The 56365-nt window shown below is 73.6% G+C and carries 53 protein-coding genes and 1 pseudogene (1 of these 54 cut by a window edge); 28 read left to right on the plus strand and 26 right to left on the minus strand.

The window, feature by feature from the left end; all coding sequences use genetic code 11:
• Nucleotides 1-111: 111 nt before the first annotated feature.
• Nucleotides 112-609, minus strand: coding sequence for a hypothetical protein (locus AB0881_RS26880; protein WP_366621097.1), 498 nt, complete (start codon nt 607-609; stop codon nt 112-114).
• A gap of 38 nt (nt 610-647) precedes the next feature.
• Here AB0881_RS26880 and pyrE point away from each other — a divergent pair, with 38 nt between their 5' ends.
• Nucleotides 648-1184 (plus strand): orotate phosphoribosyltransferase, encoded by a 537-nt coding sequence (gene pyrE / locus AB0881_RS26885; RefSeq protein WP_366621098.1) that lies wholly within the window; start codon nt 648-650, stop codon nt 1182-1184.
• A 5-nt stretch (nt 1185-1189) separates the two neighbouring features.
• Here the strand turns inward: pyrE and AB0881_RS26890 are convergent, their stop codons facing one another.
• Together AB0881_RS26890 and AB0881_RS26895 are read right to left on the minus strand one after the other, a co-directional pair.
• Nucleotides 1190-1615, minus strand: coding sequence for a hypothetical protein (locus tag AB0881_RS26890; RefSeq protein ID WP_366621100.1), 426 nt, complete (start codon nt 1613-1615; stop codon nt 1190-1192).
• A 72-nt stretch (nt 1616-1687) separates the two neighbouring features.
• Nucleotides 1688-2416 carry a DedA family protein gene (locus AB0881_RS26895; RefSeq protein ID WP_366621102.1) on the minus strand — a complete coding sequence of 243 codons (729 nt, stop codon included), beginning with the start codon at nt 2414-2416 and terminating at the stop codon, nt 1688-1690.
• Between the two features lie 395 nt (nt 2417-2811).
• Between AB0881_RS26895 and fbaA the strand changes: the two genes are divergently transcribed.
• The 4 genes from fbaA (at nt 2812) to AB0881_RS26915 (ending at nt 5471) form a co-directional block, all read left to right on the plus strand.
• A complete protein-coding gene (gene fbaA / locus AB0881_RS26900; RefSeq protein WP_366621104.1) occupies nt 2812-3834 on the plus strand; it encodes a class II fructose-bisphosphate aldolase in 1023 nt (340 codons plus the stop codon).
• A gap of 87 nt (nt 3835-3921) precedes the next feature.
• Nucleotides 3922-4380 (plus strand): helix-turn-helix domain-containing protein, encoded by a 459-nt coding sequence (locus AB0881_RS26905; protein WP_366621106.1) that lies wholly within the window; start codon nt 3922-3924, stop codon nt 4378-4380.
• Nucleotides 4381-4428: 48 nt separating this feature from the next.
• On the plus strand, nt 4429-4968 hold the full coding sequence (locus AB0881_RS26910; RefSeq protein WP_366621108.1) for a GNAT family N-acetyltransferase: 540 nt from the start codon (nt 4429-4431) through the stop codon (nt 4966-4968).
• Nucleotides 4969-5042: 74 nt separating this feature from the next.
• Nucleotides 5043-5471: a DUF3151 domain-containing protein gene (locus tag AB0881_RS26915; protein WP_366621110.1), complete on the plus strand. Its 429-nt coding sequence runs from the start codon at nt 5043-5045 to the stop codon at nt 5469-5471.
• Between the two features lie 893 nt (nt 5472-6364).
• Here AB0881_RS26915 and AB0881_RS26920 read toward each other — a convergent pair.
• Nucleotides 6365-6997 (minus strand): annotated as a pseudogene (locus tag AB0881_RS26920) (FAD/NAD(P)-binding protein); the annotation flags it as partial.
• 52 nt (nt 6998-7049) lie between these two features.
• Here AB0881_RS26920 and AB0881_RS26925 point away from each other — a divergent pair.
• The 3 genes from AB0881_RS26925 (at nt 7050) to AB0881_RS26935 (ending at nt 10605) form a co-directional block, all read left to right on the plus strand.
• Nucleotides 7050-8165 (plus strand): helix-turn-helix transcriptional regulator, encoded by a 1116-nt coding sequence (locus tag AB0881_RS26925; protein WP_366621111.1) that lies wholly within the window; start codon nt 7050-7052, stop codon nt 8163-8165.
• Nucleotides 8166-8282: 117 nt separating this feature from the next.
• Nucleotides 8283-9566 carry an adenylosuccinate synthase gene (locus tag AB0881_RS26930; RefSeq protein ID WP_366621113.1) on the plus strand — a complete coding sequence of 428 codons (1284 nt, stop codon included), beginning with the start codon at nt 8283-8285 and terminating at the stop codon, nt 9564-9566.
• 118 nt (nt 9567-9684) lie between these two features.
• Entirely contained in the window at nt 9685-10605 is a 921-nt protein-coding gene (locus AB0881_RS26935) for a glycerophosphodiester phosphodiesterase family protein (protein ID WP_366621115.1), read from the plus strand.
• 15 nt (nt 10606-10620) lie between these two features.
• Here the strand turns inward: AB0881_RS26935 and AB0881_RS26940 are convergent, their stop codons facing one another.
• Nucleotides 10621-11727 carry a magnesium and cobalt transport protein CorA gene (locus AB0881_RS26940; RefSeq protein ID WP_366621117.1) on the minus strand — a complete coding sequence of 369 codons (1107 nt, stop codon included), beginning with the start codon at nt 11725-11727 and terminating at the stop codon, nt 10621-10623.
• A gap of 383 nt (nt 11728-12110) precedes the next feature.
• On the opposite strand from AB0881_RS26940, the gene purD reads away from it, so the two are divergent.
• The 7 genes from purD (at nt 12111) to AB0881_RS26975 (ending at nt 20715) form a co-directional block, all read left to right on the plus strand.
• Complete coding sequence (gene purD / locus AB0881_RS26945; protein WP_366621118.1) at nt 12111-13358, plus strand: phosphoribosylamine--glycine ligase; 1248 nt, start codon at nt 12111-12113, stop codon at nt 13356-13358.
• 74 nt (nt 13359-13432) lie between these two features.
• Nucleotides 13433-14743 carry an adenylosuccinate lyase gene (gene purB / locus AB0881_RS26950; RefSeq protein WP_366621120.1) on the plus strand — a complete coding sequence of 437 codons (1311 nt, stop codon included), beginning with the start codon at nt 13433-13435 and terminating at the stop codon, nt 14741-14743.
• A gap of 19 nt (nt 14744-14762) precedes the next feature.
• Nucleotides 14763-15545, plus strand: coding sequence for an MOSC N-terminal beta barrel domain-containing protein (locus tag AB0881_RS26955; RefSeq protein WP_366621122.1), 783 nt, complete (start codon nt 14763-14765; stop codon nt 15543-15545).
• 7 nt (nt 15546-15552) lie between these two features.
• Nucleotides 15553-16410 carry a phosphoribosylaminoimidazolesuccinocarboxamide synthase gene (locus AB0881_RS26960; protein WP_366621124.1) on the plus strand — a complete coding sequence of 286 codons (858 nt, stop codon included), beginning with the start codon at nt 15553-15555 and terminating at the stop codon, nt 16408-16410.
• Between the two features lie 323 nt (nt 16411-16733).
• On the plus strand, nt 16734-18020 hold the full coding sequence (gene murA / locus AB0881_RS26965) for a UDP-N-acetylglucosamine 1-carboxyvinyltransferase (RefSeq protein ID WP_366621211.1): 1287 nt from the start codon (nt 16734-16736) through the stop codon (nt 18018-18020).
• Between the two features lie 705 nt (nt 18021-18725).
• Entirely contained in the window at nt 18726-20054 is a 1329-nt protein-coding gene (locus AB0881_RS26970) for a transcriptional regulator (protein WP_366621125.1), read from the plus strand.
• 166 nt (nt 20055-20220) lie between these two features.
• Nucleotides 20221-20715 carry a hypothetical protein gene (locus AB0881_RS26975; RefSeq protein ID WP_366621127.1) on the plus strand — a complete coding sequence of 165 codons (495 nt, stop codon included), beginning with the start codon at nt 20221-20223 and terminating at the stop codon, nt 20713-20715.
• A 2-nt stretch (nt 20716-20717) separates the two neighbouring features.
• On the opposite strand, the gene hisC is transcribed toward AB0881_RS26975, so the two are convergent.
• The 7 genes from hisC to AB0881_RS27010 form a co-directional block, all read right to left on the minus strand.
• Entirely contained in the window at nt 20718-21797 is a 1080-nt protein-coding gene (hisC, locus tag AB0881_RS26980) for a histidinol-phosphate transaminase (protein ID WP_366621128.1), read from the minus strand.
• Between the two features lie 54 nt (nt 21798-21851).
• The gene (locus AB0881_RS26985; protein WP_366621130.1) at nt 21852-22148 is read right to left on the minus strand and encodes a DUF6401 family natural product biosynthesis protein; all 297 of its coding nucleotides are present in this window, start codon (nt 22146-22148) and stop codon (nt 21852-21854) included.
• A 113-nt stretch (nt 22149-22261) separates the two neighbouring features.
• Nucleotides 22262-22945, minus strand: coding sequence for an NUDIX domain-containing protein (locus tag AB0881_RS26990; protein ID WP_366621132.1), 684 nt, complete (start codon nt 22943-22945; stop codon nt 22262-22264).
• Between the two features lie 99 nt (nt 22946-23044).
• Nucleotides 23045-24418 carry an SPFH domain-containing protein gene (locus AB0881_RS26995; RefSeq protein ID WP_366621133.1) on the minus strand — a complete coding sequence of 458 codons (1374 nt, stop codon included), beginning with the start codon at nt 24416-24418 and terminating at the stop codon, nt 23045-23047.
• A gap of 153 nt (nt 24419-24571) precedes the next feature.
• Nucleotides 24572-24784, minus strand: a complete 213-nt coding sequence (locus AB0881_RS27000) for a hypothetical protein (RefSeq protein ID WP_366621134.1) — start codon at nt 24782-24784, stop codon at nt 24572-24574.
• A gap of 63 nt (nt 24785-24847) precedes the next feature.
• Nucleotides 24848-25570: a hypothetical protein gene (locus AB0881_RS27005; protein ID WP_366621135.1), complete on the minus strand. Its 723-nt coding sequence runs from the start codon at nt 25568-25570 to the stop codon at nt 24848-24850.
• Nucleotides 25571-25727: 157 nt separating this feature from the next.
• A complete protein-coding gene (locus tag AB0881_RS27010; RefSeq protein ID WP_366621212.1) occupies nt 25728-26405 on the minus strand; it encodes a lysophospholipid acyltransferase family protein in 678 nt (225 codons plus the stop codon).
• 416 nt (nt 26406-26821) lie between these two features.
• Between AB0881_RS27010 and AB0881_RS27015 the strand changes: the two genes are divergently transcribed.
• Nucleotides 26822-27175, plus strand: coding sequence for an STAS domain-containing protein (locus tag AB0881_RS27015; RefSeq protein ID WP_366621137.1), 354 nt, complete (start codon nt 26822-26824; stop codon nt 27173-27175).
• 13 nt (nt 27176-27188) lie between these two features.
• Here the strand turns inward: AB0881_RS27015 and AB0881_RS27020 are convergent, their stop codons facing one another.
• From AB0881_RS27020 to AB0881_RS27050, 7 genes are all read right to left on the minus strand, one after another.
• Complete coding sequence (locus tag AB0881_RS27020; RefSeq protein ID WP_366621139.1) at nt 27189-28013, minus strand: glutamate ABC transporter substrate-binding protein; 825 nt, start codon at nt 28011-28013, stop codon at nt 27189-27191.
• 64 nt (nt 28014-28077) lie between these two features.
• Nucleotides 28078-29613, minus strand: a complete 1536-nt coding sequence (locus AB0881_RS27025) for a hypothetical protein (RefSeq protein WP_366621140.1) — start codon at nt 29611-29613, stop codon at nt 28078-28080.
• The gene (locus AB0881_RS27030) at nt 29610-30371 is read right to left on the minus strand and encodes an FHA domain-containing protein (RefSeq protein WP_366621142.1); all 762 of its coding nucleotides are present in this window, start codon (nt 30369-30371) and stop codon (nt 29610-29612) included. The genes AB0881_RS27025 and AB0881_RS27030 overlap by 4 nt, the downstream gene beginning before the upstream one ends.
• A 4-nt stretch (nt 30372-30375) precedes the next feature.
• Complete coding sequence (locus AB0881_RS27035) at nt 30376-31758, minus strand: VWA domain-containing protein (RefSeq protein ID WP_366621144.1); 1383 nt, start codon at nt 31756-31758, stop codon at nt 30376-30378.
• The gene (locus AB0881_RS27040) at nt 31755-32747 is read right to left on the minus strand and encodes a protein phosphatase 2C domain-containing protein (protein ID WP_366621146.1); all 993 of its coding nucleotides are present in this window, start codon (nt 32745-32747) and stop codon (nt 31755-31757) included. Before AB0881_RS27040 ends, AB0881_RS27035 begins: the two co-directional genes overlap by 4 nt.
• 2 nt (nt 32748-32749) lie before the next feature.
• Nucleotides 32750-35071: a tetratricopeptide repeat protein gene (locus tag AB0881_RS27045; protein WP_366621147.1), complete on the minus strand. Its 2322-nt coding sequence runs from the start codon at nt 35069-35071 to the stop codon at nt 32750-32752.
• Nucleotides 35068-36315 carry a hypothetical protein gene (locus AB0881_RS27050; RefSeq protein WP_366621149.1) on the minus strand — a complete coding sequence of 416 codons (1248 nt, stop codon included), beginning with the start codon at nt 36313-36315 and terminating at the stop codon, nt 35068-35070. Before AB0881_RS27050 ends, AB0881_RS27045 begins: the two co-directional genes overlap by 4 nt.
• Before the next feature lie 276 nt (nt 36316-36591).
• Between AB0881_RS27050 and AB0881_RS27055 the strand changes: the two genes are divergently transcribed.
• The 3 genes from AB0881_RS27055 to AB0881_RS27065 all read left to right on the plus strand — a co-directional run bounded on the left by AB0881_RS27055 (nt 36592) and on the right by AB0881_RS27065 (nt 39913).
• Nucleotides 36592-37911 carry a hemolysin family protein gene (locus AB0881_RS27055; RefSeq protein WP_366621150.1) on the plus strand — a complete coding sequence of 440 codons (1320 nt, stop codon included), beginning with the start codon at nt 36592-36594 and terminating at the stop codon, nt 37909-37911.
• The gene (locus tag AB0881_RS27060; protein ID WP_366621152.1) at nt 37908-38912 is read left to right on the plus strand and encodes a hemolysin family protein; all 1005 of its coding nucleotides are present in this window, start codon (nt 37908-37910) and stop codon (nt 38910-38912) included. The genes AB0881_RS27055 and AB0881_RS27060 overlap by 4 nt, the downstream gene beginning before the upstream one ends.
• Nucleotides 38913-38980: 68 nt before the next feature.
• Nucleotides 38981-39913 (plus strand): cation diffusion facilitator family transporter, encoded by a 933-nt coding sequence (locus AB0881_RS27065; RefSeq protein WP_366621154.1) that lies wholly within the window; start codon nt 38981-38983, stop codon nt 39911-39913.
• 1754 nt (nt 39914-41667) lie between these two features.
• On the opposite strand, the gene AB0881_RS27070 is transcribed toward AB0881_RS27065, so the two are convergent.
• On the minus strand, nt 41668-42369 hold the full coding sequence (locus AB0881_RS27070) for a hypothetical protein (RefSeq protein WP_366621156.1): 702 nt from the start codon (nt 42367-42369) through the stop codon (nt 41668-41670).
• A 492-nt stretch (nt 42370-42861) separates the two neighbouring features.
• On the opposite strand from AB0881_RS27070, the gene AB0881_RS27075 reads away from it, so the two are divergent.
• The gene (locus tag AB0881_RS27075; protein WP_366621158.1) at nt 42862-44400 is read left to right on the plus strand and encodes a hypothetical protein; all 1539 of its coding nucleotides are present in this window, start codon (nt 42862-42864) and stop codon (nt 44398-44400) included.
• Here AB0881_RS27075 and AB0881_RS27080 read toward each other — a convergent pair.
• Nucleotides 44384-44758 (minus strand): phage holin family protein, encoded by a 375-nt coding sequence (locus tag AB0881_RS27080; protein WP_366621160.1) that lies wholly within the window; start codon nt 44756-44758, stop codon nt 44384-44386. The two genes, AB0881_RS27075 and AB0881_RS27080, sit on opposite strands and share 17 nt — an antisense overlap.
• 89 nt (nt 44759-44847) lie before the next feature.
• A complete protein-coding gene (locus AB0881_RS27085; protein WP_366621161.1) occupies nt 44848-45294 on the minus strand; it encodes a hypothetical protein in 447 nt (148 codons plus the stop codon).
• A 202-nt stretch (nt 45295-45496) separates the two neighbouring features.
• Here AB0881_RS27085 and AB0881_RS27090 point away from each other — a divergent pair, with 202 nt between their 5' ends.
• The 6 genes from AB0881_RS27090 (at nt 45497) to AB0881_RS27115 (ending at nt 51734) form a co-directional block, all read left to right on the plus strand.
• The gene (locus tag AB0881_RS27090) at nt 45497-46159 is read left to right on the plus strand and encodes an HAD family phosphatase (protein WP_366621163.1); all 663 of its coding nucleotides are present in this window, start codon (nt 45497-45499) and stop codon (nt 46157-46159) included.
• Between the two features lie 65 nt (nt 46160-46224).
• The gene (gene recQ, locus AB0881_RS27095) at nt 46225-48069 is read left to right on the plus strand and encodes a DNA helicase RecQ (protein WP_366621165.1); all 1845 of its coding nucleotides are present in this window, start codon (nt 46225-46227) and stop codon (nt 48067-48069) included.
• Between the two features lie 253 nt (nt 48070-48322).
• On the plus strand, nt 48323-49189 hold the full coding sequence (locus AB0881_RS27100) for an NAD(P)H-binding protein (protein WP_366621167.1): 867 nt from the start codon (nt 48323-48325) through the stop codon (nt 49187-49189).
• A gap of 69 nt (nt 49190-49258) precedes the next feature.
• Complete coding sequence (locus AB0881_RS27105) at nt 49259-49747, plus strand: hypothetical protein (RefSeq protein ID WP_366621169.1); 489 nt, start codon at nt 49259-49261, stop codon at nt 49745-49747.
• Nucleotides 49744-50424, plus strand: coding sequence for a response regulator transcription factor (locus tag AB0881_RS27110; RefSeq protein WP_366621171.1), 681 nt, complete (start codon nt 49744-49746; stop codon nt 50422-50424). The genes AB0881_RS27105 and AB0881_RS27110 overlap by 4 nt, the downstream gene beginning before the upstream one ends.
• Nucleotides 50421-51734 carry a HAMP domain-containing sensor histidine kinase gene (locus tag AB0881_RS27115; RefSeq protein WP_366621173.1) on the plus strand — a complete coding sequence of 438 codons (1314 nt, stop codon included), beginning with the start codon at nt 50421-50423 and terminating at the stop codon, nt 51732-51734. The genes AB0881_RS27110 and AB0881_RS27115 overlap by 4 nt, the downstream gene beginning before the upstream one ends.
• Here AB0881_RS27115 and AB0881_RS27120 read toward each other — a convergent pair.
• The 4 genes from AB0881_RS27120 to AB0881_RS27135 all read right to left on the minus strand — a co-directional run bounded on the left by AB0881_RS27120 (nt 51718) and on the right by AB0881_RS27135 (nt 55141).
• On the minus strand, nt 51718-52278 hold the full coding sequence (locus tag AB0881_RS27120) for a GNAT family N-acetyltransferase (protein WP_366621175.1): 561 nt from the start codon (nt 52276-52278) through the stop codon (nt 51718-51720). The genes AB0881_RS27115 and AB0881_RS27120 overlap by 17 nt on opposite strands.
• A gap of 23 nt (nt 52279-52301) precedes the next feature.
• Nucleotides 52302-53438: a serine hydrolase domain-containing protein gene (locus tag AB0881_RS27125; protein WP_366621177.1), complete on the minus strand. Its 1137-nt coding sequence runs from the start codon at nt 53436-53438 to the stop codon at nt 52302-52304.
• Between the two features lie 136 nt (nt 53439-53574).
• Nucleotides 53575-54051, minus strand: coding sequence for a macro domain-containing protein (locus tag AB0881_RS27130; RefSeq protein WP_366621179.1), 477 nt, complete (start codon nt 54049-54051; stop codon nt 53575-53577).
• A gap of 10 nt (nt 54052-54061) precedes the next feature.
• On the minus strand, nt 54062-55141 hold the full coding sequence (locus tag AB0881_RS27135; protein WP_366621181.1) for a PucR family transcriptional regulator: 1080 nt from the start codon (nt 55139-55141) through the stop codon (nt 54062-54064).
• A gap of 172 nt (nt 55142-55313) precedes the next feature.
• Here AB0881_RS27135 and AB0881_RS27140 point away from each other — a divergent pair, with 172 nt between their 5' ends.
• Both AB0881_RS27140 and AB0881_RS27145 read left to right on the plus strand, forming a co-directional pair.
• Nucleotides 55314-56009, plus strand: coding sequence for an SDR family oxidoreductase (locus tag AB0881_RS27140; protein ID WP_366621182.1), 696 nt, complete (start codon nt 55314-55316; stop codon nt 56007-56009).
• Nucleotides 56009-56365, plus strand: the start of a protein-coding gene (locus AB0881_RS27145; protein ID WP_366621184.1) for an SDR family oxidoreductase. It continues 372 nt past the right edge of the window; 357 of the gene's 729 nt are visible here — the first part of the coding sequence; its start codon is at nt 56009-56011; its stop codon lies off the right edge, out of view. The genes AB0881_RS27140 and AB0881_RS27145 overlap by 1 nt, the downstream gene beginning before the upstream one ends.

Below are 56365 nucleotides of genomic sequence, written 5' to 3' on the forward strand. Positions count from 1 at the left end.
GGAGTACAGACGTCTGCTCTCCCCCTCTCAGGGGACTCCGTCCCCCGCACCCCCTGCGAGGGGCTCCGCCCCCTCGACCCCCTTGGGGCTTCGCCCCTTTCCCCCGGTCCGCTAGAGGGCGGTTATTAGGGCGGGGAGGGCCTCGGCTGGGGTTCCCTCCTGTACGGGCCAGCCTCTAAGGCGTGCCTCGCGTACGGGCTGGGCTGGGGCCTCGCCGGTGGTCAGGTAGCCGCAGGGGGCCTCGGGCCAGTCGGGCGGGACGGCCACCGCCGGTTCTTCGTGATCGTGGTCGTGGAGGCGGGGCGTGCGGGGAAGGGCCGCGTCCAGGAAGACGTACGCGCCGATCCCGCGGTGGGCCGCGCGCTGGGCGAGGGCGATGGCGGGGACGAGGGGGCCCGCCTCGCCCTGGGCGACCAGGACCAGCGGGCCGGCCGGGTCGGCGGCGGCGATCTCCAGGCTCGCCCGGGCGACGTAGGCCATGCCGGTGGCGTCGGGTACGTCCGGGACGACGGTGGCGAGGCCGGCGGCGCGCAGGGTGGCGGGCAGGGCGCCCCAGGTGGTGGCGCGGGCGAGCGGGGGGTGCAGCAGGACGAGGGTTCCGGGGGTCATGTCGCCTCCCGTTCGGCGCGGTAAATAGGGTTCTGGGTGTGAGCGAACGTGATGACCTCCTGCGAGAGATCAAGTCGAAGGCCGTCGTGCACGGCGACTTCGTGCTGTCGTCCGGGAAGCGGGCGTCCTGGTACGTCGACCTGCGCCGGGTGACGCTGGACGCGGCCGCGGCGCCGCTGGTGGGACGGGTGATGCTGGACGCCACCGCGGACCTCGACTACGAGGCCGTGGGCGGGCTCACGCTGGGGGCCGACCCGGTCGCGACGGCGATGCTGCACGCGGCGGCCGCGCGCGGGCGGGCGCTGGACGCGTTCGTGGTGCGCAAGGCCGGCAAGGCGCACGGCCTGCAGCGCCGGATCGAGGGGCCGGACGTCGCCGGGCGCCGGGTGCTCGCGGTCGAGGACACCTCCACGACCGGCGGCTCGGTGCTGACGGCGGTGGAGGCGCTGCGCGAGGCGGGGGCGGAGGTCGTCGGGGTGGCGACGATCGTGGAGCGGGGGGCCGCCGCGCGGATCGCCGAGGAGGGCCTGGTGTACCGGCATCCGTACACCGTGGCCGATCTCGGCGTGGCCTGACGCGGTCAGCGTTCGGGGACGAACCATTCGCCGCGGGTCCCGGACGGCTTGCGCTCCTGAACCTCCCCGTAGATGGTCACCTCCACCGAGCCGCCGTTGACGGCGACGACGGACAGGGGGACCTGGTCGTACTTGCGGGCCTCCCCGGTGCCGAGGACGCCCGAATGGAAGACGTCGCCGCTGGTGGTGCCGCGCACGTACACCTGCGTGGGCGCGCCCGTCACGCGGATGACCAGCGGCGTCTGCGCGGCCGCGGGGCTCTGTGCCGGGCGGGACGTCCGCGGCGCCGCGGGCGTGCCGGCCGACGCCCCGGAGTCGCCCGACTCGGAGGCGGCCGGAGGCGCCGCCGAGCCGGGATCCTTGGACGAACTGCCGGTCAGCGCGTTCACCAGCGCCATGCCGCCCACGACCAGAAGCGCTAATGCGAGCATCACGGCTACGACCGCGATGAGGATGCGCGCGAGACCCCTTGGGTCCGACCGATGACGTCCCACATGGGGAGGTTAGCGATAACTGTCACCGCTGAGCGACGGACGTGACTCTTCAGAGGCATTCTTATTCGTACCGTTGCCCGCCCGGCGGCGCCCGCGGCGCATCTCGCGGACCATCGGAACGGCGCACAGGACCAGGACGACCGCCACCCCGGGCAGGATGTACGACTCGATGTTCGGGACCGTCGCGCCGAGGTAGTGGCCGAGCAGGAACAGGGAGTCCGTCCAGATCACGGCGCCGACGACGTTCCAGAGGAGGAACCTGCGGGCGTCCATGCCGCAGATCCCGGCGAGCGGGTTGAGGAACGTCCGGACGATCGGGATGAAGCGGGCGACCACGACGGCGTTGGCCGGGCCGAAGCGCTCGAAATGATGCTCGGCCTTGCGGACCCACTCCTGCCGGAAGATCCGGGAGTCGGGGCGGTCGAAGATCCGGCGGCCGTACCTGGCGCCGATCCAGTGGCCGAGCTGCGCGCCCAGGATCGCGGCGATCGGGCCGCCGATCAGCAGCCAGGGCAGCGACAGCGGCTCGAACTCCTGGCCGTCGACGGTCGTGACGGCGGTGAGGATCCCCGCGGTGAACAGCAGCGAGTCGCCCGGCAGGACGCAGCCGAAGAGCAGCCCGGTCTCGGCGAAGATGATGACGAGCACGCCGATCGTCGCGAACGTGCCGAACAGCCGCAGCCACGCCGCCGGGTGCAGCCACTCGGTGGCGTCGAGCGGTACGAGCGCCAGATCCACCCTGCGAGAGTACTCGCCGGATGCGCCCGCGGTCCGGGCACGCGGCGCCCCATGAGATAATCCCGGGCCCTTCGCCCACTTCGGTCGCCTGCGTCACCGGCCGCCCCCGGCCAGACCCGGCACGGAGTTGTACGCCTTTCTCCGCCCCTCGGCGGAACGATCCAGTACGCCCGCGTATGCCGGGGGCGTTCGCGCCGTGGCGCGCCGCTCAGGCCCGTACAGCGGCGGCCCCGCCGGAGGCGCGCGCTTGCCGGGGGGGCTGGGCGGGCACCCTCCGGGGGAAATCCGAGATACTGGCCCCTGGACGGCATGCCCTGCCCGGACCCCGCGCACCCCGCGGGGCGCACCGCCCGGCCGGACGCCGGCGGCACCGCTGCGTAAGAAAGGACGCTGACATGCCCATCGCGACGCCCGAGGTCTACGCGGAGATGCTCGACCGTGCCAAGCAGGACGGGTTCGCCTACCCCGCGATCAACGTGACGTCGAGCCAGACGCTGAACGCGGCGCTGCGCGGCTTCGCCGACGCCGAGAGCGACGGCATCATCCAGGTCTCCACCGGCGGCGCCGAGTACCTGTCCGGCGCCGCGGTCAAGGACATGGTGGTGGGCTCGGTCGCGCTGGCCGAGTACGCCCGCGTGGTGGCCGACAAGTACCCGGTCAACATCGCCCTGCACACCGACCACTGCCCCAAGGACAAGCTCGACGGCTTCATGCGGCCGCTGATCAAGCTGTCCCAGGAGCGGGTGAAGCGCGGCGAGCAGCCGCTGTTCCAGTCGCACATGTGGGACGGCTCTGCCGTCGAGCTGCACGAGAACCTGCAGATCGCCGCCGAGCTGCTGGAGCAGTGCGCCAAGGCGAACATCATCATGGAGATGGAGATCGGCGTCGTCGGCGGCGAGGAGGACGGCGTCGCCAACGAGATCAACGAGAAGCTCTACACCACCAATGGCGACGCGCTGGAGACCGCCAAGGCCGTCGGCGTGGGCGAGAAGGGCCGCTACATCCTGGCCGCGACGTTCGGCAACGTGCACGGCGTCTACAAGCCGGGCGCGGTCAAGCTGCGTCCCGAGGTGCTCAAGGGCATCCAGGACGCGGTCGGCGCCGAGTACGGCAAGGACAAGCCGTTCGACCTGGTGTTCCACGGCGGCTCGGGCTCCACGCTGGAGGAGATCCGCGAGGCGGTGTCGTACGGCGTCATCAAGATGAACATCGACACCGACACGCAGTACGCCTTCACCCGCCCGATCGCCGAGCACATGTTCCGCAACTACGACGGCGTGCTGAAGGTCGACGGCGAGGTCGGCAACAAGAAGCAGTACGACCCGCGCTCGTACGGCAAGGCCGCCGAGGCGAACATGGCCGCCCGCATCGTCGAGGCGTGCGAGAGCCTGCTGTCGGCCGGCAAGAAGCTGAAGTAGGCCGCGCGCCCTCGGCCGCAGCCGCCCCGGTCCCGCGCGGGACCGGGGCGGTTCGTTTCTTCACACAACCCGGGTAACCTCGCGTGCGTGGCGCTGCCCCGCACTTACGATTCCCAGAACTGCTCGATCGCCCGCTCGCTGGAGGTCGTCGGTGATCGCTGGACGCTGCTGGTGATCCGCAGCGCGTTCGACGGCGTGCGCCGGTTCGACGACTTCCAGGACGAGCTGGGCGTGGCCCGCAACGTGCTGACCGACCGGCTCTCCCGGCTCTGCGAGGAGGGCATCCTGCGCCGCGTGCGCTACCAGGAGCGTCCCGACCGGTTCGAGTACCGGCTCACCCGCAAGGGCGTCGAGCTGTGGCCGGTCATCATGACGCTGCTGAAGTGGGGCGACCGGCACTACGCCCCCGCCGGCCCGCCCGTCCTGGTCGGCCACGCCGGCTGCCCCGGCCTGATCACCGAGCGGCTGACCTGCGACCACTGCGGCCGGCACCTGGAGCCGAACGACGTGGAGGGCCGGCCAGGGCCGGGTTCGGCCGCGACGTGACCCCGTAGGTAGTTGCTTCACGCAACTTGCTGCGGTCCAATGAGTTGCATGAAACAACTCGAAGGGGCCGACGCCGTCCCCGCCTCCCTGTCCGGGCTGATCCTGCTCACCGACGTCCGCTTCCGCCCGTACGGCATCGGCGACGGCGACCGGCTCCGCCGCATGTCGGGGCGGCTCTCCAGGAAGTCCCTCTACACCCGCTTCTTCGCCGGCACGCCGCGCATCCCCGACACGTACGCGGCGCAGCTGGCCGCGCTCGACCACTGGGACCGTGAGGCGATGGTCGCGCTGCTGGACGGCGAGATGATCGGCCTCGCGCACTACGTCCGCGACCGCGCGCGCCCCTGCCGCGCCGACCTGGCCGTCCTGGTCGCCGACCCCTGGCAGCGGCACGGCCTCGGCCGCCGGCTGGTCGCGTACCTGGCGGCGCTGGCCCAGCGGCGCGGCATCACCGGCTTCGACGCGGACGTGATCCTGGAGAACCGGGAGGCGATGCTGGCGATCCGGCAGACCTGGCCCGCCGCGCGCCCCCGCACCCGGGACGGCGCCGCCCACTACGACCTGCCGCTTCCGCTCCCGGCGGCATGATCGGGACGTGACCCGCACCACCGGTCCCGCGCCGCGGGACCCGGGTTGAGCCGCGTCCGGCGGGCCCACTTACGATGACCCGCATGACCCAGAACCTGCTCGGCGGCCCGCCCCCGACCGAACTGCCGGACAACGCCGAGGCCCGCGCGGCCCTCGACGGCGGCGTCGACCCGGTCGAGGTGGCCGCCCGCCACCCGGAGTACCCGGGCGCGTGGGCCGCGCTGGCGGATCGCGCCTTCACCGCCGGCAGCGTGATCGAGTCGTACGCGTACGCGCGCACCGGCTACCACCGCGCGCTCGACCAGCTGCGCCGGGCGGGCTGGAAGGGTCAGGGGCCGGTGCCGTGGGAGCACGAGCCCAACCGCGGCTTCCTGCGCGCCCTGCACGCCCTCGGCCGCGCCGCCGCCGCGATCGGCGAGGACCACGAGGCCGAGCGCTGCAAGGCCTTCCTGCGCGACAGCAGCCCCACCGCCGCCGACGTCCTCAACGGCAACGGCGGCTGACGGGCCCGCACGCTAGACCAGGGCACGGCCCGCTCCGGCGGCGATCGACCGGGCGGTCCGTGCCGCCTGGGCGGCCACGCCGGGGACGCCCGACGTGATGAACGGCCCGCCGGGTCCCCCACCAGATACAGGCGCGGGTCGGGCCGCCCGCCGAGGAGCAGCCGGCCGGTCCCCGGATCGGCCGCGAGGCCGCCGTCCGGATGCCGGGCGGCGCCCGCGGCGAGCAGCGAGGCGACCAGGGGCTCCGCGGCCCTGGGGACCGACCGCGGCGGCGGGTTCACCGCGTTGATCACCACATCGGCGGTACGGACGCCCCGCGCGTGCGCCACCCGGAACCCGCCCCCGTCCCGCTCGATCCCGGCGAGGCCCGCGAGGACCTCCAGCCGTCCCGAGTCGAAGAGATCCAGCAGCACGGCGGCGTTGCGCGGCACCATCGGCGACGCCACGGCGGTGACCGTACGGAAGAGCTCCGCGCGCGCCCGCTCCCGCTCCCGCTCGGCCAGCAGCCGCCAGGCGACCGGCCCGAGCGTGTGCGCCGCCACCTGGACGATCCGGCGGCCCATCAGCGGCGTGTCCACATCGGCGAGCTGCTCGCGGAGGTTCCGGACGGGATCCTCCGCCATGGCGGCGGCGATACGGGCGGCCAGCGCGTCCCAGTCCTCCCCGTGCTCCGCCAGCTCGGCGCGGATCAGCCCGGCCAGCGCGCCGAGCGTCACGGGGCCGTCGAGCGCGCGCAGCCGGTCGGCGGTCAGATGGCGCGGTTCGGCCGCGGCCGGCCGCTGCCAGACGAACGGGAGGGCGCCCCCGCGCGAGGCCAGGGCGACGCGCCCCGCGTGCCCGCGCGCCGCGAGCGACACGGCGATGTCGACGGCGGTCAGGCCGGTGCCGATCACGACGACGTCCCTGTTGGAGGGGACCCGCGCGAGCGTCCGTTCAAGCGGGTACGGGTCGGCCACGAAGCCGGGCGCGCCCGCGAGGCCGTAGTGGTCGTGGGGCGTGCCACCGCCCACGCACAGGACGACCTGGTCGGCGGTGCAGGACGCCGACTCCGTCTCCAGGACCAGGCGGCCCCCCTCCTCCGCGACGCCCAGCACGGCGGCCCGTACGACCCTGGCGTCCCGGAACCGGCCGAGCGCCGCCCGCGCCGCGTCCTCCAGGTACCGGCCGTACAGCCCGCGCGGCAGCAGCGGGCGGCCCAGCCCCGGGTCCGTGTACGTGTCGAACGCGGACCCGTGTCCGGCGAGCCAGCGGGCGTAGTGCGCCGGGTCTCCGGCCCGGATGGACATGATCTCCGGCGGTGCGTTGACGAGCACCGACTCCAGATCCGGCTGGTAGGGGCGGCCGCGCCACGGCAGCGGCGCGGGGTCGAACACGGTGACCGCCGCGGCGGCCCCGGCGGACAGGGCGTCCAGCAGCCCGACGGCGGCGGCCCCGGCCCCGATGATCGCGATTTCCATGGGGCCGAGCCTCGCCGCCCGGCCGCCCGTCCTCCCATCCCCCGGCCGAGGGGCGCCGCGCCCTCGCATCCCCTCGATTGAGGGGGTACGGCGCGGGAGCCCGCCGGGCAGACTGGGCCGGGTGATCGACGAACGGGGCAGGCGCGCCGTGCTGGAGCGGGCCGGGCGCGCGCGGGACGCGGGCGGGGTGTTCGCGGCGGCGTCGGCGCGGCTGCGGCGGCTGGTGGACTTCCAGGCGGCGGCGTGGTCGGCGACCGACCCCGAGACCGGGCTGATCACCGCGCCGATGCGGGTCGAGAACCTGGGCCGCGGCGACGACTGCTTCGCGTACTGGGAGTGCGCGCTCCTGGAGGAGAGCGTCATCCCGTTCCGGGAGCTGGCCCGCGCGGCGGTCCCGGCGGCGGGCCTGCGGGCGAGCACGGACGACCTGCCCGCGCGCAGCGCCCAGTACCGCAAGCTCCTCGGGCGGCAGGGCGTGGGCGACGAGCTGCGGGCCGTGCTGCGGGCGGGCGGCCGGCCGTGGGGGGTGGTGAGCCTCTTCCGCGAGAAGGGTGGCGCGCCCTTCGGCGCCGCCGACGTGTCCCTCCTCGCGAGCCTGTCGGCGCCGCTGGCCGACCGCCTGCGGGCGCTGGCGCGGCCCGTCCAGCCGGTGGGGGACGCGGGGACGCCGGAACCCGGGCTGATCCTCTTCGACCCCGCCGGGACGCCCCTCTCGATCAACGACGCGGCCCGCGCGTACCTCGGCCGGCTCCCGGACGGGCCGTCCAGGCCGTCGCCGCTCGGCCCGGCGCTGCCGGTGTGGCTCACCGGAACGGCCGCCCAGGCGCGCGCCGTCGCGGCCGGGCGCGACCGCGGGGCCGCCCGGGTGCGGATCCGTACCCGGGACGGCCGCTGGCTCGTCTGCCACGCGTCCTGCCTGGACGGGCCGGAGGGCGCGCCCGGCCCCACCGCGATGGTGATCCAGCCCGCCGCCGGCTCCGACATGGCGCCGGTCATCGCCGAGGCGTACGGGCTGTCGCCCCGCGAGCTGGAGATCACCCAGCTGGTGGCGCGCGGGCTGTCCACCGGCGAGATCGCCGCCGACCTGGTCATCTCACCGCACACCGTGCGCGACCACATCAAGACGGTCTTCGCCAAGACCCGCGTGTCCAGCCGCGGGCAGCTGGTCGCCCGCCTCTTCGCCGAGGACTACTGGCCGCGCCGGACGGCCGGATCCGCACCGGGACCGGCGGCCTGACCAGCGGCGCGGCGGCCTCCCGGTTTCCTTGGCGGCCCGGTGCGGGTACGATTCGATCGCAAGAGGCCCCTTCGCGCTTGCGATCAGGGGCCTTCGTCGTGGGAAGGGTGAATCGGCATGCCGGCGATCGTTCTGGTCGGGGCTCAGTGGGGGGACGAGGGGAAGGGCAAGGCCACCGACCTGCTGGGGGGAGACGTCGACTACGTCGTCCGCTACCAGGGCGGCAACAACGCCGGCCACACGGTGGTCATCGGCGACAAGAGCTATGCCCTGCACCTGCTGCCCTCGGGAGTGCTCTCCCCGGACGTGGTGCCGGTGATCGGGAACGGCGTGGTCATCGACCCGTCGGTGCTGCTGCAGGAGATCGACGGGCTCAAGGAGCGCGGGATCGGCTGCGAGCGGCTGCTGATCTCCGCCAACGCGCACCTGATCATGCCGCACCACCGGGCGCTGGACAAGGTCACCGAGCGGTACCTCGGCAAGGCCCGGATCGGCACCACCGGCCGCGGCATCGGCCCGACCTACGCCGACAAGATCAACCGGATGGGCGTCCGGGTCCAGGACCTGTTCGACGCCAACATCCTCACCCAGAAGCTCGACCTGGCGCTGCGCGAGAAGAACCAGGTCCTCACCAAGGTCTACAACCGGCGCCGGATCGACACCGGCCCGATCGTCCAGGAGTACCTGGAGTACGGCGAGCGGCTGCGCCCGTACGTCGCCGACACCACCCTCGTCATCAACAAGGCGCTCGAGGACGACAAGGTGGTGCTCCTGGAAGGCGCCCAGGGCACGCTCCTGGACATCGACCACGGCACGTACCCGTTCGTGACCTCGTCGAGCCCCACCGCGGGCGGCGCCTGCGCGGGCTCCGGGGTCGGCCCCACGCGGATCACCAGGGTGATCGGGATCCTCAAGGCGTACACCACCCGCGTCGGCTCGGGCCCGTTCCCGACCGAGCTGCTGGACGAGTGGGGCGAGTTCCTGCGCAAGACCGGCGGCGAGTACGGCGTCACCACCGGCCGCGACCGCCGCTGCGGCTGGTTCGACGCGGTGATCGCCCGCTACGCCACCCGGGTCAACGGCATCACCGACTACTTCCTCACCAAGCTGGACGTGCTGTCCGGCCTGGAGCGGGTGCCGGTCTGCGTCGCGTACGACGTGGACGGCCGGCGCGTGGACGAGCTGCCGGCCTCGCAGACCGAGTTCCACCACGCCAAGCCGATCCTGGAGTACCTGGACGGCTGGCAGGAGGACATCACCGGCGCCAAGACGTTCGACGACCTCCCCAAGAACGCGCAGCGCTACGTCCGCGCGATCGAGGAGATGTCGGGGGCGCAGATCTCGGCGATCGGCGTCGGCCCGGGCCGCGACCAGACGCTGTCCCTGCGCTCGCTCGTCTAACGAGACGGCAACATCCACGGGCGCGATGTCCACCTTTGGTGGCCGGTGTCCCGAACGTTCGGCGGAATCTCACCGGTCGGTCACGAGTCGTTCCGCGGGCGGCTGTAGCGTTCCAGCCGTGACTTTCACCGGGGGCACCGTCGAGCTGCACGGACACCGGGGGGCACGGGGTCTCCGGCCGGAGAACACCCTGCCCGGACTCGCCCACGCGCTGGCGCTGGGCGTCCACGCGATCGAGTTCGACGTGGGCCTCAGCGCCGACGACGTCGTGGTCCTCCACCACGACCAGGTGCTCTCGCCGCTCACGACCACCGACACCGGCCCGGCGCTGCCCGGCGACCCGCGGTTCCCGTACGTCGGGAAGGCGCTGCGCGAGCTGACGCTGGCGCAGATCCGGACCGTGGACGCCGGCACGCGGCGGCCCGGCCGCGACGACGACCCGTTCGTGCTCACCCAGCTGCCGCTGCCCGGCACGTCGCTGCCTACGCTCGCGGAGGCGTGCGCGCTGCTCAGCGCCTTCCCCGGGGTGGCGCCGGCGGTCGAGCTCAAGACCGACCCGGGATGGCCCGACGCCGAGGTCACCCGGTTCACGGCGGCGGTCGCCGAGGTGCTGGCCGCGTTCGGGCTGACCGCGCGGGCCCGGCTGCTGGCGTTCGACTGGCGGGTGCTGGTGGAGGCCCGCCGGTACGCGCCGGAGGCGGGCCGCGTCGCGCTGGTGGAGCGCGCGACGGCCGTGGCGGGCACGCGCTGGCTGGCCGGGCTCGACCACAAGGACCCGGCCGGCGCCGCGCTCGACATCGGCGCCACCGCGCTGTCGCCGGAGATGGCGATGGCGACCCCCGAGCTGGTCGAGCGCGCCCAGGGCCTCGCCCTCCCGGTCGCGGTGTGGACGCTGAACGAGCCCGCCGAGATGGACCGGTTCGTCGGCTACGGAGTCGACGCGATCGTCACCGACTACCCCGACCGGCTGCGCCGCGTCCTCGCCGAGCACGGGCTGCCCGTGCCGGAGCAGTACCCGGACGCGCTCCCGGTGGGCTAGCGGCCGGCCCGCCGGCTAGAGCCAGCCGTTGCGGCGGAAGCCGCGGTAGAGGCAGAAACAGGCCGTCGCGATGAGGCCCAGCACCATCGGGTAGCCGAACTTCCACTGGGTCTCGGGCATGAACGTGAAGTTCATCCCGTAGATCCCGGCGATCGCGGTGGGGACCATGAACAGGGCGCCCCAGGCCGAGATCTTCCGCATGTCCTTGTTGTCGGCGACGGTGACCTGCGTCATGTGCGCCTGGAGGATCGGGTTGAGCAGCTCGTCGTACGACTCGACCTGCTCGCGGACGCGGGTCAGGTGGTCCTCGACGTCGCGCAGGTACTCCTTGATCTCGGCCGGGACGAACCGCCGCCCGCCGAGGTTGCGCAGCGGCCCGGCCAGCGGCCCCACCGCGCGCTTGAGCTGGATGACCTCGCGCTTGAGCCGGTAGATGCGGCGCGACTCGTCCGTCCGCTCCGGCGAGAACACCGCCTCCTCGACCTCGTCGATGTCCTCCTGGACGGCGTCGGCGACGCCCACGTACCCGTCCACCACCCGGTCGGTGATGGCGTGCACCACGGCGGCCGGGCCGAGGGCGAGCCGGCCGGGGTCGCGCTCCAGCCGGCCGCGGACCGAGGCCAGCTCGCCGTGCGCGCCGTGCCGCACGGTCACCACGAAGTCCGGCCCGACGAAGATCATCAGCTCGCCGGTCTCGACGACCTCGGGGGCCTCCGGCTCCTTGCGCACGTACCCGACGGTCTTCATCACGAAGAAGTTGACGTCGTCGTACCGCTCCAGCTTCGGCCGCTGGTGGGCGTGGATGGCGTCCTCCACCGCCAGCGGGTGCAGGCCGAAGACCTCGGCCAGCTCGGTCAGCTCGGTCGAGGACGGCTCGTGCAGGCCGACCCAGACGAACCCGGCGCTGGCGTCCTTCTCGGCCGGGGTCAGCTCGCCGTCGCGGACCATCCGGACGGCGTCCTCGACGGTGTCGGTGCAGACGCGGTGGCCGTCGATGTACGCGGCCCAGTCGATGACGGCGGTGTCGCGGCGGCGCAGTACGGACGGTGAAGCGCTCGGGCGGCCCAGCGACTTGAACAGCGACCTGGTCGCGCGGCCCGGGCGAACTCGTGTCATGGCCATGGTGCGGCTCCTAACCCGCCGGCCGGACACGCACGTCAGGGCGCGCTCGACCCCAGGGCTAGAACGGGGAGCCTAGAGCGGGGAGCGCGCGAGATGCGTCGGCCGGGCGCCGGATAGAGGCGGACGGATGGACAGTCCGGCTCGGACTGTGAGGGATCTCCGGCGTACTGCAAGGATCACCAGGACTCATCCCGACCACCTCCCTTCGCTCCTCGGCGGCGGCCCGCCTCCGGGCCAGGGCCGGGTGCAGCTTACCAGCCGGCCACAAAAGCGAACCGTGAATGAGGACGTCCGGGCCGCGGCGGAAGTTCACCGGGGGCGGGTGTGGCGGCGGTCACCCCGCCTCCGGGCGGCGGCCCCGCCCGGCCGGATAGGCTCCCGGCGTGCGAGTACTCGTCCTTGGATCCGGCGGCCGCGAGCACGCGCTCGCCCGCGCGCTGCACCGCGACCCCGCCGTCACCGCCCTGCACTGCGCCCCCGGCAACCCGGGAACGGCGCCGATCGCCGAGAACCACGCGCTGGATCCGGCCGATCCGACCGCCGTGGTCGAGCTCGCCGGGCGGCTGCGCGCCGAGCTGGTCGTGGTCGGCCCGGAGGCACCGCTGATGGAGGGCGTCGCCGACGCCCTGGGCCGGGCCGGCATCCCCTGCTTCGGCCCCGACCGCGAGGCCGCCACCATCGAGGGCTCCAAGGCGTTCGCCAAGGACATCATGGGCGCGGCGAACGTCCCGACCGCCGCCGCGCGGGTCTGCGAGACCGACGCCGAGGTGCAGGAGGCGCTGGACGCGTTCGGCCCGCCCTACGTGGTGAAGGACGACGGGCTCGCCGCCGGCAAGGGCGTGGTGGTGACCGGTGACCGCGCCGAGGCGGCCGAGCACGCCGCCGCCTGCGGCCGCGTCGTCATCGAGGAGTACCTCGACGGCCCGGAGGTGTCGCTGTTCGCGCTCTGCGACGGCAACTCGGCCGTCCCGCTGCTGCCCGCGCAGGACTTCAAGCGCGCGTACGACGGCGGCGAGGGCCCCAACACCGGCGGGATGGGCGCGTACACGCCGCTCCCGTGGGCGCCGCCCGGCCTGGTGGACGAGGTCATGGCCACGGTCGTCCAGCCGGCCGTGGACGAGCTGCGCCGCCGGAACACGCCGTACGTGGGCGTCCTGTACGCGGGCCTCGCGCTGACCCCCAAGGGCGTGCGCGTGGTCGAGTTCAACGCGCGCTTCGGCGACCCGGAGACGCAGGTCGTGCTGGACCGGCTCGCCACGCCGCTCGCCTCCCTGCTCCAGGCGTGCGCGATCGGCGGGCTGGACCCCGACTTCCGTCCCGAATGGCACGAGGGCGCCGCCGTGACCGTCGTGATCGCCGCGGAGGACTACCCGGCGTCCCCGGTCAAGGGCGACGTCATCGAGGGCCTGGACGCGGCGGACGAGGTGCCCGGCGCGTACGTCCTGCACGCCGGCACCAAGCGCGACGCGGACGGCAACCTGGTCGCGAACGGCGGTCGCGTGCTGAACGTCGTCGGCTCCGGCCCCGACCTGGCCGCCGCGCGGGCCGCCGCGTACGAGGCCGTGAGCCGGATCACGCTGCGCGGCTCGCACCACCGCACCGACATCGCGCTGACCGCGTCCCAGGGCTGACCGCGGCCGCGCCCCGGGCCGCCGGGCGGCGGGCCGGGGCGCGGGCATGCGAGCCGACCTGGAAGAATCGTTCCGTGATTGAGCGGTACACCCTTCCGGAGATGGGACGCGTCTGGAGCGACGCGCACAAGTACGAGCTGTGGTGCAAGGTCGAGACCCTCGTGGTCGAGGCCCACGCCGCGGCCGGCACGATCCCGGCGGAGGTGGTGGAGCCCGTTCGCAACGCGCCGCCGCCCACGCCGGAGGCGGTGCACGAGATCGAGGCGGTCACCCAGCACGACGTGATCGCGTTCCTGTCGGCCTGGGCGGACAACACCGAGCCGCGGGAGGCGGCGCGGTACGTCCACTTCGGCATGACCTCGTCCGACCTGCTCGACACGGCGCTGGCCCTCCAGCTCGTCGAGGCCACCGACATCCTGCTGGCCAAGGCGGACGCGCTGGTCGCGACGCTGCGCGACCACGCCCTGGAGCACAAGGCCACGCTGCGGGTCGGGCGGACGCACGGCATCCACGGCGAGCCGGACGTGTGGGGGCACCGGGTCGCCGACTTCGCGTTCGCGATGGCCCGCTCCCGGGACCGGCTGCGGCGCGCCCGCGAGGCCGTCGGAGTGATGGCGATCTCCGGCGCGGTCGGCACGTACAGCAACATCGACCCGGCGATCGAGGCCCACGTGGCGGCGGAGCTCGGGCTGCGCGGCGCGGACGTGTCCACCCAGGTGGTCATCCGGGACGGCATCAGCGAGTGGGTGTCCGCCCTGGCGATCATGGCGACGGTGTGCGAGGCGATCGCGCTGGAGGTGCGGCACGGGCAGCGCACTGAGGTGCGCGAGCTGTGGGAGCCGTTCGGCAAGGGGCAGAAGGGCTCCTCCGCCATGCCGCACAAGAAGAACCCGATCATCTCCGAGCGGCTGGCCGGGATGGCGCGGATCGTGCGGGCGCAGATCGTCCCGGTCCTGGAGGGCATCCCGCTCTGGCACGAGCGCGACATCTCGCACTCCTCCACCGAGCGGATCGCGCTGCCGGACGCGTCCATCGCGCTCGACTACATGCTGAACCTCACCAACCGGCTGATGTCCGGCCTGGTGGTGGACGCCGACCGGATGACGGCGAACCTGGAGTCCACCGGCGGGCTCATCTACACCTCGACCGTGCTGCTGGAGCTGGTCGAGGCCGGGATGTCCCGCGACGACGAGGCGTACCCGCTCGTCCAGAAGGCCGCCATGGAGACATGGCGGACCGGCGAGCCGTTCCGGGAGACTCTGCGCAAGCACGCCGCCGAGGCGGGGCTGGGCCTGGACGAGGACCGGCTGGACGCCGTCTGCCGCCCCGAGCGGTTCGTGGAGCGGCTCGGCCCGGTCTTCGAGCGCCTGGCCGCCCTGACGTAGCCCGCTGGGAGGACGCCGGATGACCCCGAGGCTGACCGAGCTCACCGTCTACCCGTTCAAGAGCGCCGCCGGGACGCCGCTGCGCACGGCGGAGCTGCTGGCGTCCGGGCTGCGGTACGACCGCGAGTTCATGCTCGCCGGCCCCGGGGGCCGGTTCCTGAGCCAGCGCGACCACGCCCGGATGGCGCTGCTGCGGCCCGCGTACGACGGCGAGGTGCTGGTCGTGGAGGTGCCGGGGTCGGCGTCGTTCGTCCACAAGCCCGTGGCGGACGGCCCGGTGCTGGACGTGGTTGTGCACAGGTCGGAGTGCCGGGGGGTCGACCAGGGCGACGAGGCGGCCGGCTGGTTCTCCGAGTTCCTCGGCGCGGACTGCCGGCTGGTGCGCTTCACCGGCACCCGCGCCACCTCGCGCGGCGGCGGGGAGGTCGCGTTCGCCGACGGCTACCCGTTGCTGGTGGTCTCCGCCGAGTCGCTGGCCGACCTGAACTCCCGCCTGGACGTCCCGCTGCCGATGAACCGCTTCCGGCCCAACCTCGTCGTCGAGGGGCTCGGCGCGTACGGCGAGGACCGGGTCCGGCTGCTGCGGATCGGCGGGACGGTGGTCGAGGTGGTCAAGTCCTGCGCCCGGTGCGTGATCACCACCACCGACCAGGAGACGGCGGAGCGGGGCCGCGAGCCGCTGCGGACGCTCGCCTCGTACCGGATGATCGACAGGGGGCTGCGCTTCGGCGTGAACGCCGTTCCCCGCACGACCGGGCCGCTGTCGGCCGGCGACCCCGTGGAAATCGTGGAAGAGGCTTAGACACCCGATGAAGCACCTGCACAGCGGGAAGGTCCGCGACCTGTACGAGCTGCCCGGCGGCGAGCTCCTGATGGTCGCCAGGGACACGATCTCGGCGTACGACTACGTGCTGGACACGCCGATCCCGGACAAGGGACGCATCCTGACCCAGCTGTCGCTGTGGTGGTTCGAGCGGCTCTCCGACCTGCTGCCCAACCACATCGTGTCCACCGACCTGCCGTCGGGCGCGCCCGCCGAATGGGCCGGCCGCGCCATGGTGGCGCGGCGGCTCGACATGGTCCCGGTCGAGTGCGTGGCGCGCGGCTACCTGACCGGCTCGGGGCTGAAGGAGTACGCGAACGCGGGCTCGGTCTGCGGCGTCCCGCTGCCCGCCGGCCTGGTGGACGGCTCCCGGCTGCCCGAGCCGATCTTCACCCCGACCACCAAGGCGGCGGTCGGCGACCACGACGAGCCGATGACGTTCGCCGAGGTCGAGTCGGCGGTCGGCGCCGATCTCGCGGCCCGGCTGCGCGAGGTGACGCTGGCCGTCTACCGGCGCGGCGCCGAGCTGGCCCGCGAGCGCGGCATCATCGTCGCCGACACCAAGATCGAGCTGGGCCGGACGGCGGACGGCGGGCTGGTGCTCGCCGACGAGGTGCTGACGCCCGACTCGTCCCGCTTCTGGCCCCTGGACGGGTGGGAGCCGGGACGCGCGCAGCCCTCGTTCGACAAGCAGTTCGTCCGCGACTGGCTGGTGTCCCCGGAGTCCGGCTGGGACCGCGCCTCCGGCGAGGCCCCGCCGCCGCTCCCGGCCGAGATCGTCGAACGGACCCGCGCGAAGTACGTCGAAGCGTACGAACGCATCACGGGGCACAAGTTCGACTGAGGTTACGCCGGCGGAAACGGTAGGGTGCGGCGCGGTTCACACCGGATTGCTGTGAGAAGTCCGGGAGAACGCGAACTTCCGGGGGCTTTGCACGGTCATAGAGACCGGGCTGGAACGACCGGCGCGCTCAGCACTTCCCACCTCGTTCACGGTGGTTTACTGGGGACGCGTTGTGCAATGAGGGGATGTCGTCGGCACGTCCGGCCCAGCGACGGCCCGCCGGTCGGTTCGGACGGGTCACACCCGCCCGTACGGGGCATGCACAGTCCAGTTGATCTTTTTTCAGGACCGTTTCCGCAGCTAAGGAGTCATACGGCATGAGCATGGGCCACGACGTTCGGTACCGCGTGCGCGGCGGCCGGCAGCTGAACGGCACCGTTTTCATCCAGGGGGCCAAGAACGCGGTCCTGCCCATGATCGGTGCCTCGCTGATGGCGGCCAAGGGGCGGACGGTGCTGCGCAACGTCCCGATCATCGAGGACGTCCGGCGCGCCGTCGAGCTGGCCCGGGCCATCGGGGCCAAGGCCGAGCTGCACGAGGCCGAGCGGACGCTCGTGATCGACGCCTCCACGCTCGACAGCCCGGTCCTGCCGGCCGACATCGCCGCGCGCTTCCGCGGCTCGTTCCTGTTCGTGCCGGCGCTGCTGCACCGGCTCGGCGAGGCGGTGATCGAGGGCGTCGGCGGCTGCAACCTGGGCAGCCGGAACCTGGACTTCCACTACAACGGCTTCAAGCGGCTCGGCGCGACCGTCACCGAGCAGATGGGCGACAACGGCAACGGCCAGATCCACATCAAGGCCGGCGACCTGCGCGGCGGCACGCTCTACTGCGACACCCCGTCGCACACCGGCACCGAGAACCTGATCATGGCGGCGGCGCTCGCCCGCGGCACCACGCTGATCAAGAACGCCGCGCTGGAGCCCGAGGTCCTCGACAACATCGCGCTGCTCCAGGCGATGGGCGCGCGGATCACCGGCGGCGGTACCGGCTTCATCACCGTCGAGGGCGTGGACGAGCTGTCGGCGGTCGAGCACACCGTCATGCCGGACCGGATCGACACCGGCGTGTTCGTGATGGCCGCCGCGATCACCGGCGGGGACCTGCACCTCGTGGGCGCCAACCTGGAGCACCTGGGCGTGGCCGCCGACAAGCTGGAGCAGATGGGGCTGGAGTTCCACCAGCAGGGCGCCGTCCTCCAGGTGCGGCGCGAGCGCGCGCTGCGCCCGATCAACGTGATCACCGACGAGTACCCGGGCTTCGCCACCGACCTCCAGTCGCCGATCATGGCGCTGTCCTGCCTGGCGGACGGCCCGTCCTACATCTACGAGCGGATCTTCGACGGCCGGTTCAAGCTGGCCGACGAGCTCATGAAGATGGGCGCCGACATCGAGGTGAACGGCAACCGCGCCAAGGTCAACGGCCCGAACGCGCTGCGCGGCGCCGAGGTGGAGGCCCACGACCTGCGCTGCGGCAGCGCGCTGGTGCTGGCCGGGCTGGCCGCCGAGGGCGAGACCACGATCACCTCGGCCTACTACCTCGACCGCGGTCACGCGCACACCGCCGAGCGGCTCTCCCAGCTGGGCGCGGAGATCATCCGCGAGACCTTCTGAGCCGTTCCGCCGGGCGGGGCCCGGAGGCCGCGGTCCGCCCCCGCGGGACGCTCTGACTGGATTTCTTACACGGATTCCTGACAGGCGCCTGACGCCTGGGCCCGCGGCCCGGTCCGTCCTGGACCGGGCCGCGGGCCTTTCCGCTGGCCGGACCTGGACATTCCGGCCCGGTCGTTCCGGGCCCCGCGCGCCGTACCCCGGAACGGCGGGCGACCTCGGCGAACGCGTGACCGGCCGAAACGGCGCGAAGGCCGGTGCGGGCGGCGGATCACTCGTCTTCACCTGAGCTGCGGAGACAGGTCGGTCGCATTTCGGCCCCGGCGTAAACCGATCGGACACCGCAGGGGTCTCTTCAGTGCGCATCAGTGCCTCGGGAGGCGTCTCGCGGTGATTTCGGGTCTTGTTTTTCAACTTCGGACGTCCGAAGATGCAGGATCAAGACTGACCGATTGGTGACAAATTACTGACTAGGGGGTCGCGTAGGTTACTTTTTCGCCGCACTCTTGATTCGATTTCGCGTCTGGGCGTCACACATCGTCGCCCTGACCCGATCTGCCCACTGAGGGAACGAATCGCGGGGTTGCGGTGCAGGGTCAGAAGGCAGGGGCGACAAGCCATGAGTCAACCGTTGGGCGGAGCGTGCGCGAACGCATGGCCGGGGCAGGGCCCCCCACACGAGGCTGGTCGGGAAGCGAGCGATCACCTATGACGACCACCAGGACGGGGTCGGTGACCCCCGATCTCACGATCGGCGTGGTCGGCCCGCACGACCTGGTCGAGCGGGTCATGCTGATGGGGCACGGCCCCACACCGGTACCGAGCCGGCTGGTGGCCGCCGCGTACCGCGACGAGCAGGAGGCGGCCGACAAGGTCGTACGGCTGGGCTCCGGGGTGGACGTGTGCCTGTTCGCCAGCCCGGTCCCGTACGACTTCGCCCGCAAGGCCGGGGTGCTGACGATGCCGGCCACGTACGTGCCGCTGAACGGCGCCGCCCTCCAAGGCGCGCTGCTGCGGGCCTCCCTGGACGAGCGCTTCGATCCGGGCCGGGTGAGCATCGACGTGCTCGGCCGCGCCGAGGTCGAGGAGGCGTACGCCGAGATCAGCCTCGGAACCGAGCAGGTCCACCTGCGCGAGGAGGCCGCCGGGCCGGGCACGCTGGCCGCGTTCCACGAGCGGCTGTGGCGCCGCGGCGCGACCACCGTCGCGATGACGTGCGTGCACGCCACGGCCGAGCGGATGGAGATGGCCGGGGTGCCGACCATAAGGGTCCGGCCGACCGGCGCGGCGATCCGCAGCTCGCTGCAGACCGCGGCGCTGCTGGGCGCCCACCACCGGCTGGAGGAGTCGCAGCTCGTCGTCGTCCTGGTGGACGTCCCGACGCTGCGCGAGACCCCGCGCCGCGTCACGCCGCGCTACTGGCGCGACGAGCTCAAGCTGGCGCTGCACCGGGTGCTGCTCCAGGAGGCGCACCGGATGAACGCCTCCGTGTGGCCGCTGGACGACCACAGCTACCTGGTCATCGCGACCCGCGGCTCGGTCACCGCCGGCACCGAGGGGTTCCGGACGCCGCCGTTCGTCGAACGGGTCCGCGAGGAGCTGGGGCTGGCGATCGAGGTCGGCATCGGGATGGGCCGTACGGCGCACGAGGCCGAGACCCACGCCCGCGCCGCGCTGGCCCGCTCGCAGAGCTCCCAGCGCGCCCAGGGCTTCGCGCTCGACCGCGACGGCCGCGCGCTCGTGCCGGCTCCCCGCACGCCGCCACGCGCGCAGCCGCAGGCCAAGCCGAAGGGTCTGGAGATCCTCGCCCGGCTCGCCGACAAGCTCGGCGACCAGGAGCAGCCGCTGATCGTGGACGCGGAGAACGCCGGTAAGATGCTCGGCGTGACGCCGCGCACCGCCCGGCGCCTGCTGCGCACCCTGGTCGAGGAGGGCCTCGCCTGGCCGCTGCCGCCGAACCGGACGCCGCAGCCCGGCCGGCCGCGCCAGCTCTACCGGCTGATCGTGGAGAAGCTGGGCCCCAAGGCCGGCACCTGACGCCCGGCCCCGGGCACCGACCGGCCCGGGGAGGCGCGCAGCCCGTCCCAGCTCGCCTCAGGGCGGCCGGACCCGGCCACGGGCCAACGCGCGCGCGGCGGCGCCCGTCCTACTCTCCGAGGGAAACCGGTGAAGCTCTCACCGGCCTGGGCCCTGGGGGCAGGGCATGGAGCAGAAGACCACCGACCGCATGCGCGTCGCCGCCGCGGCGGGCGCCGCCGCCGTCGTGCTGGGCGCCGGAGCCGCCGTCTCCGCCATCGTCGGGTACGAGCCGATCCGCCGGCACGCGCCGGCGCTGCTGCGGCTCTCGCCGGGCCCGGAACCGGCGCCGAGCACCACGCCCGGGACGTCGGCCCCGCCGGCCGCCGAGGACGCCGCGCCGCCGCCCGCCGCGCCGCGGGCGACCGCGCCGGCGCCGGAGACCACCGGGCCGAGCAGGCCCACCCGGCCCGGGTCCGGCCCGACCCGGCCCGGCACGCCCGACCCCGACCCGGGGACGGAGGATCCGGGCACGGGCGATCCGGGCACCGGGGATCCGGGCACCGGCGACCCCGGCACCGGCGACCCGGGAACAGGCGATCCCGGAACCGGGGACCCGGGGACGGGCGACCCGGGGACCGGAGACCCGGGCGGCGGGACCGGCGGGAGCGGGACCGGCTGACGTCAGCGGCGGTGCGGGAACGCCCTGGCCACGGCCAGGAACGCCTCGTTCTCCTCGGGGGAGCCGATCGAGACGCGCGCTCCCTCGCCGTCGAACGGCCGGACGCTGACGCCCTGCGCGTCGCAGGCGGCGGAGAACTCCATCGTGCGCTCGCCCAGCCGCAGCCAGACGAAGTTCGCCTCGGTCGGCGGCACCGTCCAGCCGTCGGCCAGCAGCGCGTCGCGGACCCGCTCGCGCTCCTTCACCGTGCCCTCCACGCGGGCGAGCAGCTCGTCCTCGGCGGCCAGCGAGGCGACCGCCGCCGCCTGCACGAGGGAGTTGACGCTGAACGGGAGGTAGGTCTTGCGGATCGCCTCGGCCACGACGGGGTGGCCGACCAGGAAGCCGGCGCGGAGGCCGGCGAGCCCGTACGCCTTGGAGAACGTCCGCAGGACGACCAGGTTCGGGCGGTCGGGGTAGAGGGTGAGCCCGTCGGGGACGTCGGCGTCGCGGATGTACTCGCGGTACGCCTCGTCCAGCACGACCAGGCAGTCGGCTGGCACCCGGTCGAGGAAGCGCTCCAGCTCGGCGCGGCGGACGACGGTGCCGGTCGGGTTGTTCGGGTTGCAGACGAAGATCAGCCGGGTCCGGTCGGTGATCGCGTCCGCCATCGCGTCCAGGTCGTGCGTCTCGTCGGTGAGCGGAACCTGCACGCCGGTGGCCCCGGAGAGCGCCACCAGGACCGGGTACGCCTCGAACGAGCGCCACGCGTACAGCACCTCGGCGCCGGGCTCGGCCACGGCCTCCAGCAGCATCTGCGTCACGCCGACCGACCCGCAGCCCACCGCGATGTGGTCGGCGGGGACCCCGAACCGCGCGGAGATCGCCTCGATGAGCGCCGCGCAGGTGTTGTCGGGGTAGCGGTTGACGCGCTGGGCGGCCTCGGTGATGGCGTCCAGGACGGAGGGCAGGGGCCCCAGCGGCGACTCGTTCGACGACAGCTTGAACGAGCGGCCCTCGGGCGAGACCACGACCTTGCCGGGCTTGTAGGCCTGGAAGCGGTCGAGCACGGAGCGGAAGCGGGGGGTGGTTGCTTCGGACACCGTCGTCCTCCTCGTTCTTCGGGTGTGCTCCCCAGCCTACGGAGTCCCGCCCGGTCAGGACGACGGCGAGGGGTCCTGGCGCAGCATCCAGCAGACGGTGACGATCCGGACGAACTCCCAGTCGTGCGTGCTGTCCGGCCACCAGCCGCGCCGGAAGGCGTCCTCGGCGAACGAGTGCAGGTAGTCCATCAGCGCGTCCGTCTCGGGCCGGCCGCCGTCCGGGCCCGCGACGGCGTCGCGGACCGCCGCCGCGTGCTGGTCGACGGCCGCCGCCAGCGCCGGCGATCCGGCCATCTCCTCCACCCCGGCGTCGCCGATGTCACGGACGAGCAGCCCCAGCTCTTCGGACAATTCGCCATCCATGGGACACCAAGCTAGCAATCCGAAAACGATGCGCCGACCAGCCGGGACACGGCTCCGGTCAAGATTTCCGTCCACCGGTTCAAGCGGCCTCCGGCGGCGGGTCAGGAGCGGGCGCCGGTACGCGGGCGGAGCATCGGGGGCCGCAGCTGCTCGGCGTCTCCGCGGGTGTACAGGCGGGCCGGGCGGCCGCCGTCCCGCGTCGTCGTGCGGCCCGTCGGGACCAGGAAGCCGTCCGCTCCCGTGACCTTCCGGTGGAAGTTCCGCGGGTCCAGCTCCGTGCCCCACACGATCTCGTACACCCGGCGCAGCTCGGCCACCGTGAACTCGGGCGGGCAGAACGCCGCCGCCAGCGACGTGTACTCCAGCTTCGCCCGCGCCCGCTCCACCCCGTCGCACAGGATCCGCCGGTGGTCGAACGCCGATCCGCCGCGCGTCAGCTCGTCCACGGCCGTCCACAGCACCTGCGCCCGGCTGGACGCCGGCAGGTCCGGCGCCAGGCCCAGGTAGGCCACGCTCACCACCCGCTGCCGCGGGTCCCGGTCCGGATAGCCGAACGTCGCGAGCTGCTCCAGGTGGATCCGCACGTCCGCCAGCCCGGCCCGCTCCGCCATCAGCCGGGACGCGGCCACGGGGAGGTCCTCGTCCAGCTGGATGAAGCCGCCGGGCAGCGACCAGCACCCGTCGTACGGCGGCCGGTCGCGGCGCCACATCAGCGCGCTGAGCCGCTGCTCCCGGACGGTGAGGACGACGAGATCGACGGAGACGGCGAGCCGGGGCACGGACATGCTCCCAACCATATGGGGGGACGCCGCCTTCGACTTCCATAACGCGGACCGCCCGCCCCGGAGCCTGTCCGGGGCGGGCGGTCCGCGCGTACGGGACGGTCAGTCGGTGTCGGGCTTGGGCGGGGCGGGCGCGCTGACCGGGACGGAGCCGGTGGCGGCGGCCGCCGCGTCCGCGGGCTTGCCGTTGGCGGGCTTGGCGGGCTGCACGCCCGCCTGGCCGGCCAGCAGCTGGCGCGCCAGGCCGAGCCCGGTGCCGCCCAGGGTGAGCGCCTTGGCCAGCATCTCCTCGACGCCCTGGGCGCCGTTCAGGACGACCATGTTGTCGACGTTGCCGAAGACGCCGGCGCCCGCCTCGACGATCTCGGCCCAGTTCTCGGCGAGCTGCTGGGCGATGACCGCCTCCTGGTTCTCGGCCAGCGCCTGGGCGCGAGCCTTGATCGCCTCGGCCTCGGCCAGGCCCTTGCGCTTGGTGGCGTCCGCCTCGGCCTCACCGAGCAGCCGGATGGCCTCGGACTCGCGCTGCGCCTTGAGCTGCACCTCGGTGGCCGCGGCCTGGGCGTAGGCGATGCGCTCCTCGCGCTCGGCCTCGGCCAGCTTGACCTGCTCGTACGCCTTGGCGTCGGCGGGCTTGCGGACCTGGCTCTCCAGCTGCCGCTCGGTGCGCTCGGCCTCCAGCTCGGCGTTGCGGGTCTCGCGCTGGATGACCTCCTGGCGGGCCTGCTGCTCGGCCTGCTTCACCTGGCCGTCGTACTCGGCCTTCTTGATCTCGGTGTCCCGGATGACGGCGGCGTTCTCCCGCTCGGTCTCCTGCTCGCGCCGGGTGGCCTCCTGGTTGCGCTCGGCCTCGGCGATGCGGGCCGCGGCGGCGACCTTCGCGGCGTGCGGGCGGCCCAGGTTGACGATGTAGCCGGTCTCGTCGTCGATCTCCTGGATCTGGAGGGAGTCGACGACCAGGCCGAGCTTGCTCATCTCGTCGGCGGCGGAGCTGCGCGTCTCGCTGGTCAGCCGCTCGCGGTTGAGGATCAGGTCCTCGACGGTCAGGTTGCCGATGATCGAGCGCAGGTGGCCGGTGAACAGCTCGTGGATGGCGCCGTCCATGGAGCTCTGCTGCTCCAGGAAGCGGCGGGCGGCGTTGGCGATGGAGATGAAGTCGTCGCCGACCTTGTAGATGACCACGCCGCGGACCTTGACCGGGATGCCCTGCTGGGTGACGCAGTTGACCTCGAGGTTGCCGGACCGGCTGTCGAGGTGCAGCCGGCGGGCGACCTGGAAACCGGGCAGCACCGCGGTCCCCTTGCCGGTCACGATCTTGAAGCCCAGGCTGTCGACGCCGTCGAGCGGCTTCGACTTGGCGCCCAGCCCCGAGATGATCAGCGCCTCGTTGGGTTCGGCCACCCGCCAGACCATCTTGAACAGGATGATCAGCACGATCAGGGCGACGACCACCGCGATCGCGACTCCGACAACGGGCATGCGGCCTCCTCTGGGCTGGGGGGCCGGTCCGGCGCTCGCACGCCGCCGGATCGGGACGCCAACGGTCGGCGTCCCTCCTATGATGCGCCCGATGCCCGCCGGGTTCCCTTAGCGCCGCTAATTTCCCGTGGCCGGATCCAGCCCGGCGCCGATTCAGCCCAGCGCCTGGGCGACGTACACGGTCCGGGGCGGGTGGTACTCGACCACCACCACGATCGTCCCAGGGGTGAACTCGTCGCGCGGGTCCGACGGGTGCGCGTAGAACGCCTCCACCCCGCCGCGGACCGGGATCATCACCTCTCCGACCAGACCGGGACCGATCCTGCCGGTGACCCGGCCCTCTTTGCCGATCAAGGGCTCCCCCACTCGCTCACATCGTCAAGTAAGGGGAACGGTATCCGTTCGGGGATACCGGCCGCGAGTGCCCCGTCAGGGCAGGACGCGGCGCGCCTGCGCGTCGGCCTGGCGGGCGATCTGCTCGGCCTCCGCGCGGGTGACGTTCGGGCCGATGAGGCTGACGGTCGCGAGGTAGCGGCGGCCCTGGACGACGACGTACCAGGTCTTCACCCGGGAGGCGCCGGACCGCGTCGAGATCCCGACCGTGCGGGACCCGTCGCCGATGGCGGCGGACGGCGACTCGACCACGCGGTGCTCGGACCACTTGCCGCCGACCTTGGTCTTGAACGTGCCGCACGCCGCCGGCACCTTGGCCTTGACGTGCTGCTCGGCCGCCTCGGCCGGCATCGACATCAGCGTCTCGGTGATGGTCTGCCCGCTGCTCTTGCCGTACGTGGCGATCGCCGCGGGCGCGGTCTTGTCCAGCGCCTTCCCGCCGGGGGTGCCGCCCGCGGCGCCGGCGCAGTCGGGCTTGTCGAGCGTGACCTGGCGGTGCAGCTGCTCGAAGTTCTGGACGGCCTTGAGCGCGCCGTACTCGCCGGCGTCGACCTCGCCGACCCGCTTGTAGCCGGCCGGCTGGGCGAGCAGCGCCTGCTGGAGCTGGGCGGAGGTGTACGCGGTACCGGCCAGCGCGGCCCGTCCCGTGGACTTCACCTGCTGGGTCTTGGCGCCGTCCGCGCCCCCGCCGCCGCACGCGCCCGCGCAGGCGGCGGCCGCCGTCATGATCATCGCTGTCCGTACGAGCCTGTGCGCCATGCCTGGTGACACTAGGGGCGGACGGCCGGGATCCCCCTTCGGCGACACGCCCTTTCATCGAGCCCGGCCGCCGATCGGGGCGCAGGTCTCCGGCATCGCGGGAGCATGCGGGCGTACCGCCTCGCCCGTCCCGCCCGCCCCCCGCGCTAGGCCGGGGTCACTTGCCGGCGGCGTCGGCCCGGTCGTTGTAGGTGCCGGTGTAGTCGAGGCCGCCCAGCTTCTGGATGGTCTCCACGATCTCGTCGGTGATGGCGCGGCGCGCCTTGGCCGGCGGGAGGTCGCGGTAGTGGGTGAAGTCCATCGGGGGGCCGATCCGCACGGTGGGCCGCGGGCCCAGCACGCGCGGCCTGGAGGCGCCGAGCGGCTGGATCTTCTCGGTGCCCTCCAGGGAGACCGGCAGGACGCGGGCGCCGGACGCCAGCACGAGCCAGCCCACGCCGGTGCGGCCCCGGTAGAGGCGGCCGTCCGGGGAGCGGGTGCCCTCCGGGTAGATCGCGAACGCGCCGGCGTTCGCGAGGACGTCGCGGCCCTGCTCCAGCGCGCCCATGGCGGCCCGGCCGGCGCCGCGCTTGATCGGGACGTGCCCGAGCGTGGTCATGAACCAGCGGACGAACCGGCCCTTGAGCCCCTTGCCCTCGAAGTAGCTGGCCTTGGCGACGTAGGTCACCGGGCGCGGGATCGACAGCGGGATGATGAAGCTGTCGATGAAGGACAGGTGGTTGCTGGCCACGATGAGCGGCCCGTAGAGCGGGACGTTCTCCAGGCCCTCGATCCGCGGCCGGAAAAGCAGTCGCAGGATCGGGGCCACGACGCGCGACATGAACGTGTAGAACACCCAGCCTCCAGAATTCGGCACCGCCACTGTAACGTCTGCGCCGTTCCGGGCCATGGTCACCGGCGCCCTTTCCCGGTGCCAGAAGGGCAGTGTACGGCTCCGCCGCAGGTCACGGAAGCGTCAAGGTGATGTGTACCACGCTGGTAAGGGGGCACCGTAACCCGGCCCGCATTGGACCCTTGATCCAATCCGGGACCATTCCTTACTGCAAAGTAGGTTTCTGTGCAGTAGCTTTTTCAGTGGATTCCCAGGAGCCGGGCGGTCCGGCCACGGCGGGGGATCGGTTACGGTCGGGAACGTACGGGGCGATGAGGCCCCACACCGGACGGGCCGGTTCGGCGGCCACGGGAGTGCGCGATCGGGACCGTGCGGGCGGGTCACGGGTGCTCTCATACTCGGGGCGGGGAGGTTGCCCAATGGATTTCGACGTTTCCCTTCTGCGGCAGGACCGCTGCACCGTGGTGCGGGTGCGCGGCGAGATCGACGTCGTGTCCCGCGAACGCTTCGAGGAGACGATGTCGGAGGTCCTGGAGGCGGGCGGACCGATGGTCGTCGACATGCGGCAGGTCACGTTCTGCGACTCCACCGGGCTCAACTCGATCGTGTCGGCCAACCGGAACGCGCTGGAGCGCGGCACGATGATCGCCCTGGTGGCGCTGCCGCCGCGGGTGCGCCGGGTCTTCCGGATCACCGCGGTGGACGAGTTCATCCCGATCTACGACACGCTGCGCGAGGCGATCGGCGCGCTCCCGTCCACCACGTCGCCCTGAGGCCGTACCGCGCTCAGGAGCAGCCCTCGAACTGCGGGACGCTCGTCGCCAGCTTCAGCCCGGACTCCTTGAACCACTTGGTCAGGAGCCGGGCCGCGGTGCCGTCCTGGTACATCCGGGTGATCGCCCGGTTGACCGTCTCGCAGCCCTCCAGATCGCCCTTGCGGATGCCGACGCCGTACTTCTCGTCGGTGAACGGCGCGTTGATGATCTTGACCTGGCGGCCCGCCGCGAACCCCGCCAGGATCAGGTCGTCGGTCGAGACCGCGTCGATCCTCCGCGCCGCCAGCAGGTCCATGCACGCGCTGTAGGTGGGCGCCTTGACCCGGGTCGCGGCGATCTCCCGCTCCTCGACCACCCGCCGCCAGGAGTTGGACCCGGCCACCTCGCACAGCCGCTTGCCCTTGAGGTCGCGCACGTTCCGGATCGAGGAGTCGTCCTCGCGCACCAGCGTGTCCTGGTGCGGCACGTAGTACGGCCCGCCGAACGTCACCGCCTCCTTGCGCCGGGCGGTGATCGAGTACGTGGCGAAGATCAGGTCCACGTCGCCGTCCGCGAGGGCCTTCTCCCGGATCGACGACGGCGTGGTCCGGAACGTGACCCGTCCCGGCGGGACGCCCAGCCGGCCCGCGACGTAGCGGGCCACGTCCACGTCGAACCCGGCGTACGTGCCGTCCTTCGCCCTGAGCCCGAGCCCCGGCTGGTCGGCCTTCACGCCGATCACCAGCGACTCCTTGCGCGCGACCGACTCCTCGCCGGCGCCCAGCCCGCAGGCGGCCGCCGATCCGGCCGCGGCGGCCAGCGCGGCCGCCGCCGCGGCGCCCCGGAAGATGCGCATGTTCAGCCGTCCCCTTCTCGGATGCCGGGCCGTTCCCCGGCGCGGCCCGCCCGGCCCATCCGGCTCACCGGAACTCGGCCAGCCGGGGGCGGACCCCGGCCAGGATCAGCGCCGCCAGCACCGCGCCGGCGGCCGGCGGCAGCGCCCCCCAGCCGCGCAGCCCGCCGTCGGCGGACCCGATCGCGTCCTGGAACCGCTGCCGGTGCAGGGTCGCCAGCCCGACCAGGCCGGCGTCGTACCGTTCGAACTCGGCGATCGCGCCGCCGGACTCGCGCCGCATCCGCAGCGCGATCGCCTCGTCCCGGCGGTCGCCGGTCGCCAGCTCCCGCATCCGCCGGTCGCCGTCCATGACCCGCGCGTACGCCCGCAGCACCGCCGCCAGCCGCGGCTCGGCGCCGGCCTCGTCCGCCTTCGCCGCCTCCGTGGCGAACAGCCCCAGGAAGCGCGTGTCGCCCGACGCGGACGGGTACTCGGCGGCGGTCCGGCCGATCAGCGCGTAGTAGGTGTCCAGGTTCAGCGGCCGCGACTCGCCCGGGTCCACGTAGGCGATCGCCAGGGCCTTGTCGAGGAAGTTCTGCTCGTAGGTGTCGGCGCGCTCGGGATCGAGCAGGTAGCGGCTCTCGTCGGCGAACGCGCTGTGGCTGATCGCCCGGATCCGGGACAGCGTCAGGACGGAGTCGAAGCCGTCCTCCTTGGCCTTCCTCAGATGGTCGAGCTGCCCGTTCAGCATGCCGACGGCGGCGCCGAGGAGCAGCAGCGTCCCGGCGGTCGCCAGCGCCAGCGCCGGGTTGACCGCCCGGCGGAACGTGCGGGCGAGGTAGAGCTGCGCCGCGAGCAGGACCGCCAGCGCGGCGACGCCCGCCAGCACCACCCACGCCCGGCCCGCCTGGACGGCGCCGCGCTTCTCCTCGTACTCCTGCCGGACGGTGGCGCCGCTGTCGAGCGTGAGGTTGTACGCGCGGGGCAGCAGCTCCATCCGCATCAGGTCGGTGGCCTGCCGGTACGCGTCGATCACCGGCTTGGGGGTCTCCCCGGCGGCATGGCCGGACTGGCGGCTCAGCAGCAGCGCCTCACCGACGAGCCGGTCGTAGCGGCCGAGCGCCTGGAGGACCTCCCGCACGGTCTTCTGCCGGTCGGCGTCCTGCCCGGCCAGCTGCGCCGCCTCGATCGCCGCCTGGCCCGCCTCGTCGCGGCGCGTCTCGTACTGCCGCAGCGACTCGTCGCGGCCGATGCCGAGGCCGTGCTCGCGGCCGATGAGCAGGACGTCGGCCACGTGGGCGTCCATGTCGCTGAGCGCGAAGTACAGGTTCCCGGTGGCCACGACCTGCGGGCCCGCGTCGTGGCCGATGGTGCGCACGGCGTCCCGGGCGTTCCCGACCGTCGCGGCGAGGAGCAGCAGCAGGACGCCGACGGCGCCGAGCGCGAGCACCGCGTGCAGCCTGATCCGCCCCGGGACGGTGCCCAGCCAGCGGCCCCGGACGAACCGCGCGACCGCGCCCGGCGCGGCCTCGTCCGGCCGTACCTCGGCGGGGTGCGCCTCGGCGGGCTTCGCGACGGCGGGCCCGGCCGCCTCCTTCTTCGGCGGGACGGTCCGCGTCATTCCGGCCTCCGGCTGGAGAGCGTGATCGTCGTCCAGGCGCCGACGTGGATCCGGTCGCCGTCGCCCACCGGGACCGGGACGTTGACGTCGACGGGCTTGCCGCCGCCGTTCAGCGTGGTGCCGTTCATGGAGCCCGGGTCGACCAGCTCCCACGTCCCGTCCGGGCGGGCGAGCAGCACCGCGTGCAGGTGCGAGACGCCGGGGTCCTCGGGCGGGACGCTCAGGTCGATCTCCGGCTCGATGCCGCGCGAGGCGCTCCGGCGGCCGATCCTGACCTGCCCGCCGGCCAGCGCGACGCGGCGCTCCGGGCAGTACGGCGGGAACGCGATCGACGCGGCGTCCGGGCCGCCCATCGCGATCACCGACTCGTAGTAGGCGCGGTCGGCGGTGATGACCGCCGTCCACGCGGCGCCTTCGGGGGCCCGGGGCGGCGGCGCCTCAGGCCGGGACGGCCGGGACGGCTGGGATCGGGGCTGCTCGGGCTGGAGCGGTTCGGCGAAGAACTGCGCGGTGCTGCTCACGGTGCCGGTCTCGAAGTCGTACGCGTCCACCTCGCAGAACCGTCCGGAACGGGGCGTGCCGCACATCGGGCACGCCTCGGCCTCCTCGGCCTCCCCCGCCTCGCGTGACGCCGGTCCCGACGCCGGGTCCGGATCCGCCAGGCCGAGGCTCTGGCGCGGCGCGCCCGGGATCAGGACGCCGCAGGTGTCGCAGAAGTCGTCCGACCCGGACGTGTGGCCGGACGGGCAGATCGCCATCGCCTCACGCCTCCTCTCCGGCTGTGGGACGCGTGGCGCGGGTGCGCGGATGGCCGTCCTGCCCGCCACGGTCGAGTGTCCGCACGGTCCGTACCGAACGGGTGTCGAGCGACATCTCGTCGGCCTTGGAGACGTCCTGCCGCAGCCGTACGGTCCCCGACCCCTCGTCCACGACCTCCACGACCCGGTCCAGCAGCCCGGCGATCTGCTCGTTCCCCACCTCGCCCGCGAGAACCACGGCGCGCCCCAGCCGGGCCGTCGCGGTCTCCTCGTCCCCCGCGCGGCGCGCCTCCAGCCCCTCCTGGATGGCGTCGGCCAGCTCCGACTGGCCGGTGTGGTGCGCGACGCGCGCGTTGATGCGGGTGGACTTGGCCTCGTCGTCGGTCCACTCGATCAGGACGTTGCCCGCGGCCAGCTCCCGTTCGGCCGGTTCGCCCGCGCCGCCCGGCAGGACCACCTTCACCCAGGCGGCCCGCATCTGCCGGCCGATGTCGCCGGCGGGCACCTCGACGCACAGGTGGTACTCGCGCTCCTCGTTCCCCCAGGCGCCCACCGGATAGTCGCCGATCATGCCGGTGCCGGTGCGGCGGCCGGTGAGGTCCTCCACGACCGGGACCATCTGCTTGAGGAAGCGCAGCTCGGCGTGCTGCGGCGTCCAGACCCGCAGCACCACGTCGGTGACCCGCTTGCCCATCGCCGCCGCGGTCATCTCGCGGAAGTCGGCCTCCAGGTCCTTGGGGTCCGGCACGTCCAGGAACGTCCCCAGCAGCGCCGAGGAGATCTTGCGCAGCTCCGCCACGTTCCAGTCGGTGCCGACGCCGCGCGAGTCGCACACGAAGTTCCCCGAGCACTGGGCGAGGGCGGCGTCGAGTTCGGCCTCGGTCTCGTGTTGGTTCTTGCCGTCGGTGAGCAGGATCGCGTGCCGTACGGCGTCCTGGTGGCCGGCGAACAGCTCGTCGGCCAGCCGCAGCCAGGAGCCGATCGCGGTGCCGCCCGCGGCGTCCAGCCGGGAGACGGCGTCGGCGGCGGCGCGCCGGGTCGAGGCGTCCGCCGCGACGAGCCGGCGGCCCTTCGGGTAGATCATGCGCGGCTGGTTGGCGCCCGCGACGACCGCGAACCGGACGCCGTCGCGCAGCACGTTCAGCGCGGCCTTCGCGGCCCGCTTGGCGGCGGCCATCTTGCCGGAGTACGACATCGAGCCGGAGGCGTCGATGATGATCACCTCGGCCGCCTCCGTGGCGGGGGACGCGGGGACGGAGGCGTCCGTCCCGGCGTCGGTCCCGGTGCCAGCCGCCGTGACGGTGACGATGGCGTGCGTCTCCCGGCCGCCCGCGGGGAGGTAGGGGTTGTGGTCGACGCGGATGCTGAACTCGGGAAGGTCGCTCATCTGAGGGGCTCCCTCGGGGGTTCGTCCGGTGGGTCGGGGTCGGTGGAACGCGGCGGGAGCGGCGGGTACGGCAGTGGCGGATAGGGGATCAGCGCGACCGTGACGTTGTCGTGGCCGCCGCCGTCGAGGGCCGCCTGGACGAGCCCGCGCGCCACGTCCAGCAGCCCGTCGTCGCGGCCGGCGGCGGCGCGCGCGGCCTCCTCCAGCGTGGCGGCGTCCGGCAGGTGGTTCCAGAGGCCGTCGCTGCACACCAGCACCGCGCCCGGCCCCTTCGGCCGGAACGTCGCGGCGTGCGGCGCGAACGCGGCGGCGGCCGAGCCGAGCCAGCCGGTCAGCAGGTGCGCCCGCGGGTCGGCGCGGGCGGCCGGCTCGCTCATCGCGCGCCGGGAGATCATCAGGTCGGCCCAGGAGTCGTCTCTCGTCAGCAGCAGGGAGCCGCGGTCGCCGCGGCAGGAGATCCAGTACGCGCGGCTGTCGCCGACCCAGCCCACCGTGACCGACCGCGGCTCGACGACCGCCGACACGTACGTGCAGGCGGGCGGGTTGCGGTGGCCGGCGGCGAGGTCGGCGACGGCGCGGCTCGCCCGGTCGAGCGCCGCGCGGGTCGCCTTCTCCGGCCCGTCCCCCGCCTCCAGCCGCTCGACCAGCGCCGCCGTGCCCGTGTCGGCGGCGACCCGGGCGGCGCGGTCGGAGCCGGGCGCGGCCGCGACGCCGTCGCAGACGACCGCGCAGACCGTGCGCGTGCGGGGGACGGCGGCCATGGCGAGCGCGTCCTCGTTGCGGTCGCGGGCCAGCCCGGTGTCGCTCACCCCGGCGGCCCGGCCCGGCAGCTCCGTCTCGACGTGCCCGCCGTCGTCGGCGCGGGCGGCGCGTCCGCACGCCTCGCAGAAGCGGTCGTACGGTTCCAGCGGCTCGCCGCAGGCGGGGCAGAGGGCGGCCGCCTCCCCGTCCCTGCCGTCGCCGGCGCGCTCGGATCCGTGGCCGCCCATCGTCAGAACAGCGTCCTCGGCCGTACGGCGTTGGCTCTGATGACGAGGGCGTGCCGGTCGGCGGGCCACCCGGCGAGCTTGGCCAGCAGCCGGTAGGTCTCCTCCAGCCTGCGCCGCAGCGGCGGTTCGGACAGCGGCGTGCCGAGCAGGTCCCCGCCGGTGGGGTCGGGCGGGGACGACCCCAGCCAGCCGAGCCCGGCCTCCAGGACCTCGGCGGCGAACGTGCTGTAGCGCTCGGTGTCCAGCAGCAGGCCGTCCAGCCGGCCGCCCGCGCCCGTGAGCGTGCCCGCGTCCAGCTCCTCCGGCCGCCGGCCGCGCACGGCCGCGGCGACGGTCGCGAGCTGCGCGGCGACGTAGTGGCGGGAGACCAGCGGGACGGTGTCGAGCGCCTCCCGCGCGCCGTCCCGGTCGCGTACCGCCAGCCGCACGCGGGCCAGCCCGAACGCGGCGCTCACGAACGTCGGGTCGGTGCGCCGCACCGTCTCGTAGTAGCGGTCGGCGTCGGCGGTCCTGCCCGCGCACTCGAACGCGAACGCGAGCGCCAGCTTGGGCGACTGCTCGCCCGGCATCAGGTCGTACAGATCGTCGAAGATCGCGATGGCGTCGGGGTACCGGCCGGCGGCGAGCGCGGCGGCGCCCCGGTACCAGTCGACGCGCCAGTCGTCCGGGCGCTCGGCCGCGATCTCGTCGAGGATGCCGGCGGCCGCGTCCGGCTCGCCCAGCTCGATCCGGGCGCGGGCCAGCGCCAGGCTGATCTCGGCCGACTTCAGCGCGGTGGAGCCGAGCGCGGCGGCCAGCCCCGCGGGGTCTCCGGCGGTGAGCCCGGCCAGGAAGCCCGCGGCCGGGTCCGCGGTCTCCACCAGCGGTGCGGGCAGCGCGGCGGCCGCCGCGCCCGGGGCCAGCGGAGCGAGGACGGGACGCGCCCCGTCGGCCGTGCCGGACCCGGGCGCGAGCGGGACGACGTCGGTGCCGGCGGCGTCGCGCTCCGGCCCGAACAGCGCGGACGGCGCGGGCCGGGGCCGCCCGTCGTCGGCCGACAGGACCTCGCGCAGCACGCCGGTGAGCTGCTCGGCCATCTCGGCGGCGCTCTGGAAGCGGCGGGCCGGGTCCATGTGCGTCGCGCGGCGCAGCAGGCGGTAGTACGACTCGTACCGGACGAGCAGCGGCACCTCCTCGCGCGGCGGCAGGCTGCGCAGGTGGCGGCCGGTGTAGCCGCGGAACGGGAAGCTCAGCACGGCCAGCGTGCGGCCCACCGTGTACAGGTCGGAGGTGACCGACGGGCCCTGGTCGGCGATCTCCGGCGCCTGGTAGCCGGGCGTACCGAAGATCGGGCTGCCGGAGTCGAACGCGCGCCGCACCCCGCCGAGGTCGATCAGCTTCAGCTGCTCCTCGGACTGGATCGCGTTGTCGGGCTTGAAGTCGCAGTACAGCAGGCCCTGCGCGTGCAGGTAGCCGAGCGCGCGCAGCACCTCCAGGCCGTACGCGATCACCTGGCCGAGCGGCAGCGACTCGTTCTCCCCGGCCTCCTTGCGGCGGCGCAGCAGGATGTCCTTGAGGGACTCGCCGCCGACGTACTCCATGACGATGTAGCCGGAGCCGCCGTGCCGGACGAAGTTGTAGATCTTGACGATGTTGGGGTGCTCGACCTCCGCCAGGAACGCCCGCTCGGCGGTCGCGGCGGCCAGCGAGTCGGCGTCGCCGGTGTCGAGCAGGCCCTTGAGGACCACCCACCGGCCGCTGACGTTGTGGTCGCGGGCCAGGTAGACCCAGCCGAGCCCGCCGTGCGCCAGGCAGCCGAGCACCTCGTACTGGCCGCCGAGCAGCTCGCCCTTCTCCAGCTTCGGCGTGAACGAGAACGGGTGCCCGCAGCTGCGGCAGAACCCCTCGGTACGCCCCGGCCGCCCCTCCCTGCCGCGGCCGACCGGCTCGCCGCAGCGGCTGCAGTACCGGCGGCTCTCGGGGACCTGCGGCCGCTCCATGACCGCGTCGGCGGGGTCGCGGTACGGGACGGGCGGCACCTCCACGAGCCCGGCGCCGAGCATCCCGCGCCGCGTCGAGCCGCCCGATCCCGATCCCGCGCTGCCCCGCGTCGCCGTCCGGCCGGACGAGCCGGACGAGGGCCCCGACCCCGCTGAGCCCGCAGACCCCGAGGGGCCCGAGGACATCTCGGCGGGCGCCGTCGGGGAGACCGACGCCTCCTCCGGCGGCGCCGAGCCGGGCATCGAGCCCGCCGCGGACGCCGGCGCGGGCGCCATCCCGCACATGTCGCAGAAACCGTCGTCCTGGACGCTGCCCGTACAGCCGGGCTGGGCGCACCGCGTCATCGACCCGACTCCATCTCCGCCGCGCCCTCCCGGGCCCGGATCGCCCGCTGGTACTCGGCCACGGCCGCCGTCGACCGGCGCAGATCGCACGGCGCCGACCACAGCAGGCTCCGCGCCGCGCCGTACAGCTCGGTGAGCCGCTCGTCCTCGGCGAAGCCCAGCCGGCCCGCCTTCGCACGGTACGCCTCCAGGCGCCCGCGCAGCTCGCCGCGCCGGTCGAGCAGGCCGGTGCTCAGCCGCAGGCTGTCGCGCGCCAGCTCCAGCGCCGCCGCGACGGCCCGGTCCAGCTCGGCCAGCCGTCCCGCCAGCTCCGCCCAGCGGCCCGCGCGGCGCAGCCCGTCCAGGTCGGCCAGCCGGTGCCGCAGCCCGGTGCCCAGCGCGGGCGGCTCCGGCAGCCGCGCGGCCTCGATCTTGACGGTGGCGGCGGTACGGGCCTCGCGCGCCCGCCGCTCCGCCTCCTCCACCTCGCCGATCGACGCCGCCACCGCGGCCAGCCGCTCCTCGTAGCCGTCCCGGAGCCGGACGGCCTCCTCCAGGGACGAGCGCAGCGCCGCCATCGACTCCCGGCACCGGTCCAGCCGGGAGGTGTCGACGCGCCCGTCCCGGACGAGGGACAGCGGGTCGGTCCGGGCGATCTGCCCGACACCGGACAGCTCCCGGCCCAGCCGGTCCAGTTCGGGATGGCGCGCGCCGCCGTCCAGGCCCTGGACGAGCCGGGCCGTCTCCCGCCACATCTCCTCGACGTCCTCCAGCGGGACGAGCAGCGCCGTCCACGCGGTGTCCGCCGCCGCGATCACCTCGGCCGCGGCGGCGTACCCGGCGGACATCTGCTCGACGGCCTCGTCCAGCGTGATCCGCTCCTTGGCGGCGCCGAGCAGCGTCCGCCGCTCCAGCGGGATGTCCCCGCCCGGGACCTCGACGGACTCGCCGGTCAGCAGCCCGGTCAGCTCCACCAGCACCGCCGCGCTCGGGCGGCCGTGCCGCTCGCGCAGCTCCACCGCCTCGGCGAGGACCCGCTGGTACGCGTCGTACAGCCGCCAGACCAGCGCGATCCGGGCCCGCGCGTCCTCCCAGCGGCGCCACGTCTCGCCCGCCAGCCGGGCCCCCTTGAGCAGCCGGGTGCCGTCATGGTCCTCCAGATCGAGCAGCGCCGCCGAGATCCGGTCCTTGTCGTCGCGCAGCCGCCCGAGGGCGTGGTCGATCCCCTCACGGCTCATGGGCGCGGCCGCGCCGCTCTCGTTCACTCGTCGTGCCCCGCGTTCATGATCCCCGTCGGCCTCGGGCTCCCGCGTGTCCGGACCCCCAGGATCCACCGCACGCTCGGCTTCCAGTGTGATCGGTGACACTTTTCCAGACAAGCGGCGTTTGTCCCATGGGAGTTATGAGGCGTTCGTCACCGGACGACGTCTTGTCAACCGGGAACGACCTGGTGTGAGGTGACGTTGCGAATTTATGGTTTCCCCTATCGAGAGGAGTTGAGAGTCCGCAGTGCCGGACCCCAGTCATAGACCCGGTGCGCGATGCTGACCGCGACACTGGGCGTACTCGCCGTGTTCCTCCTGACCGCGGCCACCGGTTACTTCGTGGCCCAGGAGTTCGCCTTCGTCGCCGCCGACCGGGCCCGGCTGTCCCAGGCCGCCGACCAGGGCGACATCGCCGCCCGGCGCGCGCTGAAGGTCATCGGCCGGCTGTCGTTCATGCTGTCGGGCGCCCAGCTCGGCATCACCATGACCACCCTCGTGGTCGGATTCATCGCCAAGCCCGCCCTCGCCGAGCTGATCGAGCCGCTCCTGCGCCTGACGGGCGTCCCCGCCGGCGCCACCGGAGCGATCGCGCTCGCCACCGGCTTCGTCCTCGCCACGCTCATCCAGATGCTGCTCGGCGAGCTGTTCCCGAAGAACCTGGCGCTCGCCCGCGCCGAGGCGCTCGCCCGCGCGCTGGCCGCGTCCACCCTCGTCTACCTGACGGTCTTCGGGCCGCTGATCAGGCTGTTCGACCGCTCCGCCGTGCGCCTGCTGCGCGCCGTCGGCGTCGAACCGGTCGAGGAGCTGCACAGCGGCGCCACCCTGGAGGAACTGGGCGAGATCATCAGCAGCTCGCACAGCGCCGGGACGCTGCCCGCCGACCTGTCCGGGCTGCTCGACCGCGCCCTGTCGTTCGGCGACCGCACCGCCGACGAGGTCATGGTGCCCCGGCCCCAGGTCAGCACCCTTCCCGGCGGCGCCACCGTCGCCGACCTCGTCGGGCTCGTCCGGGAGACCGGGCACACCAACTTCCCCGTGTACGGCCAGGACGTCGACGACGTCATCGGCGTCGCCGGCGCCCGCGAGGTCGCCGATGACACCCTCGCCGAGACGACCCCGCTCGCCGAGATCGCCCGGCCCGCCCTGCTCGTCCCCGGCAGCCAGCCGCTGTACGGCGTGATCGAGCAGATGCGCGAGACCGGCGAGGAGTTCGCCTGCGTCGTCGACGAGTACGGCGGCCTCGCCGGCATCCTCACGTTCGAGGACGTCGCCGAGGAACTCGTCGGCGAGATCGCCGACGAGACCGACGAGGCCGAGGACGCCCCCACCGCCGCCGCCGACGGCTCCTGGGTCGTGGACGGCGGCCTCCGCGTGGACGAGGTCAGCCGCCTCACCGGCCTCGCGCTGCCCGAGGGCGACGCCTACGACACCCTCGGCGGCCTGATCATGGCCCGGCTCCGCCGCCTCCCGGCGCCCGCCGACCGGCTCACCATCGAGCTGCCCGGCTCCCGCGTCGAACTCGAGGTCATCACCGTCCACCGGCGCGTCCCCGACGAGGTGCGGCTGCGGACGCTCGTCCCGGCGGAGGCGTCATGACCACCCTGCTGATCACCGTCCTCCTCCTCGTCGGCAACGGCTTCTTCGTCGCCGCCGAGTTCGCCCTGGTCGCCTCCAACCGGCCCCAGCTGGAACGGATGGCCGCCACCGGCAGCCGCCCGGCCGCCGCCGCGCTCGCGGGCACCCGGGAACTCTCCCTCATGCTCGCGGGCGCCCAGTTCGGCATCACCATGTGCTCGCTGGGCCTGGCGATCGTGACCGAGCCCGCGTTCGAGCACTTCCTCGAACCTCCCCTGCACGCCCTCGGCGTACCGGAGGCCGGCTCCAAGGCCATCGCGCTCGCCGCCGCCCTGGCCGTCGTCACGTTCCTGCACATGGTCATCGGCGAGATGGCGCCGAAATCCTGGGCGATCACGCACCCGGAGCGCTCCGCGCTGATCCTGGCGCTGCCGTTCCGCGCGTTCGCGAAGGTATCCCGCCCGATCCTGGCCGCCCTGAACGCCACCACCAACGGCCTGCTGCGGCTGATCCGCATCACGCCCCGCGACGGGCTGGAGGACCACACCGACCCGCAGCGCCTCGGCCACCTGCTCGGCGAGTCCCGCCGGCTCGGCCTGATCGGCCGGCACGACCACGAACTCCTCCGGCGCGCCATCTCCGCCCGCGAGGCCACCGTGGCCCGCCTGGTCGTCCCCGCCGGCCGGGTGACCACCATCGACGCGGGCGCCACCGCGCCCGAGATCCGCCGTACCGCCACCGCCAGCGGCCACAGCCGCCTCCTCGTACGCGAGGACGACGGCACGATCGCGGGGATCGTCCACGTACGGGCCGCCATCACCGAGCCCAACGGCCGCAGCGCGGCGGACATGGCCCACCCGGCCCCCGTCCTCACCGCGAACACCACCGTCCTGGACGCCGTCACCAGCCTCCGCCGCGACCGCGCGCCCCTGGCCGTCATCAACGACGCCCAGGGCGCGTTCGCCGGAATCGTCACCCTCGACGACCTCCTCGCGGAACTGCTGGCGACCAACCCGCATTAACGTCGCACCTGCATGAACGCCGCTGTTCCCGAGATGCTGCAATCGGCCTTCTGGGTCATCGTGGAGGAATGAAGGGACATTCCCACGCGGACACGGCCCTGGAGTCGAGCGCCGAGGGGATCCGCGCCCTGTGGATCTCCTTGGCGCTCCTGGCCGCCACCACCGCCCTCCAGGCCGCCGTCGTCGCGGCCTCAGGCTCCGTCGCCCTGCTGGGCGACACGATCCACAACGCCGCCGACGCCCTCACCGCCGTCCCGCTGGGCATCGCGTTCCTCCTGGGCCGCCGCCCGCCCACCCGCCGCTACACGTACGGCTACGGCCGCGCGGAGGACGTGGCGGGCATCCTCATCCTCCTCACCATCGCCGCCTCCGCCGCCGCGGCCGCGTACACGGCCGTCGACCGCCTCGCGAACCCCCGCCCCGTCATTCACCTGACGGCCGTCGCCCTGGCCGCCCTCGTCGGCTTCGCGGGCAACGAACTCGTCGCCCGCTACCGCATCCGCGTCGGCCGCCGCATCGGCTCCGCCGCCCTCGTCGCCGACGGCCTGCACGCCCGCACCGACGGCTTCACGTCCCTGGCCGTCCTCCTGGGCGCCGGCGGCGTCGCCCTCGGCCTCCCCTGGGCCGACCCCGTGATCGGCCTGCTGATCACCCTCGCGATCCTCCTCGTCCTCACCCAGGCCGCCCGCCAGGTCTGGCACCGCCTCATGGACGCCGTCGACCCCGCCCTGGTCGATAAGGCCGAACAGGCCCTCCGCTCCACCCCCGGCGTCCTCGGCGTCGGCTCCGTGCACCTCCGCTGGGTCGGCCACCGCCTCCGCGCCGAATGCGACGTCCTGATCGACCCCGACCACACCCTCGTCCAGGCCCACCGCATCACCCTGGAAGCCGAACACGGCCTCCTTCACGCCCTCCCCCGCCTGTCCGCCGCCCTCGTCCACCCCGACCCGCAGCCCCGCGATGGCATTGATCACCATGCGCCCCTGGCCGGCCATCGTTGATCGGAAACCTGTGAGACGTTAGTCCTGGGCGGAAGGGGAGAGAATCAGGCCCCGAACCTAGGAAACGGGATGACGGCGTGAAGCACTCAGAAGACAGGCCGGGCAACGACCTCCCCAACAACACGCCAGAACGCACCGTCCCCTTCACGTCCCCCCAAGAAGAAGAACCCCAGCCCACCCCCGAAAACACACCCCCCTCCTGGTACGAGGAAGCCACCCCGGCCACCCCCGAGACGGAAACCCTCGCAGAGCAGGCGGAACCCGCAGCCACCCAGCCGGAAGCCGCGTCCCAGGCGCAAGACACCTCAGACGCCCCAGACGAGACGATCCGGGACGCCAACACTCCCCAAACGGGAGCACCCACAACCGGCCCCGAAGCCCAGACGGCTGCGTCCCAAGAGGGAGCAGCCCAGGCCCCCGAGACGCCCCAAGAGGAACTCCCCACGGCAGGCGCCAACGCCACTACTCCGCTTGAAACCACCGCGGAGCAGGCCGCAGCCCAGGAGGAACTCGCAGCCGCCCAGCCGGAAGCAACGCCGGACGCCGACACTCCACAGTCGGTAACTCCCACCGCTAGCGCTGAGACCTTTCCGCCGCTCGAAACCGACACGCCGCAGGCCGCGCCCCAAGAGGTAGGTCCGGCCGCAGCGGCCCCCAAGGCGGAAACCCCCACGGCAGGCGCCGAGACCGCCACGCCGCTCGAAAGCGATGTGGCGCAGTTTGTCTCCCACGAAGAGGCAGCGCCGGACGCTGACACCTCAGAGGCGGGAACGCACACGGCAGGCGTCGAGGCCGCCACACCGCTCGAAGGCACCTCGGCACAGGCCGCCTCCCAGCAGGAAGCCGCCCCGGACGCCGACGCTCCACAGGCAGGGCAAGCCATACCGGCCTCTGAGACCTCCGAGGCAGAAACACCCACGGTAGACAGCGGGGCCACCCCACCGCTTGGAAGCGCCACGACGCAGGCCACACCCCAAGTGCAAGACACCTCGGACGTCCCAGACGAGACGATCCGGGACGCCAGCACTCCCCAAACGGGAGCACCCGCAACTGGCCCCCAAGGCACCACTCCGCTCGAAGCCCAGCTGGCTGCGTCCCAGGAGGGAGCAGCCCAGGCCGCCGAGACGCCCCAGGAGGAACTCGCAGCCGCCCAGCCGGAAGCAGCGCCGGACGCCGACACCCCACAGTCGGTAACTCCCACCGCGAGCGCTGAGACCATCCCGCCGCTCGAAGCCGACACGCCGCAGGCTGCGCCCCACGAGGGGGCGTCCACGGCTGGCGCCGAGGCCGCCACACCGCTCGAAAGCGACGCAGCGCAGGCTGTCTCCCACGAAGAGGCGGCGCCGGACGCTGACACCTCCGAGGCGGGGACGCGCACGGCAGGCGTCGAGGCCATCACGCCGCTTGGAAGTGACGTAACGCAGGCCGCGCCGCAGGAGCAGGACGCTACAGACACAGCAGACGAGACGGTCTGGGACGCCGACACTCCGCAGATGGGGGCGCCCACGACGGGGGTTGAGGCCACTACGCCGCTTGAAGCCGATGTGGCGCAGGCTGCGCTCGCGGACGCTGAGACTCCTCAGGTGGGAACTCCTGCGGCGGGGGGCGAGGCCGTCCCGCCGGGTGAAGTGGACGGGACGCAGGGCGTTCCCGCGGAAGAAGAAGCGGCTCTCGGAGAGCGTGGGGGCGACGAGCGTGGAGTGCTTGGGCCGCAGGGGACCGCGCCGTTGGCGCCGGAGGTCGTCCAGGCCGCTCTAGAAGAGCAAGGCGCGGGAGACGTCCCGGAAGAGGGCGCGTGGGATGCCGGTGCTGTTCCGGCGGAGGCGGCGGGTGTCACCACGCCGCTCGATCCGGAAGTGGCGCAAGCCGCGGCGCATGAGGCTTCTGGGGAGCCGGAGTCTGCGGACGGGCTGGGGACGGCAGCCGCGTATGAGCAGCAGCGGGACGCTGACTCGGCGGCTGGGGAGAGTGCGGACGCGGAAAGCGGCGGTGAGTGGGCCGGTGCGGCTCAGGCCACTGCGCCGCTTGATCCCGAGGTGGCTCAGAGGGCGGCCAGAGTGCGGCAGCCCGCGGGCGAGGAGCGGCCCGTTGCGGGGGGCTCGCGTGCGCGGTTGGCGCTGGAGCCGCTTGTCGAGGTCTATGAGGACCTTGAACGAGGTCTGCGGGAGCGCGGGTCCGAAGCCGTCGGATGGCGGGGGCATCTGGACGCGCTGCGGGCTTTGCAGGCAGGGGTTCCGGAGGAGCTGGAACGGTTCGTTGAGGAGCCCGTCGTACGGGAGGACCTCGGGGAGGTCGTACGGGAGGCGCTCGCCGGCGGGGAGCAGGTACTCGTGCTCGTGCCTGAACGGGCACGGGCGGACGAGGTTCTCCAGGTGGCCGGGAGCGAGGTGTTCGCTCTGCTGGTCGAGGGGGATGAGCAGCAGCAGGCACCGCCGGTCGTACAGGACGCCCAGCACGCGCCGGCGGCCGTTCCGGGTGCCTCACATGCGGCGCAGTCCGTAGGGGACGCCCAGAACACTCCGTCTGTCGTGCCCGACGTGCAGCAGGCGCCGCCGGATGCTCAGCAGGCTTCCCCGGGCGCGCATGACGTGCAGGGGGCGCCGTCAGTCGTCTCGGACGTGCGGCCCGCGTCTGATGGCCAGCAGGTGTCGGACGTGCCGCAGGCCGTGCCTGGGGCACAACGGGGGGCGGAGTCCGGGTCTAGCAGGACTGTGGAGTTCAAGCCGCTGACCTCTGCGGACGTTACGCGGGCCGAGCAGTTGCCGGTGGTGCCTGAGGCCGAGGAGCCTTTGGCGGAGGCGGGGGCCACGGCGGCGGCTGAGGTTGTGCCTGTTTCCGAGCCGGCCGGGGGTGCGGCCGAGTCGGAGAGTCTGGGTGGGGACGCTCCTGAGACTCGGATGCGGGGGGTCGTCGTTCGGCCTGTGGGGGAGGCTTGGCGGCAGGCTTGGGTGACCGAGGCGCGGATGTTGCAGCGCGGGCTGATGTGGCTGGAGCAGTGGCCGCGGGATCTGGCGGCGCTGGAGGCGCTGGAGCAGGGGCGGCAGCGGCGGCGGGAGGAGCTGGACGCCGAGCTGGCGGGGCTGGCGCGGCGGGCCGAGGAGCTGAAGGGGGCCGTGGAGGCCGCCGAGCAGGCGGGGGTACGGGCCACCGAGGAGGCGGCCCGGCTGCAGGCCGTCCAGGACGAGATCGCCGCGGAGCTGGCGGGGCCGCGGGCGGAGGCGCAGCGGCTGCAGGCGGTCGCGGACGCGGCGGGCGAGGAGGCCGACCGGCTGACGGGGGTGGCGGAGGCGACCCGGGCGCGGTGCGCGGCGCTGGACCAGCGGGATCAGCAGGCGCGGGCCGAGCTGCGGTCGGCTCAGGAGGCCGAGGCGGCGCTGACGAGCGATCTCGCGCAGGCGCGGGAGAACCTGCCGCGGGCGGCCGAGGAGGCGGACCGGCTGGTGGCCGAGTCGGCGGCGGCGGACGCGGAGGGGCACACCCGGTACTACCGGCTGGCGGCGGCGGAGTCGGCGCTGGCGGCGCGGCGGCGCAAGATGAGCCTGGGGCAGCGGCTGCACGTGGCCGCGCCGCCGCCGGAGATCAGGGATCTGCGGGCCGAGGTGAAGGCGCTGACGCGGAAGGCGGACGAGGCCGCGGCGCAGGCGGCGCAGGCGAAGGAGGCGGCGGACCGGGCGCACGGGTACCGGACGCGGCTGGAGGCGTTCATCAACGAGGGCGGCGCGCGGCTGGACGGGGCGCAGGAGGCGCAGCGGCAGCTGGGGGCGGAGCTGGCGCGGCTGGCGTCCGAGCGGCAGGCGGCGGCGGCCGACTACCAGGAGAAGGCGGCGCAGGCGGCGGGGGCCGTGGAGCGGGCCAGGCAGGCGAGCGCGGTGGCGGTGGAGGCGCAGCGGGTCGCGCAGGAGATCGAGGGCCGGCTGGTCGCGGCGCGGCACGCGTTCGAGGGGGCCAGGGTCGCCCATGAACGGGCCCGCGCGGAGGCCGAGGCGGCCAAGGCCTGTGCCGCGGAGGCGGACGCGCTGCTGGTGCGGCGGCGCGCCGAGGCCGAGCAGGAGATCTCGGCGCGGTCGGCCGAGTACGAGGCGGCGACGGAGGCGGAGGCCCGGTCGCGGGAGAACGTCCAGGAGATCTGCGGTTCGGAGCCGATCGACAGGGCGCTGCTGGCCACCCATCAGGAGCGGGCGATGCGGCGGATCGAGCGGCTGTCGGGCTATCTGGAGCGGGACGACGCCGACGACGAGGCCCGCGAGGTGATGCTCCGTACGGCGGAGCTGGTCTGCGGTACGGCGGCGGCCGTCGGGGCGGCGCCGGCGGCGGAGTTCGACGTGCTCGTGGTGGCGGGGACCGTGAATGTGGGGGATTTCCTGGTCGGCGCCGTCCGGGCCCGGCGGTGGGTCGTGGCCGGGCCCTTGGACGAGCGCCCGCCCGCGTACGAGGAGTACGCGGGCGCGGAGCCTCTGCTGGAGCCGCTGGTCAGTCGTCGTCCTTGACGAACAGGTCGAGGAGCCAGCCGACGACGCCGACGATGATCGCGCCGAAGAACGCGGGCCAGAAGCCGTCGACGTTGAACGGCAGGCCCAGCTCGTTGGCGAGCCAGCCGGTCAGCAGGAGCAGCAGCGCGTTCACGACGAGGCCGATGAGGCCGAGTGTGAGGATGTAGAGAGCGCAGCCGAGGGTCTTGACGATGGGCTTGATGATCGCGTTGACGAGGCCGAAGATGACCGCGACGCCGACCAGGGTGAGCACCCGCCGGCCGGTGGTGTCGCCCTCGACGTCGATCCCGCTGATGAGCAGGGTGGCGACCCCGAGCGCGACCGCGGTGATGGCTATCTTGAGAAGAATCCGCACCCCTTGATCATGCGCCGCCGGGGCCGGATCAATCATCAGTCCACATGGGGATTTCGGCCGGCCCCGGCCTCATCATCGGGTACGAGCGGTCAGTCCTTGCGGTCGAAGAAGTCGGAGCGGGCGGCGGCGCCGGCGAGCGGGGTGTCGCCGTTGCGGGGGCCGCGCGGCTGCGGGACGGACGGGCGGGCGGGCGCGGCGGGCGCGCCGGGCTTGCCGCCGCGGACGCGGGCGAGTTCGCGCTGCAGCTGCCGCTTCTCCATCTCCAGCGTGGTCAGCGACTCTTCGTGCTCCTCGCGCAGGTAGCGGAGGTCGCGGCGGGTGCGCATGAGGCGCCCGAAGCCGAGGAAGGCCATCGTCATCCCGGCCATGAAGACGACGGCGACCAGGGCGCCGCACATGAAGATCTGCCACTGGTTGCTCACGCCGGGGACGGTCTCGCCGAAGACGGTCAGGGTGGCCGCGCCGTCGTTGGACAGGACGATTCCGGTGGCGGCGGTGACGGCCGCCGCGGCCAGGAGCAGTCCGAGGAACACCATGGGTCGTTCTCCTCTCCAGTCACTCTCCGGAGGCGGAAGCGAGGTGCCCCCACCATGCCAGACCCGAACGCGATTCGCGTTATTTGCGGCATTTATCCAGCTCAAGGCGCCGTTCACCCGGCGCGATCATGACGATTCCGGGCGTACCCGATGGGTAGTGGAATCCGTGGCGGACATGCGGAAACGACCCCGGGAGCGCCCCATGCACGTGCAGGCCGTGGTGTTCGATCTGGACGGTGTGCTGATCGACTCCGAGCCGGTCTGGGAGGAGGTCCGCCGCCGGTACGTCGCCGACCACGGCGGCCGCTGGCTGCCCGACACGCAGAAGCGGCTCATGGGCATGAGCACCGAGGAGTGGGCGACGTACCTGGCCACCGACCTCGTGGACGGCCCCGCCCCCGAGGAGGTCGCGTTCGAGGTGATCGACCGGATGCGGCGCCGGTACGCGGAGAGCGTGCCCGTCCTGCCGGGGGCCGTCGAGGCGGTACGCCGGATCGCCGACCGCTACCCGCTCGGCCTGAACAGCTCGTCCCCGCGCGCCCTGATCGACCTCGTCCTCGGCGAGCTGGGGGTGGCGGCGCTGTTCCGCGCCACCGTCTCGACCGAGGAGGTCGACGAGGGCAAGCCCGCCCCCGACGGCTACCTGATGGTGGCCGCGCAGCTGGAGGCGCCGCCGGGCGCCTGCGTCGCCGTCGAGGACTCCTCCAACGGCCTCCGCTCCGCGCACGCCGCCGGGATGCGGGTGATCGCCGTACCGCGCCCCAGCTACCCGCCGGACCCCGACGCGCTCGCCCTCGCCTCCCATACGGCGGACGACCTGGACGCGCTCACCCTCGACCTCGTCGCCGGTACGGCGCCGTCCTAGCGGCGGGTTATCCACAGGATGGCGGAACCCCTTCGGGCACGAATCGGAGTCCATAAGATGAATCGGTGACCGCACCGGAGATCGACACCGAGACAGGGACGAGCGAGGCGCAGCGGACGCTGCGGCGGGTGTTCGGGTACGACACGTTCCGGGACGGCCAGCAGGAGATCATCGAGCATGTGGTCGAGGGCGGCGACGCCCTGGTGCTCATGCCGACCGGCGGCGGCAAGTCGCTGTGCTACCAGATCCCGGCGCTGGTCCGGAAGGGCACCGGCGTCGTGATCTCGCCGCTGATCGCGCTGATGCAGGACCAGGTGGACGCGCTGCGGGCGCTGGGGGTCCAGGCCGGGTTCCTCAACTCCACGCAGGACCTCGACGAGCGCCGGGTGGTCGAGGCGCAGTTCCTCGCGGGCGAGCTCGACCTGCTCTACCTCGCGCCCGAGCGGCTGAAGGTGGCGGCGACTGTGCAGCTCCTCGACCGCGGCACGGTCTCGCTGTTCGCGATCGACGAGGCGCACTGCGTGGCGCAGTGGGGGCACGACTTCCGGCCCGACTACCTCGCCCTGTCCGGGCTGCACGAGCGCTGGCCGGAGGTGCCGCGCATCGCGCTGACCGCGACCGCGACCCCGGCGACCCGGGCCGAGATCGCCGCCCGGCTCGACCTGGAGCAGGCCCGCCACTTCGTGGCGAGCTTCGACCGGCCCAACATCCAGTACCGGATCGAGCCCAAGTCCGACGCCAAGCGCCAGCTGCTGAAGCTGCTCCAGACCGAGCATCCGGGCGACGCCGGCATCGTCTACTGCCTGTCGCGCAACTCGGTCGAGAAGACCGCCGAGTGGCTCACGGCGAACGGTGTCAACGCGCTCCCGTACCACGCGGGCCTCGACGCCTCCACCCGCGCCGCCAACCAGTCCCGCTTCCTGCGCGAGGACGGCCTGGTCATGGTCGCGACGATCGCGTTCGGGATGGGCATCGACAAGCCCGACGTGCGGTTCGTCGCGCATCTCGACCTGCCGAAGTCCGTGGAGGGCTACTACCAGGAGACGGGCCGCGCGGGACGCGACGGGCTGCCGTCCACGGCCTGGCTGGCGTACGGCCTCCAGGACGTCGTCAACCTCCGCAAGATGATCGAGTCGTCGGAGGGCGACCAGGCGCACCGCCGGCGGCTGGGCCTCCATCTGGACGCGATGCTGGCCCTCTGCGAGACCGTCGACTGCCGCCGCGTCCGCCTGCTCGACTACTTCGGCCAGCCCGCCATGCCCTGCGGCAACTGCGACACGTGCCTGTCGCCGCCGGAGTCCTGGGACGGCACGGTCCCCGCGCAGAAGGTGCTGTCCACGGTCGTCCGGCTCGACCGCGAGCGGCGGCAGAAGTTCGGGGCGGGCCACATCGTCGACATCCTGCTCGGCAAGAAGAACGCCAAGGTCATCCAGTTCGACCACGACGCCCTCAGCGTCTTCGGCATCGGCGCCGACCTGCGCGAGGCCGAGTGGCGCGGCGTCGTCCGGCAGCTGCTCGCGCAGGGCCTCATGGCCGTGGAGAGCAACTACGGCGCCCTCGTCCTCACCGACACGAGCGCGGAGGTCCTGCGCGGGCAGCGCAAGGTCATGATGCGCCGCGAGCCGGAGCGCGCCGCCGCCAAGGCCGCCAGGACGGCCAAGGAGAAGAAGGCGCCGGTCGACCTGCCCGCCGAGGCCCAGCCGGTCTTCGAGCGGCTGCGCTCGTGGCGCGCGGCGGCGGCCAAGGAGCAGGGCGTCCCCGCCTACGTCATCTTCCACGACGCGACGCTCCGCGAGATCGCCACCGCGATGCCGGGCTCGCTCGGCGAGCTGGGCAAGGTGAGCGGCGTGGGCGAGAACAAGCTCGCGAAATACGGCGAGCAGGTCCTGGAGACCCTGGCCGCCGAGTAGCCCCGGATCCCGCGTTCCGCGACCCGCACGCGCCACCTGGCATGGCGCGTGCGGGTTTTTTCGGAATTCGTCGATCGCCAGGTCAGGCGGTGGGCAGCCCGTCCGGCTTTACCGTTGTCAGCGCAGGTCAGAGCGTTATGTGAACATCGTGTTCGCGTTTGCCCTCCGCTTCTCGGCGACCCCAGAATCGAGCGGATCCCGGAGAACGCCCTGGAGAGGGGCTTCTTCGCCATGCCTGGAGAAGGGGAACGCGATGACGGTTCTGGTGACCGGCGCGAACGGGGGCGTCGGACGGCTCGTGGTCGACGGGCTCGTACGGGACGGGCAGCGGGTGCGGGCGCTGACCCGTACACCGGGCAAGGCGTCCTTCCCGGACGGAGTCGAGGTGGCGGGCGGCGACCTCACCGAGCCGGACGGGCTGGCGGAAGCGCTGCGCGGGGTCGAGCGCCTCTACCTGTTCCCGGTGGCGGCGACCGCGCGGCGGGTCGTGGAGATGGCCGTGGACGCCGGGGTGAAGCGGATCGTCGTGCTGTCGTCCGGCGCCGTGACCGGCGGACTCGACACGGACTTCCACCTGCCGGTCGAGCAGGCCGTGGAGGCGTCCGGGCTGGAGTGGACCCATGTGCGGCCCGGCGAGTTCATGCTGAACAAGGTGTGGCTGTGGGGCCCGTCGATCCGGGCCGAGCGGGTCGTGCGGGATCCGAACCCCGACGTGGCATGGTGCCCGGTCCACGAGCGGGACATCGCGGACGTCGCCGTGGCCGCCCTGCTCGGCGACGGGCACGCGGGCGCCGCGTACGACGTGAACGGGCCGGAGCTGCTCACCCTCCGCGACCAGGCCACGGCGATCGGAGCGGCGATCGGGAAGGAGATCCGGTTCGAGCGGGTCACGCCCCACGAGGCCCGCGAGATCTATATGAAGCAGGGCGGGTTCGCGGCGGCGAACGCCGACTTCCTGCTGGGCTTCGAGGACTATTCGGGCGCCGAGGCGGACCCGGACGCCGCCGCGGAGCCGAACCTGGCGGCGTACGGGCCGTTCCCGACCGCCGAGGCGGTCACCGGACGGCCCGCCCGCACGTTCGCGGAATGGGCGCGCGACCACGCGACCGACTTCCGCTGAACGGATTCCCAGCGTTATCCCAGGCTTCTCACTGGCCGGATGCCAGGCGAGTCCGATTAGCTGTGGCGCATGGACGTGAACAGGAAGACGGTGGCGGCCGGGATCGGCGGGGCGGCGGTGCTGGGCGTCGGCCTGTACCTCGCCGTGCCGGCGGCCGCCGCCGATCCGTCGCCTTCGCCGAGCAAGTCCGCCGCCCAGCAGAAGGAGCACCGCAAGGGCCAGCACAGGGGGCCGCACAAGGGACAGCACAAGGGCCACCCGCACCGCTGGGGCGGGCAGGGCGTGCACGGTGAGGCGACCGTGAAGCGCAAGGACGGCTTCCACGTGCGGACCTGGCAGCGCGGCGAGGTCACCGGGCGTTCCGGCGCGGCCGTGACGGTGCGCAGCGCCGACGGGACGTCGTGGACGTGGACGACCGACGACCAGACCCGCGTGCGCAAGGACCGTGCGAAGTCGTCCGTCGGCGCCCTCGCGAACGGCGACCGGATCGTCGTGGTCGGCGAGCGCGCCGGCTCCACCCGCACCGCCAGGATGATCAGGGTGCCGGAACGGAGGTGAGCGAGAACCCGCTGGTCCTGATCGTCGAGGACGAGGCCAACATCCGCGACCTGCTCCGGACGGCCCTGCGCTTCCACGGCTTCGAGACCGGCGCGGCGCGGACCGGGGCCGAGGCGCTGCGCAAGGCCCGCGACCGGCGGCCCGACCTCGTCCTGCTGGACGTCATGCTGCCCGACGTCGACGGGTTCGAGGTGTGCCGGCGGCTGCGTTCGGGCGGCGACCAGGTGCCGGTCATCTACCTGACCGCCCGCGACACGCCGTCCGACACGGTCACCGGGCTCACGCTCGGCGGTGACGACTACGTCACCAAGCCGTTCTCGATCGACGCGCTGGTCGCCCGCGTCCGCGCCGTACTGCGCCGCGCGGCGCCCGAGAAGCGGGACCCGCGGCTCCGCGTCGCCGACCTGGAGATGGACGAGGCCCGCTGGACGGTACGGCGCGCCGGCACCGACATCGACCTGTCGCCGACCGAGTTCCGGCTGCTGGCGTTCCTGATGCGCAACGCCGGCCGCGTCCTCACCCGCGCCCAGCTGCTGGAGAACGTCTGGGGCTGGGAGCACCACGGGAACGCGCAGGTCCTGGAGACCTACGTCAGCTACCTGCGCCGCAAGCTCGAGCCGCTCGGCCCGCCGCTGATCCACACCAAGCGCGGCGTCGGGTACTTCCTGCGCGAATGACCCTCAACACCCGGCTGCTGGCCGGTCTGGTCGCGGTGACCCTGACCGGTCTGCTGATCATGGGCGTGGTCAGCGCGGTCGTGCTGCACGGCCATCTGATGCACCGGGTGGACGAGCAGCTGCTCGCCACCCACGACCGTGCGGTCCCGCGGCTCGTCCGGCCCGGCCAGGGGGCGGCGCCGGCGGAGTTCGTCGTCCTCCGCGTCGCCCCGTCCGGCGAGATCCGGGTGCTGAGCGAGTACGGTCCCGACCCGTCCCGCGCGATCGCGGAGATCCGGAGGCGGCCCGCCGTCCGCACCGGGGAGCCGTTCACGCTCGGCGACATGCGCGCGGTGGCCCGCCCCACCCGCGCGGGCGGCGGGACGCTCGTCGTCGCCGCGCCGCTGGCGGGGATCCGCTCGGCCGTCCGCAACCTCGTCCTGACCGAGATCGCCACGGCCGCCGTGCTGCTCGCCGCGCTGCTCCTCATCGGCCGCCGGCTGATCGCCCGCGGCCTGCTGCCGCTCGGCCAGATGGCGCGCACCGCGCAGGCGATCGCGTCCGGCGGCGATCTGCGCGCCCGGATGCCCGGCCCGGGCCCGCGGTCCGAGACGTCCCGGCTGGCCGCCGCGATCAACGTGATGCTCGACCGGATCGAGCAGGCCTTCCTGGCGCGGGGCCGGTCCGAGGCGCGCGTCCGCGAGTTCGCCGCGGACGCCTCGCACGAGCTGCGCACGCCCCTCACCACGATCCAGGGCTACGCCGAGCTGTACCGGCACGGCGCCCTCGGCCCGGACGAGCTGCCCGAGGCGATGCGCCGCATCGAGGACGAGGCGCGGCGCATGAGCCGCCTGGTCGGCGACCTCCTCGAACTCGCCCGGCTGGACCGCGAGGCGTCCCTGAGACCCGCGCCCGCCGATCTGGCCGCACTCGCCCGCGACGCGGTCGGCGACGCCCGCGCCGCGGCCCCCGAACGCTCGTTCGCCGTCGACGCCCCCGAGACCCTTGAGGCGGTCGTCGACGAGGCCCGGATCCGCCAGGTCCTCGCCAACCTGCTGGCCAACGTCCGCGCGCACACTCCGGGCGGCGCCACCGTGCGCCTGTCCGCCGCCTCCGGCTCGATCGTCATCGAGGTCACCGACGAGGGCCCGGGCATGTCCCCCGGCGACGCGGCCCGGGCGTTCGACCGCTTCCACCGTTCCGACGAGGGCCCGGGCGCCGGCCTGGGCCTCCCCATCGTCGCCGCGATCGCCGCCGCCCACGGAGGGCGCGCCGACCTCCTCTCCAGTCCGGAGGGGGGCACGACCGTCCGCGTCACCCTTCCGGCGTGAGGTCCCGTACGAAGCACACCCGGTCGTGTCCGGGGCCGTCGTAGTCGCGGTGGACCGGGACCCCGGCGGCGACCGTGTCGCCGTCCTCCAGCGCGAACCCCATGGCCCGGTGGAACGCGATCGATCCGGTGTTACCGGGCGAGGTGACGGCCCTGACCCGCGTACGGCCCATGCGGGCGCTCTGCCGGAAGAAGCGCTCGTACAGGCGCCGGGCCACGCCCTGCCCCCGGCTCTCCGGGTTCACGCCGACGAAGTGGATGTACGCCTCGTCCGCCCGGTCCGCCGACGCGAACCCCACCAGGAACCCCTGGAGCCCGTTCGCGTCCTCCATCACCAGGCTCGTCCCGGCGAAATGCTGCAGGAACAGCCTCGGCAGGAGCACCGACAGCTCGCGGGCCTCCTCCGGGGTGCGCGAGTCGCCCCACCACTCGCGCACCGCCCCAACCAGCATCCGGTGATCGTCCGCCCGCGCCCGCCTGATCGCGCCGTCCACAGGACTCCCTCCCGTCGCGCCGTGGCCCTTGATCACTCGTCCCTGGCCCATCGTGCCATCGGGGCGGCCGGGGCTCAGCCGCAGAGGGCGGCGTCGATCGCCTGGTTCAGGTGGGCCCGGAAGCGCGGGTCCGCCTCCATCTCGGCGGCGTTGTCGTTGTAGGTGATCACGGCCTGGCGCTTGCCGTCGGCGCTGGTGTACGCCCAGGTGCGGTAGCCGGGGAAGCCGCCGTCATGGCCCCAGGCGGGACCGCAGGAGAACCGGCGCCGCGCGACGCCGAGGCCGTAGTCCTCCTCGATCCACTCGTCCACGACGGGACGCGTGGTGGTCAGCTCGCGCTGGAGGCGCGGCGGGAGCAGCCGGCCGGTGACCAGGGCCCGCTGGAAGCGCGCGACGTCGCCGACCGTGGAGATGATGCCGCCGGACGCCCAGGCGCTGGAGGGGCTGACCTCGGTGCTGACGTCCCCGTACGCCCCCCAGTAGCCGTGGACGTGCGGGCCGGGGAAGGTCCGCTCGGCGCCCGGCAGGGAGGTGTGGCGGAGGTTCAGCGGGTGGAAGATCCGGCGCTGGAGTTCGGTGCCGAGGGAGCGCCGCGTCACCTTCTCGACGACCATCCCGGCGAGGACGTAGTTGGTGTTGGAGTAGTTCCAGGACGTGCCGGGCGCGTACCGCGGCGCCTTCTCCTGCGCGATGTCGACCAGCTCGCGGGGCTTCCAGGTGCGGCGCGGGTCGGTCATGACGCGCGGGTCGGCCGTGTAGTCGTTCAGGCCGCTGGTCTGCCCGAGCAGCTGCCGGATGGTGATCTTCGCGCCGTCGTTGCCGTTGGCCCGGACGACTCCGGGCAGCCACCTGTCGACGGTGTCGTTCAGGGAGAGGCGGCGTTCGGCGGCGAGCTGGAGCACCACGGTCGCGGTGAACGTCTTGGTCACGCTGGCCACCCGCACCTGGAGGCGCGGGTCCATCGCCTGCCCGGTGGCCTTGTCGGCGACGCCCGCGGTGGCGTGGGTGACCTTGCCGTTCCGGCGGGACAGGGCGATGACGCCCGGCTGCCCGTCGGCGACGAGCCGGTCCACCGCCGCCTGGAGGTCCGCCGCGGGCTTCGGGCGGGCCGACGCGGCGGGCGCGGCGGCCGGGACGAGGGCGGCGGCGAGCGCCCCGCCCAGGATGGCCGCGGTGACCGCCCGGCGGGCCGGGAAAAGTGCGTTCGTCAAGGGATTCTCCTCTGGGACCGTGCTCCGACGTGATCAACCGTGATCAACACTGCCGGTGCGCGGCGCCAGGCGACATGGCCTTGAACACCCGGGCGGGGGTGTACCTGAGTACACCTGCCGGCGCGGCCGGACGGCGTCAGCCGGCGTCGTACACGGTCACCGCCACGCCCTTCGCCGTCAGGCGGCCGGTGATGAGCGGCTCGACCTTGGACCACTTCCCGCCGGCCAGGCCGCAGCCGATGCGGGGCATGTGGACGGAGGCGTCCAGGTCCAGGGCGCGGTCCGCCAGCGTGCCGAGGCAGGTGTCGAGGGCCTCGTACCGGATGGGTGGGCCGTTCTTCCTGCTGGGCTTCACGCCGCGCTGGGCGACCATGTTCGCGACCCAGATGTACGGCTCGACCTGCACGAACTGGACGGCCCCCAAGCCGAAGTCGTTCTCCGCGCGGTCGCGGTGCCAGGCGCGGTAGGCGGCCTCGGGCGCGGGCCAGCGCTTGGAGACGGCCAGGACGAATCCCTTGCCCCACCCTCCGAGGTCGTTGCACACGTGGGCGATCACCTTCACGCCCTTGGCCTGGGGAGAGGTCGCGTCCCCTTTGAGGTATCTGATCGCCATACAGGCGAATCTAACGGTCACCTCGGACGGCCCACATCGCGATGGCGAGCGCCACCCGGTCTGCGAAGTCCAGCGGGTCGCGGCCGGTCAGCGTCTTGATCCGGGACAGGCGGTGGCGGAGCGTGTTGGGGTGCAGGTAGAGCTCGCGCGCGGCGGGCCCGACGGCGCCGCCCGTACGGAGGAAGGCGCGCAGGGTCTCGGCGAGCTTGGTGCCGTGGACGGCGTCGTGGTCCGTGAGAGGGCGGGCGATCTGCTCCACGAACGGGGCGATCTGGTGGCGTTCGAGGCGGCTCAGGAGGCCCTCGAACGTGGCGAGGTCGGCGGCGTGCACGATCGTTCCGCCGCGCCCGGCCGTTTCGAGTGCGGAGATGGCCTCCGCCAGCGCCTGCGGGATCTGCTCCAAGGGGCCGGGGGTCGCGATCCCTCCTACGCCGCCCCAGGAGCGGGCGAGTTCGGTGGCGTGCTCTTCGCTGTTCACCACCAGCAGCGCGATGCCGTCGTCCACGCCGAGGACGGCACCGCGGGACGTGTCGACGCGTTCGGGCAGGTCGGCCACCGGCACGGCCAGGACGACCAGGGACTCGTCGGACAGGCCCGCCTCGTCCACCCGGCCGCGCAGCGCCTCCGGGGACGCGAGCCCGTTCGCGACCATCTGGAAGAGGCGGCCGGTCTCCTCGCGCCCGTGCCGCTCGGTCCGCGACGTCGCCATCTGGTCGGCGAACCACTCGGTGAAGCTCAGGAACGGCACCTCCGGCGGGACCTCCAGGAGGGGCAGGCCGAGCTCCTCGCAGACGGCGCGGAGGGCCTGCGGCGACTCGGGGAGGACGTCGCCGATGCCGTACCCGATCGCGCTGGCGCGGCTCGCGTGCACGGAACGGGCGAACTCGTCGCAGCGCTCGGCGTCGCTGAGGGCGGCGCCGACCGTCAGGACGACCTCGTTCCCGCGCAGGTACGGGCCGGGGTCGAGCAGCTCGGTCGAGTGCGCCCAGCGGACCGGGAGGCCGAGTCCGGCGGCGCCGGCGACGAGACGCAGCTGGAACCGGGGCACCTCCAGGAGCTGCCCCACCGTCAGCCGCAGATCGTCGTCCACGCCTCCAGCCTCTCACCGCGGATCGGGCGCATGACCGTCCCGTTAACGGGTGTTGGCCAAGTCAACGACGAGGCGGCGGCGGGGTGGTGCGGTTGGCCAAGGTTCGCACAAAACCCTTGTCCCATGGACCCGCGGCGGGTTTGCCTGGGCTTCTGGCGATCAGGGAGACCCTATGACCGATCGGATCGTCTTGGTGACCGGGGCGGCGAGCGGGATCGGCGCGGCGGTGGTGGCCGAGCTGGGGCGGCGCGGCTGGCGCACGGCCGGGCTCGATCTGCGGCCCGCCCCGGCCGCCGACCACGCCGTCGGCGTGGACGTCTCCGAGCCGGCGCAGGTGTGCGCCGCGGTGCGCCGGATCGAGCGGGAACTGGGGCCGGTCGAGGCGGTGGTGTGCGCGGCCGGGCACTACGCGATCACGCCGCTGGCCGACATCGCCTGGCCGGAGTGGCGGCGCATGCTGCGCGTCCACCTGGGCGGCCTCCTGAACGTGTGCCGCGCCGTGGCCCCCGCGATGGCGGAACGGGGCTCCGGCGCGATCGTCGGGGTCACCTCCGAGCTGGCGATCGGCGGCGGCGACGGGGAGGCGCACTACGCGGCGGCCAAGGGCGCGGTCATCGGGCTGATCCGGTCGCTGGCCGCGGAGCTGGCGCCCGCCGGCGTACGGGTGAACGGGGTCGCGCCCGGCCCGACCGACACGCCGCTGCTGCCGCCGGACTCCCCCTGGCGGCGGCTCGCGTACCTCCAGGGGCTCCCCGCGGCGCGGCTCAGCGCCCCCGAGGAGATCGCGCTGGCGGCGGCGTACCTGATCGAGGAGGGCACGTTCTGCGTGGGAGAGATCATCTCGCCGAACGCCGGGGCGGTGATCTGATGACGGTCGCGCTGGTGACCGGCGCCGCGGGCGGCCTCGGCCGGGCGGTCGCGCGGCGGCTGGCGGACGACGGGCTCCGGGTCGCGGCCACCGACCTCCCCGGGACGGACCCGCTGGGAGAGATCGCGGTGCCCGCCGACATCGCGGACCCCGAGCAGGTCGAACGGCTCGTCGCCGAGGTCGAGGAGCGCGCGGGGGAGCCGGTCGGGATCCTCGTCGCGAACGCCGCGTACATGACGATGGCGCCGCTCGCCGAGCACGACCTGGACGACTGGTGGCGGATCGTGGACACCGGCCTGGGCGGCGCGTTCGCGTGCGCGCAGGCCGTGCTGCCCGGGATGTCGGAACGCGGCGGC

Source organism: Spirillospora sp. NPDC029432 (genome assembly GCF_040703975.1).
GTDB lineage: Bacteria > Actinomycetota > Actinomycetes > Streptosporangiales > Streptosporangiaceae > Spirillospora.

What these genes read in the sequence shown, in the direction of transcription:
- AB0881_RS26955 (WP_366621122.1), top strand. Translation starts at nt 14,763, where the DNA reads ATGACCCCGAGGCTGACCGAGCTCACCGTCTACCCGTTCAAGAGCGCC.
- AB0881_RS26940 (WP_366621117.1), bottom strand. Translation starts at nt 11,727, where the DNA reads ATGGCCATGACACGAGTTCGCCCGGGCCGCGCGACCAGGTCGCTGTTC.
- AB0881_RS27045 (WP_366621147.1), bottom strand. Translation starts at nt 35,071, where the DNA reads ATGACGCGGTGCGCCCAGCCCGGCTGTACGGGCAGCGTCCAGGACGAC.
- AB0881_RS27100 (WP_366621167.1), top strand. Translation starts at nt 48,323, where the DNA reads ATGACGGTTCTGGTGACCGGCGCGAACGGGGGCGTCGGACGGCTCGTG.
- AB0881_RS27015 (WP_366621137.1), top strand. Translation starts at nt 26,822, where the DNA reads ATGGATTTCGACGTTTCCCTTCTGCGGCAGGACCGCTGCACCGTGGTG.
- AB0881_RS26910 (WP_366621108.1), top strand. Translation starts at nt 4,429, where the DNA reads ATGAAACAACTCGAAGGGGCCGACGCCGTCCCCGCCTCCCTGTCCGGG.
- AB0881_RS26930 (WP_366621113.1), top strand. Translation starts at nt 8,283, where the DNA reads ATGCCGGCGATCGTTCTGGTCGGGGCTCAGTGGGGGGACGAGGGGAAG.
- fbaA (WP_366621104.1), top strand. Translation starts at nt 2,812, where the DNA reads ATGCCCATCGCGACGCCCGAGGTCTACGCGGAGATGCTCGACCGTGCC.
- AB0881_RS26990 (WP_366621132.1), bottom strand. Translation starts at nt 22,945, where the DNA reads ATGTCCGTGCCCCGGCTCGCCGTCTCCGTCGATCTCGTCGTCCTCACC.
- AB0881_RS27085 (WP_366621161.1), bottom strand. Translation starts at nt 45,294, where the DNA reads ATGGTGTTCCTCGGACTGCTCCTGGCCGCGGCGGCCGTCACCGCCGCC.
- AB0881_RS27120 (WP_366621175.1), bottom strand. Translation starts at nt 52,278, where the DNA reads ATGGGCCAGGGACGAGTGATCAAGGGCCACGGCGCGACGGGAGGGAGT.
- AB0881_RS27130 (WP_366621179.1), bottom strand. Translation starts at nt 54,051, where the DNA reads ATGGCGATCAGATACCTCAAAGGGGACGCGACCTCTCCCCAGGCCAAG.
- AB0881_RS27140 (WP_366621182.1), top strand. Translation starts at nt 55,314, where the DNA reads ATGACCGATCGGATCGTCTTGGTGACCGGGGCGGCGAGCGGGATCGGC.
- AB0881_RS26975 (WP_366621127.1), top strand. Translation starts at nt 20,221, where the DNA reads ATGGAGCAGAAGACCACCGACCGCATGCGCGTCGCCGCCGCGGCGGGC.
- AB0881_RS27030 (WP_366621142.1), bottom strand. Translation starts at nt 30,371, where the DNA reads ATGGCGATCTGCCCGTCCGGCCACACGTCCGGGTCGGACGACTTCTGC.
- AB0881_RS26970 (WP_366621125.1), top strand. Translation starts at nt 18,726, where the DNA reads ATGACGACCACCAGGACGGGGTCGGTGACCCCCGATCTCACGATCGGC.
- murA (WP_366621211.1), top strand. Translation starts at nt 16,734, where the DNA reads ATGGGCCACGACGTTCGGTACCGCGTGCGCGGCGGCCGGCAGCTGAAC.
- AB0881_RS26915 (WP_366621110.1), top strand. Translation starts at nt 5,043, where the DNA reads ATGACCCGCATGACCCAGAACCTGCTCGGCGGCCCGCCCCCGACCGAA.
- AB0881_RS26880 (WP_366621097.1), bottom strand. Translation starts at nt 609, where the DNA reads ATGACCCCCGGAACCCTCGTCCTGCTGCACCCCCCGCTCGCCCGCGCC.
- AB0881_RS26960 (WP_366621124.1), top strand. Translation starts at nt 15,553, where the DNA reads ATGAAGCACCTGCACAGCGGGAAGGTCCGCGACCTGTACGAGCTGCCC.
- AB0881_RS26995 (WP_366621133.1), bottom strand. Translation starts at nt 24,418, where the DNA reads ATGCCCGTTGTCGGAGTCGCGATCGCGGTGGTCGTCGCCCTGATCGTG.
- AB0881_RS27090 (WP_366621163.1), top strand. Translation starts at nt 45,497, where the DNA reads ATGCACGTGCAGGCCGTGGTGTTCGATCTGGACGGTGTGCTGATCGAC.
- AB0881_RS26890 (WP_366621100.1), bottom strand. Translation starts at nt 1,615, where the DNA reads ATGCTCGCATTAGCGCTTCTGGTCGTGGGCGGCATGGCGCTGGTGAAC.
- AB0881_RS27025 (WP_366621140.1), bottom strand. Translation starts at nt 29,613, where the DNA reads ATGACGCGGACCGTCCCGCCGAAGAAGGAGGCGGCCGGGCCCGCCGTC.
- AB0881_RS27055 (WP_366621150.1), top strand. Translation starts at nt 36,592, where the DNA reads ATGCTGACCGCGACACTGGGCGTACTCGCCGTGTTCCTCCTGACCGCG.
- AB0881_RS27005 (WP_366621135.1), bottom strand. Translation starts at nt 25,570, where the DNA reads ATGGCGCACAGGCTCGTACGGACAGCGATGATCATGACGGCGGCCGCC.
- AB0881_RS27040 (WP_366621146.1), bottom strand. Translation starts at nt 32,747, where the DNA reads ATGGGCGGCCACGGATCCGAGCGCGCCGGCGACGGCAGGGACGGGGAG.
- AB0881_RS27115 (WP_366621173.1), top strand. Translation starts at nt 50,421, where the DNA reads ATGACCCTCAACACCCGGCTGCTGGCCGGTCTGGTCGCGGTGACCCTG.
- AB0881_RS27065 (WP_366621154.1), top strand. Translation starts at nt 38,981, where the DNA reads ATGAAGGGACATTCCCACGCGGACACGGCCCTGGAGTCGAGCGCCGAG.
- AB0881_RS27035 (WP_366621144.1), bottom strand. Translation starts at nt 31,758, where the DNA reads ATGAGCGACCTTCCCGAGTTCAGCATCCGCGTCGACCACAACCCCTAC.
- AB0881_RS27060 (WP_366621152.1), top strand. Translation starts at nt 37,908, where the DNA reads ATGACCACCCTGCTGATCACCGTCCTCCTCCTCGTCGGCAACGGCTTC.
- AB0881_RS27105 (WP_366621169.1), top strand. Translation starts at nt 49,259, where the DNA reads ATGGACGTGAACAGGAAGACGGTGGCGGCCGGGATCGGCGGGGCGGCG.
- AB0881_RS27020 (WP_366621139.1), bottom strand. Translation starts at nt 28,013, where the DNA reads ATGCGCATCTTCCGGGGCGCCGCGGCGGCGGCCGCGCTGGCCGCCGCG.